Genomic DNA, 57,671 nt, shown 5'->3' on the forward strand with positions numbered 1-57,671 from the left:
GAGCGGCTCGCGTGGGCTGGGCGTCAGCCGGGGGCGGAGACTGGATCCCATCGCCGGTGATGGGCGCGCCGGTAGGGACGAAGGGGAGTGCCGGGGCCGGGGCCCCGGCCCCGCGCCGGCCCGGTTCAGCCCATCGCGGCGGTGAACATCCCCGCCTCGTAGGAGCCGCCCCGCTGGTGCAGGATCACGGCGAGCCGGTTGGCCGCGTTGATCAGGGCGACCACGGCGACCAGCGCGGCGACCTGGTCGTCGTCGTAGTGCTCGCGCACCCGGGCCCAGGTCTCGTCGGACACGCCCAGGTGGGCGTCGGCGAGCCGGGTGCCCTCCTCGGCGAGCGCCAGCGCGGCCTGCTCGGCCTCGGTGAACACGGTGGATTCCCGCCAGGCGGCGACCAGGTGGAGCCGGACCGCGCTCTCACCGGCGGCTGCGGCCTCCTTGACGTGCATGTCGATGCAGTGGCCGCAGCCGTTGATCTGGCTGGCGCGCAGCGCGACCAGCTCCTGCGTGGACTTCGGCAGCGGCGACTGCTGCACCACCTGGGCGATGCCCGCGAAGCGCTTGGCGAGCTTGAGGCCGATCTCGTTCTCGAACAGGTTGAACCGGGTGTCCATGACTTGTCCTCACAGTCGGTGCCGTACCGGCGAACTGATGAACTGACGCACACGAGATGCCGGCCGTCCGGCTCGTGTGACAGGGCGCCGCTGTGACGTGGGTTACCGCCGGTGGATGTCACAGGAGGACGGTGGCCGGCGTCCTGTGCGCGTGACACGGTCGAAGGCGGACGGACGGACGGACGGAGTCGGAGCGATGAGCGACCACGGCGAGTACGGGCACGACGGGGGCGGCGGTCCCGCCACCGAGGCCTTCGTCGCCCACCGCAACCTCCTCTTCACCGTCGCCTACGAGATGCTCGGTTCGGCGGCCGACGCGGAGGACGTCCTCCAGGAGACCTGGCTGCGGTGGGCGGGCGTCGACCTCTCCGGGGTGCGCGACCGGCGCGCGTACCTCGTGCGGGTCACGACCCGGCAGGCCCTGACCCGGCTGCGGACGCTGGGCCGCCGCAAGGAGTCCTACGTCGGCTCCTGGCTGCCCGAGCCGCTCCTCACCACCCCCGACGTCGCCGAGGACGTCGAACTGGCCGACAGCGTCTCCATGGCGATGATGCTCGTCATGGAGACGCTCACGCCGACCGAGCGGGCGGTGTTCGTGCTGCGCGAGGTGTTCGACCTGGGATACGACGAGATCGCCGAGGCCGTCGGAAAGAGTCCGGCCGCCGTCCGCCAGACCGCCCACCGGGCCCGCGCCCACGTCGCGGCGCGCAGGCCGCGCGGGGCGGTGTCCCGGACCGAGACCCGTGACGCGCTCGCCGCGTTCCAGCGGGCCGTCGAGACGGGCGACCTCCAGGGCCTGCTCGACCTCCTCGCGCCGGACGTTGTCCTGCTGGGCGACGGCGGCGGCATCAAGCGGGCCGTGCTGCGGCCGGTCAGGGGCGCCGGCAAGGTGGCGCGCCTCATGCTCGGCGGCCTCCTCAGGCAGCCCGCCGAGGTCTCGATGGAGCCGGTGCAGGTCAACGGTTTCCCGGGGCTGCTCGTCCGGCTCGACGGCGCACTCGACACGGTGATGGCGGCACGCTTCGACGACGGCCTCATCACCGGCCTCTACGCCGTGCGCAACCCGGAGAAGCTGACGCGCATGCGCCGGCGCACGGTCCTGCGCCGCTGACCGGCGCTCCCGCCCGTCGCCGACTGGCGCCGCGTCAGGCGGCGGGCGGCGGGCGGCGGGTCACCCTGCCCGTGTCACTCGGCGGCAGCGCGTTCCCTGTCGTAGTGCCAGTGCCACAGCCTGCACCAGCGGTGGTCGTCGGCGTCGCCGATGTCGCGGTCCACGATCAGCCGGTACGCCACGGTGGTGCGGGGGTCGTCGCGCAGGGCGAGTCCGTAGGCGGCTTCCAGGCAGGTGAGCGGATCGTCCTCGTCGAGCAGCGCGAACAGGGCGTCGGCGACCGCGGGTGAGCGGTCCGGGCAGGCGGCCAGGAGTGCCGCCGCCTCACCCCGCAGGCCGGCGTCCGGGCCGTCGGCCAGGGCGAGCAGCGCCTGCACGGCGGGGGAGAGCAGGGCGTCGTCGTGGACGGCCGTCCGGGAGGCGAGCAGCCGCACCCGGGCGTCCGGGTCACGGATGAGGGGGAGCAGCCCGTCCCTGGCCGGGGACGTCAGGGAAGCGCCCCAGGGGCAGAAGAGCCCGGGCACCCGCCTGCGTACCCGGACATCGGGGTGGTCGGTGTAGCGGAGGCCGATGTCCTCCGTGCCGGGATGCTCGTACTCGGCGAAAGCCGCCAGCACCTTCACGAGCATCTCGATGTCCGTCTCCTCCGCCGCCCAGGCGGCCAGGAAGTCGCCCTCCTGCTGCGCGTACGGGGAGTCGTACACGAGGACGCCCCGGGTGCGCAGGTACTCCGCCACGAAGCGGCGGTGTACCGGGCCGGGGTGGTGACGGTGGGCCACCACGGCCTGCCAGGTCTCGAAGCTGGGGCGCTTGAGGAGGACCGACAGCACCTCCCACCAGGTGGCGTGCTCCTCGTCCGGCTGGTCGGCGGCCCGGGCGACAAGGTCGTCCACGGGGGTCAGGATGCGGAAGGCCCACTCCAGGGCGGTCAGGATGCCGCCGTGCCCGGTCCGCGCGACCAGGCTGCCGAGTGAGACCTGGTCGATGCGGTGGTACTCGTCGGGGTCGTCCGGCACGCGCACCGTACGCACCGGCCCCGACGTGCCGGTCCGGCGCCGCAACTCCTCGGCCGTGCCCGTCTCGTACCAGCTCCGGGCCAGGGCGAGCAGCCCTTCGCGGGCTTCCTCGGGCAGCCGGAGCCGGGGCTCGTCACCGAGTACGGCGGTGAGGACGGCCGGGGAGCCGCCGTCGATGGCACGCCACAGCGGTGTGGTCCCGTCGGGCAGGACCCGGTCGGGATCGGCCCCGCCCTCGACCAGTACATCGGCGACCGCGGAATCGAACGCCGCGATGGCCGTACACAGCACCGGCAGCCCGTCGTCGCCCGGGACGTCCGGGTCGGCACCCTCGTCCAGCAGTGCCCGCACCGCTTCTACGTCCCCGGCCTGAACCGCCGCCACGAGTCGCCGGTCGACTTCATTCCCGCTCATGAGGGTCGAGCATTCGCGGGACGGCTCGTCCGGACAAGCCGTTTGTTGCTGTTGCCCGTCAGGCCGCCGACAGCTCGCACCACACGTACTTGCCTCGACTGCCCTGCCGGAACAGCGGCTGCCATCCCCACACGTCGGCGCAGGCCCGCACCAGCGCCAGCCCTCGCCCGTCCTCGGCATCGGCGTCCCCTTCGAACGGACGGGGAGGCTCCGGGGGTTGGGGGTCCGCGTCCCACGCCCCGATCCGCAACGTCCCCGGCGGCGACCAGCGCACACGCAGGCCGGCGGGGCCCTTGGTGTGCCGTACGGCGTTGGACACCAGCTCGGTGGCCAGGAGTTCGGCGACGTCGACGAGGCGGATGAGCCCGTGCATGGTCAGGATGAGACGCAGGGTGCGGCGGCTGACGGTGACGGCGCGAAGGTCGTTGGGGATGTACAGGGAGTACTCCCACGGTTCGTTCTCGGACATGCGGAACTCCGTTGTCAGTGAGGGGAGTCGAGAGAGCGGGGTCCGGTGTCGTTGCCGCAGCCGTCATGGCAGGACGGGGCGGTGCGCTTCCGGTTTCACACGGTGTGCGTCCCATCAGTGACCGTAGGGCTAACATGTCATACGGAGCAAGTCGATCGCCTAACCTGACCCCGAACGGGTCGCACGAGCAATCCCGTTGAACCGATGGAGCCCCGCATGGTCTTGAGGCGAGAATGCACCGCACGTCAGTTACGTCTGGCAGTCGAACTGCGCAGGTTGCGAGACGCGGCAGGGCTCTCGGCCATCGAGGCGGCGGCGATGCTCGGAGTCAGCCGCGTACAGATCAGCCACATCGAGTCAGGGCTCGCGGGGGTGAGCGAGGAGCGTCTGCGCCGACTCGCCGCACACTACTCGTGCACGGATGAGGCGTTCGTCGACGCTCTCGTCGTCATGGCGACGGACCGTACTCGCGGATGGTGGGAGGAGTATCGAGGTCTCCTGCCCACGCCGTTCCTGGACCTTGCCGAGTTGGAGCAGCACTCCACCTACCGGCGCGACGTGGAGTTCCTCTTCGTGCCCGGCCTGCTGCAGACGGAGGACTATGCGCGTGCCGCCTTCTCGTCACGGGTGCCCGAGCTTCCCCAGGAAGAACTGGAACTGCGTGTGCGCCATCGGATGCACCGGAGAGTGATTCTGGAATCGGCGTGCCCGTACGAAGCGGTCATTCACGAAGCGGCGTTGCGCATCAAGGTCGCGGACCGAGCAGTCGCCCGTGCGCAGCTCCAGCGCGTTCTCGAACTTTCCGAAGCCGATCACGTCAGTGTGCGGGTCATCCCCTTCGACCTGGAGGGCTTCGGCGGCTTCTGGAGTCCCATGATGCTGGCGGGCGGAAGGGTGCCCAAGCTGGACACAGCCGTTCGCGACGCGCCACATGGCACCGGCTTCATCGATTCCGAAGCACAACTGGGCGTCTTCCGAACGGTTTTTCGTAGAGTGGCGGAGGTGTCGCTGGATCCTGACCGGTCACGCGACTTCATCCTCCGACTCGCCAAGGAACTGTGAGGCTCCGTGTCCATCCCTGACTGGCGCAAGTCTTCCTACTCCGGCGGAGGCGACGGCAACAACTGTGTGGAGATCGCCACCTCCCCCACCCACACAGCCGTCCGCGACTCCAAGGCCGCCGCCCGAGCCACCCTCACCTTCCCCACCGCCGCCTTCACCCCGTTTCTCGAAGCGCTGAAGAAGCCCACCCGGAAGCCCTGACGGCGATGCCCTGGGAGCTGCGAGAGCATGCCGGCCGGCACTACGCCGTCCTGTTTCACTACGCCTTGCCGGACGACGCCTGGGCCGTGGAACTGAGTGAGGCGAAGCCCGTGCCGGCCGGTGGAGACCCCAGCGGGGTGACTCATCTGCCCGGCCCCGCCTTCCTGGTGGCGCTCGTCCCGGACGAGGACCCGGATCTGGAGCCGACCGTCCGCGTCCACAGCCCCGACGAGCGCGTGATCCCGTACGCGATCATGCGCTGGTATCTGGAGCAGGTGGCCGACCAGGTGGCGCGCTGTCGGACCGCGTTCGAGCGGGCTCATCGACCGGGTCCGGCCACGTCGCCACCAGCGCCTGAAGGTCCGGAAAGCGGGAGCCGCCGATCATCTCCCGGGTCGGCTCACCATTGAGCCAGCACACCTCCTCGGGTCCGCCGTCGCCGGTGTCGAACAGGCAGCACACCGCGCCGCTCGCGGAGGCGAGGTCGGTGAACAGTTCCCTGACGCTGGCAGACGCCGCGAACAGGCGGCTCATCGCCGAGGTCGCCGCCCAGAAGTCGATCGACGTGTAACCGGGGTGCAGGGGCGACTCGAAGCGGACGGTCGCGTAGACGTACCCGATCTGGACGCGCCCGTTCTCCTCGACGCCGCCGCCATGCGCCTCCAGATAGGCGCGCACCACGTCGTCGATGCCGAACATGAGCGAGGTGTCCAGCTCGAACGTGCCGCCCGCGGAGCGGTCGACCGGCTCGCTCTTGAACCCGGACGTGAAGGGGACCACCACCCGGTCACCGCCCGGCAGCGTGACCTCCAGCGGCGGCACGTCACGCGTCGGCGGCGCCAGCTCGGCCACACGGGTCAGTGCCCCGGCGACGTTCCGGGGCGGCAGCTGGATGTCGTAGCTGTGGATCAGACCCATGGTTCCCTCCGCGGGCCCCTGTCGGCCGACGCAGACCCTCTCATGGCCCGACCTGCGGAGGCCCGCCCTTTTCCCGGCCGCGCCGCCGGAGCGGAATTCTCTCAGGCCGGTCGGGGCGGAGCCTGGGCGGTGTGCTTGGCGAGCAGGCCCGCGAGCAGCATGACGAGCAGACCGATTCCCACGCCGCACAACGTCCACAGCACCCGGTAGCCCTCGGCGGTGTAGTCGGAGGGCTGCGGGAGGTCCACCAGGACGAGCACTCCGGCGGCGATGGCCGCGCTGTAGAGCGCGTAGTTCCAGAAGCGGATCGCCGCCCCGTGCATCAGCAGGACGAGCGCGACCACTTCGAGACCGCGTTCGACCGTGAACAGCCTGAGTCCGTGTGCGCTGGTGGGCAGGAGCATCAGCAGCGCGGCGACGGCGGCGCCGATCATCGCGCCGGCGAGGCGCTGGGCGGCTGCGAGCGTGGTCTGCTCCAGGCTCGGTTTCATCGCGACGATGGCCGCGATCGGCAGCCAGTAGCCGTGCGAGAGGTCCAGTCCGAACGCCGGCGCGGTGGCGCCGCCCATGGCCAGGGCGCGGATCAGCGCGAACAGGACCAGCGGGCGGGTCAGTTTTCTCCGCGAGGTGTCACCCGGGAGTTCCGCGACCGGCTGGGGCCGGTCCCGGCGCCCGCGGATCAGCCAGGCGACGAACGTCACCGCGATCCACAGCGCCGACCCACCGGTCCAGGCGAGGACCTGGGCCCAGACGTGGCTGGTGAGGTGGGCGTGCTGATGGAAGCCGACCGCCACTCCGAGGGTGACGACGAACCAGACGTTCAGCAGCAGGGCGGCCACGAACCGGTGCACCCCGAACGCGGCCGTCAGGCCGGCCACCAGCGTGACGCAGAAGACCGCGAGCACCAGCCGGCCCCAGTCGGCTCCGCCGATGCCGAACCCCAGCGCGGTCACTCCCGCACCGGCCAGTCCGAAGACGGCGATGTGCGACGCGCGGTGCGCGAAGCCGCCTCCCGGGTCGGCCAGTCCCGCGAACAGCAGGCCGAACAACGCGCTGAGAAGGTACTGCTCGTGTCCGATCGCCCAGAAGACGACCAGCGGCACCAGCGCGGCGTCCACGAACATCACCGCTCGCGGCCAGTTGATCCCCGCGGGGTCGAGCTCGAACACCCTCGACAGCCGGCCCATGAGTGTCCCCTGGTGCATGGCCTGTCCTCCTCGTCCGGTCCCCACTGGCCAGAGACGCCTCGCCCGCATCCGCCGCGACCGTGATCGACAGGCACAGCGTGACGGCCGGCCGGCCCGACACCCCCAATTGCTCCGAAAGCGGCATGTCCGCGCCGTGGCGCCGACCGACGCCCCCTGGCCGCCCCTGAGTCGTATGGCATTCCGCGACCTCCCGCATGACGCCGATGGTGCTATTGTCATTAGCACCATGCTGCTGAGATTGAACGTTGCGGACGACCACCCCCTGCACGAGCAGGTGGCGGGCGCGATCCGGCGGGCCATCGCCGAAGGCGAATGCGCGCCGGGCGACCGTTTGCCCCCGGCCCGGGACCTCTCCCAGGCGCTGGGCGTGAACGTCAACACGGTGCTGCGGGGCCTTCGGGCGCTGCGCGACGAGGGAGTGCTGGAGTTCCGGCGGGGGCGGGGCGTGACCGTGGCCCGGGCCGCCGACGAGCGCGCGGCCCTCCTGGACCGCGTACGCGACGTCGTGGCCGACGCGGCACGCCTCGGATACGGCAAGGACGACATCATCGACATGATCAGGGGGATCCCGTGACCGACCGAGCAGGACACAGGAAGGCCGCGGTGTGGGGCGCCGGGGGCTGGGTCGTCGGAGTCCTGGGGGTGCTGGTGGCGCTGCCACTGGCCGCCAGGGACCGGCTGCCGGACCGGCTGGCGACCCACTGGGACGCGTCGGGCGGGCCGGACTCCTCCATGCCGTTCTGGGCCGCGACCTTCGTCCCGGCACTGATCTGGGTGGCGATGGCGGCGGTCGTCGTGCTGGTCCAGTGGCGGGCCCGCAGCAGTGCCGGCGGGGCGGCGCCCGGCTGGGTCGGCGCCACCCTGGGGTTCGGCGGTGCGACGCTCCTCGGCGCCCAGGCGTCCATCGTGCGGGCCAACCTGGACCACACCGACTGGCGCGAGGCCGGCTCGGTGACGGTCTGGGTGGTCGTGACCCTGGCGGCGGCGGTCGCCGTGGGCGCGGCGGCCCTGTGGGCCGGTCACCGGGCGCGCGTCCCGGTCCCGCCGGTGGCCGGGCCGACGATGGAGATACCGGAGGGGCAGCGGTTCGTATGGCTGTCCCGGACGTCCAACCCCTGGCTCCACGTCACCGCGGCCGTGACCGGAGTGGTCGCGGTGGGAGCGTCGGCGGCGTCGGTGGGCGGCCTGACGGGGGCGGAGGCCGTGCTGCTCGCCGGACCGCTCGCGCTCGCCACCGTGGTCGTGCTCTGCTGCGCGTCGGTGCAGGCACGGGTGAGCGAGAAGGGACTCGACGTCACCTTCGGCCCGCTGGGCTGGCCGGCACGGCGGTGGGCGGCCGAGGACATCGCCTCCGCCCGCGTCGAGACCCGCACCGCCGCCCAGGTCGGCGGCTGGGGGTACCGGCTGAACGGGCTGGGAACCACCGTGATGCTGCGCGGCGGCGAATGCCTGGTCATCCGCACCGTCAAGGGCAAGGACTTCGCCGTGAGCGTCGACGACGCCGAACGCGGAGCCGCCCTGCTGAACTCTTTGATCGGTCAGCACACGAGGTGAGAAGCCGGTCCGGGGCCATGGGATCCGGCACCGGAGCCGTGGTCGACCCCGCGCTGAAGCGCGCTCTGCGCCATCTCCGCGACGTGAAGTCGCAGCAGCCGTCCGACGCCGAATCCGTCGAGTTCGCCGACTGGCGGGAGAGCGTCGCGGGAGCCTTGGACGCCTTGGCCCGTGTCCTCGTCTTCGAAGAGGACCGGGCCAGGGCAGGCGCAGAGGCCGCAGCGGCGCTGGAACAGGCTGCCGCCATCCGACGCCGGTGCGAGGCGAGGACCGGCGAGCGCTGACATCACAGGACCTCCGGCCCGGGCGGAACGACGGCTCTGCCGGACCCGGCACCCCCTGTCACACCCCACCGGTACCGTCGGATCATGCCCAACCCGTCACCCACGGCCCCCGGCGAGCAGCGCAAGCCCGCCACGCTCGAAGGCGTGCTGGAGCGCATCACCTACGCCAACGAGGAGAACGGCTACACCGTCGCCCGGGTCGACACCGGCAGAGGCGCCGGAGACCTGCTCACCGTCGTCGGCGCGCTGCTCGGCGCGCAGGTGGGGGAGTCGCTGCGGATGGAGGGGCGCTGGGGATCGCACCCGCAGTACGGCAAGCAGTTCCACGTGGAGAACTACACGACCGTGCTCCCCGCCACCGTCCAGGGCATCCGGCGCTACCTGGGCTCCGGACTCGTCAAGGGCATCGGGCCGGTCTTCGCCGACCGGATCACCCGGCACTTCGGCGTCGACACCCTCACCGTCATCGAGGAGGAGCCCAAGCGGCTCATCGAGGTGCCGGGGCTCGGCCCCAAGCGCACCAAGAAGATCGCCGACGCCTGGGAGGAGCAGAAGGCGATCAAGGAGGTGATGCTGTTCCTCCAGACCGTCGAGGTCTCCACCTCCATCGCCGTGCGCATCTACAAGAAGTACGGCGACGCCTCGATCTCCGTCGTGAGGAACCAGCCGTACCGCCTCGCCTCCGACGTCTGGGGCATCGGCTTCCTCACCGCCGACCGGATCGCCCGGTCCGTCGGCATCCCGCACGACAGCCCCGAGCGGGTGAAGGCCGGACTCCAGTACGCGCTGTCGCAGGCCACCGACCAGGGCCACTGCTACCTCCCCGAGGAGAAGCTGATCGCCGACGCGGTGAAACTGCTCCAGGTGGACACCGGTCTCGTCATCGAGTGCCTCGCCGAGCTCGCCGCGGAACCCGAGGAGGGGGAGGACCCCGGCGTCGTACGGGAGAAGGTGCCCGACCCGGAGGGCGGCGACCCCGTCACCGCCGTCTACCTCGTCCCCTTCCACCGCGCCGAGGCCGCCCTCGCCGCCCAGGTGCGGCGGCTGCTGCGCACCGACGAGGACCGGATGGCGGCGTTCCGGGACGTGGCCTGGGACAAGGCGCTCGGCTGGCTGAAGGGCCGTACCGGCACCGACCTCGCCCCCGAGCAGGAGGCGGCCGTCAGGCTGGCGCTGACGGAGAAGGTCGCCGTGCTGACCGGCGGGCCGGGCTGCGGCAAGTCGTTCACCGTGCGCTCCATCGTGGAGCTGGCCCGCGCCAGGAAGGCCAAGGTCGTCCTCGCCGCACCCACCGGCCGGGCCGCCAAACGGCTCGCCGAGCTGACCGGCGCCGAGGCCTCCACCGTGCACCGCCTGCTGGAACTCAAGCCCGGCGGCGACGCCGCCTACGACCGGGACCGGCCGCTCGACGCCGACCTGGTCGTGGTCGACGAGGCGTCCATGCTGGACCTGCTGCTCGCGAACAAGCTGGTCAAGGCGGTCCCGCCCGGAGCGCACCTCCTCTTCGTCGGCGACGTCGACCAGCTCCCCAGCGTCGGGGCGGGGGAAGTCCTGCGGGACCTGCTCGCCGACGGCGGCCCGGTCCCCGCCGTCCGGCTCACCCGGGTCTTCCGCCAGGCCCAGCAGTCCGGCGTGGTGACCAACGCCCACCGGATCAACGCCGGGCAGCACCCGGTCACCGACGGCATGAGGGACTTCTTCCTCTTCGTCGAGGACGACACCGAGGAGGCGGGCCGGCTCACCGTGGACGTCGCCGCCCGCCGCATTCCGGCCAGGTTCGGCCTCGACCCGCGCCGTGACGTGCAGGTCCTCGCACCCATGCACCGGGGACCGGCCGGTGCCGGCACCCTCAACGGGCTGCTCCAGCAGGCCGTCACCCCCGGCCGCCCCGACCTGCCCGAGAAGCGGTTCGGCGGCCGGGTCTTCCGCGTCGGCGACAAGGTGACCCAGATCCGCAACAATTACGAGAAGGGGGAGAACGGAGTCTTCAACGGCACCGTGGGCGTGGTCACCTCGCTCGACCCGGTCGACCAGCGCCTCACCGTGCTGACCGACGAGGACGAGGAGGTCCCCTACGACTTCGACGAGCTGGACGAACTGGCACACGCCTACGCCGTGACCATCCACCGTTCGCAGGGCAGCGAGTACCCGGCCGTCGTCATCCCGGTGACCACGGGAGCCTGGATGATGCTCCAGCGCAACCTGCTCTACACGGCGGTCACCCGGGCCAAGCGGCTGGTCGTCCTGGTCGGCTCCCGCAAGGCGATCGGACAGGCGGTGCGCACGGTCTCGGCGGGCCGCCGGTGCACGGCGCTCGACTTCCGCCTCGCCGGTGCGAAGGATCTCCGCCCAGGACCCCCCAGCACGGGACGAATCGCCCCGGCGGGCGGCCCGTCGCCAAAAAATGATCGATCAAATGAGTCGTGAAGGTCACAGAGCCCTTCCGGATGGGGAACGCACGGGGCAGGATGGGCAAGTTGACGGCACTGAGTGCCGTCGATAGGCCCGATGGTCGACCCCGAGTGCACTCTCCTGAGCCGAGTGGGGGATGGTAGAGACAGTCAGGGCACCTCGAAGATGAGGCACAACGTCGGTGAGGGAAGACGTGAGCGACAACTCTGTAGTACTGCGGTACGACGGCAGCGAGTACACCTACCCGGTGATCGACAGCACTGTCGGTGACAAGGGCTTCGACATCGGAAAGCTCCGCGCCCAGACCGGACTGGTGACGCTGGACAGCGGCTACGGCAACACCGCCGCCTACAAATCCGCTGTCACCTATCTCGACGGCGAGGCCGGCATCCTCCGGTACCGCGGCTACCCGATCGAGCAGCTGGCGGAGCGCTCCACCTTCCTGGAGGTCGCCTACCTGCTGATCAACGGCGAGCTGCCGACGGTCGACCAGCTCACCTCGTTCAAGAACGACGTCACGCAGCACACCCTGCTGCACGAGGACGTCAAGAACTTCTACAAGGGCTTCCCGCGCGACGCCCACCCGATGGCCATGCTGTCGTCGGTCGTCTCGGCGCTGTCCACCTTCTACCAGGACAGCCACAACCCCTTCGACGAGCAGCAGCGCAACCTCTCCACCATCCGCCTGCTGGCCAAGCTCCCGACGATCGCGGCGTACGCGTACAAGAAGTCGGTCGGCCACCCGTTCGTCTACCCGCGCAACGACCTCGGCTACGTCGAGAACTTCCTGCGCATGACCTTCTCGGTCCCCGCGCAGGACTACGAGCTCGACCCGGTCGTCGTGGCCGCCCTGGACAAGCTGCTCATCCTGCACGCGGACCACGAGCAGAACTGCTCGACCTCCACCGTGCGCCTGGTCGGCTCCTCGCAGGCGAACATGTTCGCCTCGATCTCCGCCGGCATCTCCGCCCTGTGGGGCCCGCTGCACGGCGGCGCCAACCAGTCGGTGCTGGAGATGCTGGAGGGCATCCGCGACGCCGGCGGCGACGTCGACTCCTTCATCCGCAAGGTGAAGAACAAGGAGGACGGCGTCCGCCTGATGGGCTTCGGCCACCGGGTCTACAAGAACTTCGACCCGCGCGCCAAGATCATCAAGGCCGCCGCGCACGACGTGCTGTCCGCCCTCGGCAAGTCCGACGAGCTGCTGGACATCGCCCTGAAGCTGGAGGAGCACGCGCTCTCCGACGACTACTTCGTCTCGCGCAGCCTCTACCCGAACGTCGACTTCTACACCGGCCTCATCTACCGGGCCATGGGCTTCCCGACCGAGATGTTCACGGTCCTGTTCGCCCTCGGCCGCCTGCCGGGCTGGATCGCCCAGTGGCACGAGATGATCAAGGAGCCGGGTTCCCGCATCGGTCGCCCGCGCCAGATCTACACGGGCGTCGTCGAGCGGGACTTCGTCCCCGTCGAGGAGCGCTGACCCCTGCCTGTGCCGGGGTCGTACGCCTGAGAGTTCGTCGCCGAAGGGGTGTGGGCGGCCGCGGGCCGGCTTGAGGCCGGTCGCGGTTCCCCGCGCCCCTTCGGGCGTATGGCACCCCCAACGAAGAGAAGCAAAGGAAAAGGCGCCCCGGCCGCCGGTCCCCCCACGGGCCGACGAACCAGGGCGCCTTCCCATGTCCCGGTGCGGATTCCCCCCACGGGATCCGGCCGGGCGTCTGTGAGAACAGCGCCTGAATCGCTGTGTGAGCACGGACGGACCTGAACCCGCCGCACTCGTCGATGTGCGGTCTGCCGGGACAGCGCACATTCGGGAGGGCCGCTCAAAGCTCCCCACGGGTACGTGCCCCGGCAACGCAATCTCTGGGAAAGTCCCCCAAGACATCCCCAGATGTCAGTCAGCGCCCCCCAAGACGCTGCCCGACATCGCCAACTTAGACCTTCGAACCCCTTCGATGGTTACGTTCAGATCACTGTGATCTGCGTCTCTTGCATATCTCCCCAAGGCGCGCAAGAGCCCGCAAACCAGTCACGGGGCTCAAGCGTAAGGAAGATGCGCGAGCCGTGTGAAGAGCTTATGTGAGGGTCTTACCGGACTCCAGGGGTGCACCCCAACTTGAGACCTCAATGAAACGCCCGGAGCCGCAGACTGTTCGTCACGACGAACACCGACGAGAAGGCCATCGCGGCCCCGGCGATCATCGGGTTCAGCAGCCCCGCCGCGGCGAGCGGCAGCGCGGCCACGTTGTAGCCGAAGGCCCAGACGAGGTTGCCCTTGATGGTCGACAGGGTCCGGCGGGACAGCCGTATCGCGTCCGCCGCCACCCGCAGGTCGCCGCGGACCAGCGTCAGGTCGCCGGCCTCGATCGCCGCGTCCGTGCCGGTACCCATCGCGAGACCCAGATCGGCGACGGCCAGCGCGGCCGCGTCGTTGACGCCGTCACCGACCATGGCGACCACGTGCCCCTCGCCCTGCAACCGCCGTACGGCCTCGGCCTTGTCCTCGGGCAGCACCTCGGCGACCACCCGGTCGATGCCCACGGTCCTCGCGACCGCCTCGGCCACGGCCCGGTTGTCGCCGGTCAGCAGCACCGGCGTGAGCCCGAGCGCCCGCAGCTCGCGCACCGCCTCCGCGCTGGTCTCCTTGACGGTGTCGGCGACCGCGAGGACGCCGCGCGCCACGCCGTCCCAGCCGGCCACCACGGCCGTGCGCCCGGCACGCTCCGCCTCCTCCTTCGCCCGGACCAGCTCCGGCGGCAGCCCGTCCCCGACGAACTCCGGGAACCGCCCCACGGCCACCTCACGGCCCTCCACCCGCCCGCGTACGCCCCTGCCGGGGACGTTCTCGAAGTGCTCGACGCCCGGCAGCGCGCCGGCGCGCTCCTCGGCGCCCGCGGCGACCGCCCGCGCGACGGGATGCTCGGAGGCGTGCTCCAGGGCGCCCGCGAGCCGCAGCAGCAGCCGCTCCTCCTCGCCCTCGGCGACGTACACCTCCTGCAGGGACATCCGTCCGGTGGTGACGGTGCCGGTCTTGTCCAGCACGACCGTGTCGACACGGCGGGTGGACTCCAGCACCTCCGGACCCTTGATGAGGATGCCGAGCTGGGCCCCGCGCCCGGTGCCGACCATCAGCGCGGTCGGGGTGGCGAGGCCGAGCGCGCAGGGGCAGGCGATGATCAGCACGGCGACGGCCGCGGTGAACGCGGCGACCGTGTCGCCGGTGGAGCCCAGCCACAGCCCGAAGGTGCCGGCCGCGATCAGCAGCACCACGGGTACGAAGACCCCGGAGATCCGGTCGGCCAGGCGCTGCACCTGGGCCTTGCCGTTCTGCGCCTCCTCCACCAGCTTCGCCATCCGCGCCAGCTGCGTGTCGGCGCCGATCCGGGTGGCCTCGACGACGAGCCGGCCGCCCGCGTTCACCGTGGCGCCGGTGACGGTGTCGCCGACGGTGACGTCCACCGGGACGGACTCCCCGGTCAGCATGGACGCGTCCACGGCGGAGGAGCCCTCCAGGACCGTGCCGTCCGTGGCGATCTTCTCCCCGGGCCGTACGACGAACCGGTCGCCCACGGCGAGCCGCTCCGCCGGTATCCGCACCTCGCGGCCCTCGCGCAGCACGGTCACGTCCTTGGCGCCCAGTTCCATCAGCGCCCGCAGGGCCGCGCCCGCGCGGCGCTTGGAGCGGGCCTCCAGATAGCGGCCGAGCAGGATGAACGTGGTGACGCCCGCCGCGACCTCCAGGTAGATCGCGGAGGCGCCGTCGGTCCGGGAGACGGTCAGCTCGAAGGGGTGGCGCATGCCGGGCGTGCCCGCGTCACCGAGGAACAGCGCCCACAGCGACCAGCCGAACGCGGCGAGCGTGCCCACCGAGACCAGCGTGTCCATGGTGGCCGCGCCGTGCCGGAGGTTGGTCCAGGCCGCCCGGTGGAAGGGGGCGGCGCCCCACACCACCACGGGCGCGGCGAGCGTGAGGGAGAGCCACTGCCAGTTGTCGAACTGCAGGGCCGGCACCATCGCCAGCAGGACCACGGGCAGGGCGAGGAGCGCGGAGACGGTCAGCCGGCGGCGCAGGGCGGCGAGCTCGGGGTCGGCCTGCCCGGCCGGGGGCCCCTCGTCCGCGTCCCGCGCGGGCGCGGGCTCCTCGGCGGTGTAGCCGGTCCGCACCACCGTGGTGATCAGGTCGGCGACCTCGACGCCCGGCGGGTAGGTGATGCGGGCCTTCTCCGTCGCGTAGTTCACGGTGGCGGTGACGCCGTCCATGCGGTTGAGCTTCTTCTCGACGCGGGCCGCGCAGGAGGCGCAGGTCATCCCGCCGATGAGCAGCTCGACCTCCGAGGCGGCCGGCTGCCGGTCGGCGGCCGGTGCCTCGCGGGCGGTGGTGCTGGTCATGTCCGTGCTCCAGGAACGTCCGGGATCCGGGGCCGGCGGCGGGCCGGGCCGGGGGCCACGGGGTACGGGTGGCCGGTACGGCCCGGTTCACGCCGCCCCGGGGTGCCTTCGGGGGTGCGGCGCGGGGCTCAGGCCGTGCCGGCCAGCTCGAAACCGGCCTCGTCGACGGCCGCGCGTACGGCCGCCTCGTCGAGCGGGGCCGCGGAGACCACGGTCACCTCGCCGGAGGAGGCGACGGCCGTCACCGAGCTGACGCCGGGGATCGCGGAGATCTCACCGGAGACGGCACCCTCGCAGTGCCCGCAGCTCATCCCGCTCACCTTGTAGACGGTGGTGACGGAACCCTGGGTGTCGGTCTGGGAGGTCATGTCGTTGCTCCTCGTCGGTGCGTAGGGGGTGGGGCTGACAGGAGGGGCCCCAGGGGGCCACTGCATCCAGACTATACCCCTAGGGGGTATAAATCCACGACGGGCCGGCCGGGCGGCGGAGCACCATCGGGGACCCCGCCCGACCGTGCGCGCCGCCCGGGGTTACCGTTCCGCCGGAAGCGACGATCATCGGAAGGCGGGTCCGGCCATGCGCGCGGTGGTGTTCGAGCGGTACGGGGAACCGGCCGAGGTGCGGGAGGTCGCGGACCCGGAGCCCGCGGAACACGGGGTCGTGGTCCGCGTCGAGGCCACCGGCCTGTGCCGCAGCGACTGGCACGGCTGGCAGGGCCACGACCCGGACATCACGCTCCCGCACGTCCCCGGTCACGAACTTGCCGGCGTCGTCGAAGCGGTCGGCGCCCGCGTCACCGGCCGGCGCCCGGGGGACCGGGTCACCGTGCCGTTCGTCTGCGCCTGCGGCTCCTGCCCGGCCTGCGCCGCCGGTGACCAGCAGGTGTGCGAACGGCAGACCCAGCCCGGCTTCACCCACTGGGGCTCCTTCGCCCACTACGTGGCCCTGGACCACGCGGACGTGAACCTGGTCGCCGTCCCCGACGGCATGTCGTACGCGACCGCCGCCTCGCTCGGCTGCCGCTTCGCCACCGCCTACCGGGCGGTGGTGCGGCAGGGCCGGGTGGCGGCGGGGGAGTGGGTCGCCGTGCACGGCTGCGGCGGGGTGGGCCTGTCGGCGGTGATGATCGCGGCGGCCGCGGGCGCCCGGGTCGTCGCCGTCGACGTGTCGCCCGGGGCGCTGGAACTGGCGCGGCGGTTCGGCGCGGCGGAGTGCGTGGACGCCTCCGCGGTACCGGATCCGGCCGCAGCGGTCCGCGACCTCACCGGCGGCGGCGCCCACCTCTCCCTCGACGCCCTCGGCGCGCCCGCCACCTGCGCCGCCTCCGTGAACGGGCTGCGCCGCCGGGGCCGCCACGTCCAGGTCGGCCTGCTGCCCTCACCGACGGGCACCACACCCGTCCCCATGGCCCGCGCCGTCGCCCTGGAACTCGAACTCCTCGGCAGCCACGGCATGGCCGCCCACACCTACCCGCCGATGCTGGAACTGGTCCGCGCGGGAGTCCTCCGCCCCGACCTGCTGGTCACCTCCACGATCGGCCTGGACGCCGCCCCCGCGGCCCTCGCGGCCATGGGCACGGCCCCGGGCGCCGGAGTGACGGTCATCGAACCGTGGAACTGAACGCCGCCCACTCCCAACGCGGTTGAGGACGGGCTCGACGGCGAGGCACGGAGAACGCGACGGTGCCCCACCGGGAGGGTGGGGCACCGTCGGTCCCTCTCGGGTCAGCCGTCTCTGCGGCCCCGGTTGCCCGGGCGGCGGGCCACCCAGGCGCGGACGGTGTCGGCGTACCAGTACGGCTTGCCGCCCTCCACATGGTCGGGCGGCGGCAGCAGTCCGTGCTTGCGGTAGGAACGCACCGTGTCCGGCTGCACCTTGATGTGGGCCGCGATGTCCTTGTAGGACCACAGTCGTCGGTCGGTCATGGATGGCACCTCCCCGCGCGCACCACGGAGGCGGCCGGGGGCGGCCGTCAGGGGGAGCCGGGTGCACGCTGGTGATCAGGCATGCGTTGTGCCCGGTGAACGAGGCCGGCCGGCCGGAGGGCAGGGGCTGTGCGCCGGGTGTGACGGAAGGCCCGCCTCCGCGTGACGCCCGTGACCGTGCCGGAGCTTTTGTGACAGGAGTGACGCACGGGCGCACCCCGGCTCACCGGCGGGGCGCATTGACTTCCGCGGCCCCGCGTGAGATCAGGCGGCGCCGGATGCGCGTATCAGCGCGTCCAGTTCGTCCGCGGAATCCGGTGCCAGCCGGTAGACGCCGTGCACGCTCACCGCGCTGCGCAGTTCGCCGTCCACCACGTGCCTGATCTGCCGCTCGCCCCGCCGGGACCGGTAGGTGAGCCGGGCCAGGAGGTCGGGCGGGACGGGGCGTTCGAAGGTGAGCGGGCTGCCGGGCGGGCCGACGACGACCTCGCTGACGCAGCCGGCCTTCAGCGGCTTCCAGTGGACCAGCCGGAGGTAGTCCTCCATGGCCAGTTCCTCACCCACGGTGTCGTAGTCCAGGACGCGCCCCGCCTCCATCGCCCCGAGCACCCACAGCCGCTTGCGGAGGACCCGGACCGGGTGGATCACGTCACCCGGGCGCACCCCGGCGCGCCGGAAGCTCGGCAGCGACTGGTGCGGCCCGCCGAACATCACGGTCAGGCGCTCGCCCGCGAAGCCCTCACGGGCCAGGGCCCGGCACAGGTCGTTGGTCCACAGGGTCGTGTACGCGTTCGCCATGGCACCGCACGGTAGCCGCGGGCACTGACAGCGAGGTCCGGCCACGACACCGCCTGTTCTCGTCCGAATGTCCGGACAAAACATTGACAGGGCTTCGGTGCCGGGCTAGAAACCTGGAGAGCCGGAAGAGAGAGCCGGACATGCCGTGGAGCCGGACCGGCCGTGAGGCCGTGTGTGCCGACGAGCCGTGCGAAGGGACGACCGCGATGGCGTACGACCCGATCACCCCGGGGTGGATCGGTGTGGACCCCGTGGCCGGGCCGCGCACCCCGAACGGGGCGCGTACGCCCACCGGACCGCGCACCCCCACCGGACCGTACGTCCCCCTGGGTGCCGCCCCCGGCACCCCACCGATCGCCTCCGGCGCGGGAGGCCGCCTCGCTTTGGCAGGAGCGAGCCGCGAGCGACGACTCCCCGCCCGCCGTGGCCCCGCGCCGGAGGTTCCGTCCCGCCCCCATGTGTCCACTCGCGGACCCGAACGGCCGACACAGTGTCGGGCCCGTCCGGGACCCGGGACCTGGTGGGATGAGGACATGGCCCGGAGCGCGGCGCACCCGCCCGCGACCGGGACGCAAGAGCAGGACCAGCTGTACGCGCTGCACGAACGGCACGTCTCCACCCGACGCCGCCCTCTGCGAAGGAGTTCTCGGTCATGACGAAGATCGTCAACCACTGGATCGGCGGCAAGACCGTCGAAGGCGCCTCGGGGAACCACGGGCCGGTCACCGACCCGGCGACCGGAGAGGTCACCACCCGGGTCGCGTACGCCTCCGTCGAGGAGGTCGACGCCGCGGTCGCCGCCGCCAAGGAGGCGTACCTGAGCTGGGGCCAGTCCTCGCTCGCCGCCCGCACCTCGATCCTGTTCAGGTTCCGCGCGCTGCTCGACGCCCACCGCGACGAGATCGCCGCACTGATCACCGCCGAGCACGGCAAGGTCCACTCCGACGCCCTCGGCGAGGTCGCCCGCGGCCTGGAGATCGTCGACCTGGCCTGCGGGATCAGCGTGCAGCTCAAGGGCGAGCTGTCCACGCAGGTCGCCAGCCGCGTCGACGTGTCCTCGATCCGCCAGCCGCTCGGCGTGGTCGCGGGCATCACCCCGTTCAACTTCCCGGCCATGGTGCCGATGTGGATGTTCCCCCTCGCCATCGCCTGCGGCAACACCTTCGTGCTGAAGCCGTCCGAGAAGGACCCCTCCGCCTCCGTCCGCCTCGCCGAACTGCTCGCGGAGGCCGGACTGCCCGACGGCGTGTTCAACGTCGTCCACGGCGACAAGGTGGCCGTCGACCGCCTCCTGGAGCACCCCGACGTCAAGGCCGTCTCCTTCGTCGGCTCCACCCCGATCGCCCGCCACATCCACACCACCGCCTCCGCCAACGGCAAGCGCGTCCAGGCCCTCGGCGGCGCCAAGAACCACATGCTGGTGCTGCCCGACGCCGACCTCGACGCCGCCGCCGACGCGGCCGTCTCCGCCGCCTACGGCTCGGCCGGCGAGCGCTGCATGGCGATCTCCGCCGTCGTCGCCGTCGGCGCGATCGGCGACACGCTGGTGGAGAAGATCCGCGAGCGCGCCGAGAAGATCAAGATCGGCCCCGGCAACGACCCCGCCTCCGAGATGGGCCCCCTGATCACCGCGGCCCACCGCGACAAGGTCGCCTCCTACGTCACCGGCGCGGCGGCCGAGGGCGCCGACGTGGTCCTCGACGGCACCGGCTACACCGTCGACGGCCACGAGAACGGCCACTGGATCGGCATCTCCCTCCTCGACAAGGTGCCGACGTCCGCCAAGGCCTACCAGGACGAGATCTTCGGCCCCGTCCTGTGCGTCCTGCGCGCCGAGACCTATGAGGAGGCCCTGGACCTCATCAACGCCTCCCCGTTCGGCAACGGCACCGCGATCTTCACCCGGGACGGCGGCGCCGCCCGCCGCTTCCAGCTGGAGGTCGAGGCCGGCATGGTCGGCGTCAACGTCCCGATCCCGGTCCCCGTCGGCTACCACTCCTTCGGCGGCTGGAAGGACTCCCTCTTCGGCGACCACCACATCTACGGCAACGACGGCACGCACTTCTACACCCGCGGCAAGGTCGTCACCACCCGCTGGCCCGACCCGGCCGACGCCCCGACCGGGGTCGACCTGGGCTTCCCGCGCAACCACTGACGCGGGCGGACCACCACGCCACCCCCCGGCCGGGACCGTGCTCACCTCCACGGTCCCGGCCGGCGGTCCGCGCCCGAGCGTGACCGGCCCCGCGTACCGCGAACGCGGTACGCGGCGGGCCTCCCGTACGCCGCAGGGAGGTCCCCCGGTTCGGTCTCCGGTCGACAACTGGCCGACAGGTCGACCCCGTACGGTTGACGCATGGATCTTCGACTGCCCGGAGCGCGGTGGCTGCGGTCACGGCGGCCGCGACGGACGGCCGCCGCCGCGGCCGCCGTCGTCGTGCTCGCCGGTGCCGGCACCTGGACCGCCGTCGCCTCGGACGACGCACCCCCGGTCCGGCGCGCCGACCGGGTCATGGCCACGGAGGACGGGGTGCGCATCGACACCTCGTACTTCACCGCCGGACCCGACGGCCGCCGCCCGGCCGTACTGCTCGGACACGGCTTCGGCGGCAGCAAGGAGGACGTGCGGCAGCAGGCCGAGGAACTCGCCCGCGACGGGTACGCGGTCCTCACCTGGTCCGCCCGCAGCTTCGGCAGGTCCACCGGGAAGATCGGGCTCAACGACCCCGACGGCGAGGTCGCCGACGTCTCCCGCCTGATCGACTGGCTCGCCGGCCGGCCCGAGGTACGGCTCGACAAGGACGGCGACCCGCGCGTCGGGATGGCCGGCGGCTCGTACGGAGGCGCCATCGCCCTGCTCACCGCCGGGCACGACGACCGGGTCGACGCCATCGCCCCGGCCATCACCTACTTCGACCTCGCCGACGCGCTGTTCCCCGGCGGGGTGTTCAAGAGGCTGTGGGCCGGCATCTTCGTCAACTCCGGCGGAGGGTGCGACAAGTTCGAGCCGGCGCTGTGCGAGATGTACGAGCGGGTCGCCGAGACCGGCGTCCCCGACGCCGAGGCCCGCGCACTCCTCGCAGCGCGCTCGCCGTCCGCCGTCGCCGACCGCATCGACGTGCCCACCCTCCTCCTGCAGGGCCAGTCGGACTCCCTCTTCCCGCTCGGCCAGGCCGACGCCGCCGCCCAGGCGATCCGCGCCAACGGCGCCCCCGTGGGCGTCGACTGGATCGCCGGCGGACACGACGGCGGCGACCCGGAGACCGCACGGGTGCGGCAGCGCGTGACCGCCTGGTTCGACCGCTACCTCAAGGACGACAAGGGCGCCGACACCGGCCCCGCCTTCCGCGTCACCCGCACCGGAGGAGTCGACTCCACCGACGGACGGGCCGTGCTGAACGGCGCGAGCGCCGACCGTTACCCGGGGCTCGGAAGCGGCGGCCGGACCGTCCCGCTCACCGGACGCGACGAGCAGAGCTTCGCCAACCCGGCCGGCGCGAGCCCGCCCGCCGTCTCCGCCCTGCCCGGCCTCGGCGGCTCCGGCGGACTCGCCCAGCTCTCCTCGCTCGGCGTCGGCGTCTCCCTGGACTTCCCCGGCCAGCACGCCCGCTTCGAATCCGCCCCGGTCCGCGGCGCCCTGCGGATCACCGGCTCACCGACCGTCACCGTGCACGTCAAGTCCACCAGCGACGACGCCGTCCTCTTCGCCAAGGTGTACGACGTCGGCCCGGACGGACGGCAGCAGGTGCTGCCCTCGCAGCTCGTCACCCCCGTCCGCGTCGAGGACGCCAGGGCCGGCAAGGACGTGAAGCTCACCCTGCCCGCCGTCGACCACGAGGTCGAGGACGGCCACCGGCTGCGCCTGGTCCTCGCCTCCACCGACCTCGGCTACGCCTCCCCGGCCACCCCGGCGACGTACACCGTCTCCCTCCGCGGCGACCTCACCGTCCCCACCGCGCCCGGTGTGACCACCGCCGCCGCCCCGCTGCCCGCGTGGGTGGTGTGGCTGCCGGCCGCCGGTGCGCTGACCGCCCTCGGCCTGCTGCTGACCGGCCGCCGCCGCACCACCGCCCCGGCCCCCGACCCCGCGCTCGCCGAGGTGCCCCTGCAGATCACCGGCCTGAGCAAGCGGTACGCCCGCTCCTCCGACCGGTACGCCGTGCGGGACCTGTCGTTCCGGGTGGAGAAGGGCCAGGTGCTCGGACTGCTTGGCCCGAACGGCGCCGGCAAGACGACCACCCTGCGCATGCTCATGGGCCTCATCAGGCCCGACGACGGCGAGATCCGCGTCTTCGGCCACGCCATCCGCCCCGGCGCCCCGGTGCTCTCCCGGGTCGGCGCCTTCGTCGAGGGCGCCGGCTTCCTGCCGCACCTGTCCGGCCGGGAGAACCTGGAGCTGTACTGGCGGGCCACCGGCCGCCCGCCCCAGGACGCCCACCTGGACGAGGCCCTGAAGATCGCCGGCCTCGGAGGCGCGCTCGCCCGCTCGGTGCGCACCTACTCCCAGGGCATGCGCCAGCGCCTCGCCATCGCCCAGGCCATGCTCGGCCTCCCGGACCTGCTCATCCTCGACGAGCCGACCAACGGCCTCGACCCGCCCCAGATCCGCGAGATGCGCGAGGTGATGATCCGGTACGCGGCCGCCGGACGCACGGTGATCGTCTCCAGCCACCTGCTGTCCGAGGTCGAGCAGTCCTGCACGCACCTCGTCGTCATGGACCGCGGACAGCTCGTCCAGGCGGGCCCGGTGCAGGAGATCGTCGGCTCCGGCGACACCCTCCTCGTCGGCACCGTCACGCCCGTGGAGGAGCCGGTCGCCGAGAAGATCGCCGCACTGCCGGGCGTCGCCTCGGCCGTCCGCACCGACGAGGGACTGCTGGTGCGGCTCGGCCCCGACGGCACCGCCCCGCGCCTGGTCGCCGAACTGGTCCGGCTGGACGTGCCCGTGGCGTCGGTCGGCCCGCACCGCCGCCTCGAGGACGCCTTCCTCACCCTGATCGGAGGTTCCGCATGAGCACGCTCACCGAGCGGGACGAACCCGCCGGGCCGGACGGGACGACCGCCCGCCCCGTCGAGGTCGCCGACGGCTACCGCGCGGGCCGCACCCTGCCGCTGCGGGTGGAACTGGTCCGCCAGCTCAAGCGCCGCCGCACCTACGTCATGGGCGCGGTCCTCGCCCTCCTGCCGTTCGTGCTGGTGGTCGCCTTCGCCATCGGCGGCGAACCGGACCGGCCCGGCGGCCGGGTGAACCTGATGGACACGGCCACCGCGTCCGGCGCCAACTTCGCCGCCGTGAACCTGTTCGTCTCGGCGGGCTTCCTGCTGGTCATCCCCGTCGCCCTGTTCTGCGGGGACACCGTCGCCTCGGAGGCCGGCTGGTCCTCCCTGCGCTACCTGCTCGCCGCGCCCGTGCCCCGGATGCGCCTGCTGTGGTCCAAGCTGATCGTCGGACTGGGGCTGAGCCTCGCCGCGATGGTGCTGCTGCCGGTGGTCGCCCTCGCCGTCGGCACCGTCGCCTACGGCTGGGGCCCGCTGAAGATCCCCACCGGCGGGGCGCTCGACCCGGGGACCGCCGCGCAGCGGCTCGTGATCGTCGTGGCGTACCTGTTCGTGTCGCAACTGGTCACCGCCGCCCTGGCGTTCTGGCTGTCCACCCGCACCGACGCCCCGCTGGGCGCGGTCGGCGGGGCCGTGGGCCTGACCATCGTCGGCAATGTGCTGGACGCCGTCACCGCACTCGGCGACTGGCGTCACTTCCTGCCCGCGCACTGGCAGTTCGCCTGGGCCGACGCCGTCCAGCCCAGCCCGGAGTGGTCCGGCATGATCCAGGGCGCGGCGGTGTCCGTGACGTACGCGCTCGTGCTGTTCGCGCTGGCGTTCCGCGGGTTCGTGCGCAAGGACGTCGTGTCGTGAGAAGGCGGGACGTGGTGTCCTGACGCCCGGCCCGCGCGCCCGTCGCGCGGGCCAACCGGGTGAACCTGCGCAACCGATTCCGTGGAGCCGGGTTGATGAAGGAGTAGGCCATGCGGCAGCGGAGGGCCAGAACGCGTGGCCGCTCCCGATTCTCCAAGCAGGAAGACAACCACATTGCGACAGACCCTGAGCAGGGGAGTGTTCGCGGCGGCCGCCACCGCCACGGGCATTCTGTCCCTGTACGGAACCCCCGCCCTCGCCGACTCGTTCGCGGGGGGCGGCGCCGAGGATTCTCCCGGTGTGCTGTCCGGGAACAACGTGCAGGCCCCGGTCCACGTGCCGGTCAACGCGTGCGGCAACACCGTCACGGGGATCGGCGCCTTCAACGAGGCGTCCGACAACACGTGCGTCAACACGTCCGAGGGCGGCAAGCACGGTGACGGCGCGCACGCCGTCGGCGGCACCAAGGGCTCGCCCGGCGTGGCCTCCGGCAACACCGTGCAGGCCCCGGTCCACGCCCCGGTCAACGTGTGCGGCAACACCGTGACCGGCGCGGGCGCGTTCAACAGCGCGCACGACAACACCTGCGTCAACACCTCCGGCGGCGACCACTCCAAGAAGTCCGCGGACCGTTCGGTGGACCCCGCGCACAAGGAGTCCTCGCACCAGGGGGCCGGCACCTCGTACCACGAGTCCGGCGCCTCGCACAGCGAGTCCGGCGGCGCGCACGCGGTGGGCGCCGCCAAGGGCTCGCCCGGCGTGCTCTCCGGCAACCTGATCCAGGCGCCCATCGACCTGTCGCTGAACGCCTGCGGCAACAGCGTCAACCTGGTGGGCCTGTTCAACGACGCGAGCGACAACACCTGCGTCAACGAGACGGGTCACAAGAAGGAGAAGGAGAAGGAGAAGGACAAGGAGACGCCCGAGCCTCCCACCAAGGTGAAGACGCCCCCGACGCGGGACGAGGAGCCGCCCGCCGGGGAAGTGCCCGGCAACCCGCCGCACCTGGCGGAGACCGGCAGCGACGGCCTGCTGGCCGCCTCGGCCGCCGGCGCCGCGCTGCTCGCGGGCGGTGCGATGCTGTACCGTCGCGGCCGCGTCGGCGCCCGCCGCTAGCCGCGCACCGGGTTCCGGACCCGCCCCGGCCGGTACCCGCACCCCTCCAGCGAAGCGTCCCCCGGACCTCCAGGTCCGGGGGACGCTTCGTCGTGGCCCGCCGTCAGCCGCGTACCGGTGACGGCGCCCCGCTGCGGCTGCCGCTGCCCGGGACGGGAACCGTGCCGCGCACCGGGGTCGAGCCGAGCCGCCGGCGCACCCCCTGGACCAGCGTCGACGCCGTGTACGTCGCACCGTGCACGAAGCGCATCGCCGGGCCGAAACCGGACGCGGTCACCAGGCCGGCCAGGAACAGACCGGGGTGCGAGGACTCGAAACCGTGACCGACCGCGGGGGTGCCGTCGGGCAGCGCCACCATCGAGCCGCGCAGCTCCGCGGAGAGCAGGCTGAGCCGGTCACGGTACGCCTTGAACCCGGTGGCGGCGATGACGTGCTCCGTCTCCAGGCTGCGCCGGGCACCCCGGTGGTCGGTCAGGTCGAGCCGCAGTCCGCCCGGCACCGCGGCGGCGGCCGTCACCTCGTGGCCCGGCAGCAGGTCCACCGCCCGCTCCACCCGGTCCCGCACCCACCAGGCGCCCGCCGGACCCAGCGCCGTGGCCGCGATCCGGGCCCGGGTCGCCTCCGGCAGCCGCCGGAACAGGCCCGGCCGCTCGGAGTAGAACCAGTTCCGCCAGCCGGGGCCCAGCCCGCTGTGCGGCGAGCGGACCGACTGCCACCGGGAACGCTCCAGGGCGGGCGGCACGTCGTTCCACCGCAGCCGCTCCGCCCGCGCCAGCACCCGCACCCGCGTGCCCTGTTCGGCGAGGAGCGCCGCCGTCTCCAGGGCCGCCTGGCCGCCCCCGATCACCGTGACGTCCTTGCCCTGAAAGTGGCCCAGGTCGCTGTGGTGGCTGCTGTGCGTCACCAGCGTGGGGTGCAGTCCGCGCAGGGCCGCCGGCACCTCGATGAACGGCATCACCCCCACCGCCAGCGCCACCGTCCGCGCCCGCAGCGCCTCCCCGTCGTCGGTGACGGCCGTGAAGCCGTCGGCACCGTACGCCACCCGCGCGATCATGCGCTCGTCCACCGCCGGCCCGGCGTGGTGGGCGAACCACAGGCCGTACGAGGCGAACGCCTCCACGGGGATCGGCTCCGCGTGACGCGCCGTCATGCCCTGCTCGGCGCAGTACGCCTCCAGCGTCCACCGCCCGGCCGGGTCGGACAGGTTGGACGCCCACGGCTCCGACTTCAGGAACATGCCGCCGGGCATGTGGTCCCGCCAGGACGCCATGGGCCGGCCGAACACGCGCAGGTTCAGTCCGGCGGCCGCCGCGTGGGACGCGATCGACAGACCGTAGGGACCCGCGCCCACCACCAGAAGGTCGTACATCATCAGCTGCTCGCTTTCTCGTTGTCGGTCAGGGAGGTCGAGGGGGCCGGGGACACGGCGGCCGTCGTGGCCGGGCGCGGCGCCGGCACCGCCGCCGCCGGGCCCAGTCGCTGCCGCAGCCGGCCCGACACATGGCGGGCCCACAGACCCCACATCGCCCATCCGGGGGCGCGGTCGTCCCGGGCGTACCAGGCCAGTTCGCGCCCTCCGGGCGCCGTGCGCAGCGCGGCGAACGGCGCGTAGTTCTCCACCACGAACGCCCGCCCGGCCACCGGATCCCCCTCCGGCAGCGGACGGCCCGTCAGGTCCAGGTGCAGCGCGCGTACGACGTCCACTCCCGCGCTGTCCGCGAACAGCCGGAACTGGGCGCCGGGGCGCGGGTTGAAGTCGAGGAGGTGGTAGCGGCCCGTCGAGCCGCAGCGGCGGAAGTCGAGGTCGAGGACCCCGCGGTAGCCGAGCGCGTCGGTGACGCGTTCGGCGAGCGCCACCACCTCGGCGTTGGGCGTCCAGTGGCCGACCGCGGTCAGTCCCGCGCCCCGCGGCCAGGACAGCCGCTTGCGGCCCGGACCGCCCGCGCGCAGGAGGCCCGTGCCGTCGGCGTAGCCGTGGAAGAACCAGTCCCGGTCCTCGCCCGGCGGCAGGAACGCCTGGAGCAGCAGCGGGCTGCCCGCCTCGGCGGTACGCGCGTGCAGGTCCCGGGCCTGCCGCTCGGAGTGCACCAGCGAGGTGCTGCGCAGTCCGCTGCCCGGCGGGAGCAGCCAGGGCCGGCTCCACTTCGCCACCAGCGGGAAGCCGAGCCGCCGCGCGTCGTCGGCCGCGGCGGCGGGGCTGTCCGGGACGAGCGTCGTCGGGTGCGGGACGCCGGCGTCGGCGCACACGGCGGCCAGCCCGGCCTTGTCGGCGACCCGTTCGGGCAGCGTCGCGGGCATCCCGGGCAGCAGGTAGGACGGCGTGAGGTCCTCGCGCAGGCGGGCCGCGGCGATCGCGGTCGCGTCGTCCATCGGGACCAGCACGGCCGGACGCCCCACCTGCCCGGCCACCCGGCGCAGCACGGCGAGGATCTCGTCCGCGGACGCCCCGGGGGAGGGCGGCTGGTGGACACGGCGGACATAGCGCGAGCGCCCCACGGGACTTCCCGCGCAGTCGGCGACGACATGTACGTCCACACCGGCCCGCCCGAGCGACCGTACGGCGCCCAGCGTTCCATGGTGAAAGGGATTCCGGTCGATCCGCAGAACTACGGCGGGAACTCCGGTGTCAAGCAGCGACACGCATTCTCACTTTCCTCTGGCACAGGCTCACCCGCACGGGGCATCACGGCACTCGAAAGCCGCAGTGGCAGTGGCAGCGTCGGATTTCTTATGACTGACTTCATATGACTGTTCGTCAACAGCGAGACATCAGGCAGCAGGCTGACGAGAGCGAGAAGAGGAGCAGCCAATGGCCCCACAGCACAGGCGGGTCCGGGCCCGCACCATGGCCGTGGGCGCGGCGGCGTTCGTCGTGTCGGCCGCCCTGGCGGCCGGCCCCGCGGCGGGGGCGGTGCGGGCCGACGGCTCCCGCCCCGCGCTGCCGGGACCGACGGAGCCCGCGGCGCGGGCCGTACCGACGCCCGCCGTCCCCGTGCCCACCGTCCCCACGCCCGAGATCCCCGACATCCCCGAGTTCCCGTTCCCCGACCTTCCGGACTTCCCCGAGGTGCCGGTGCTCCACCCGCCGGCGTCCGGCCCGCCCTCCGTTCCGCCGCGGAACGACGGCGTGCCGGCCTTCGGGGCCTTCCTCGCCTCCGACGAGCGCGGCGTGGCCCGCATGGAGGAGTTCAGCCGCTGGCTGGGCGGCGCGGAGCTGCGCGTCGGCCACACCTACCTGCCCGGCAACCGCTGGAGCGACATCGAGGGCGACATCGCGTTCCTGGAGTCGTGGGCGCGCTGGCGCAACGCCGACGCCGACCGGATGCTCGTCCTCAACGTGCCCATGCAGGAACGCAACGAGGAGGGCGTCTCCGACGAGGACGTCCGCAAGCTGCTGCGACGGGGCGCGGCCGGCGAGTTCGACCACCACTTCCGCGCCCTCGCCGAGCGGCTCGTCGACCTGAAGGTGCCCGACACGGTCGTGGTGCTCGGCTGGGAGATGAACGGCGTCACCTACACCCACCGGTGCGGACCCGACCCGCAGGCGTGGAAGAAGTACTGGAACCGCATCGTCAGGACCATGCGCGCGGTCCCCGGCCAGCAGTTCAAGTTCGACTTCACCCCGAGCCGCGGCCGGGACGCCGTCCCCTGGACGGAGTGCTACCCCGGGGACGACACCGTCGACATCGTCGGAATGGATTCCTACGACCAGCCGTCCGGGATGTCCTTCGACGAACAGGTCAGGGAACCCTACGGACTCCAGGCGCACGTCGATTTCGCCAAGAAGCACGGCAAGCCCATTTCCTACCCGGAATGGGGGCTCTTCCGCAACGGCGACAATCCCGAGTACATGCGGCGCATGCTCGACTGGATGGAGCGGCACCGGCCGCTCTACAACACGGTGACCGACTACTGCCCGCACGGGGTGTGGCAGTGCGACGACAACCCCGAGTCGTCCCGCGTCTACAAGAGCGTGCTCAACGGACGCACCCACGACGCCGACCCCGGCACCCCGGCGCCGACCGAGCCGGCCGGTGAACTGCCCCCGGACAACTGCTCGCCGCTGGACCTGGGCCGCTGGGTGGAGCACTGGCTCGGCGGGAAGCTCTGCGTCCGGTTCGACTGGTGGTCGCGCAGCCGCTAGGGCGGATCGTGCCGGGGCCGAGGGCGAGCGAGCCGTCCCGGCCCGGAACGCCGCCGTCACCGCGGCACGTCGGCGGCGGCGGCGGGACCGGGCACCGAGGCGGCGGGCACCGGGCCGTCGTCCCGGCCGCCCCGCTTCGGCCGCGCGAGCAGGGCCAGGCCGCCCAGCAGCCCGCCCGCGCTCGCCCCCACCAGCGTGGTGAGCGGCGTCGACGCGGTCGCCGGACCGCCCGGCTTCACGGCGCGCGAGAACTGCACCAGCCGCACCTGGGTGCTGCCCTTGGTGTCCTCCGCGTGCCGGGTCAGCGCGCGCGAGACCGCGTTGGCCATGTCGACGGCCTCCTCGGGTCGGGTCGAGGTGGCCGTGACGGACACCATCGGCGCGTCCGGCGAGGTCGCCGTGCGCACGCTGTCCCGCAGCGTCCGCACCGGCACCCCCGCCCACACCTGCGCGTCGCCGAGCACCGCGACCTGGGTCGCGACCCGCCCGTAGGCCTGGGCGAAACCGCGGGCGGCGTCCGGGGTCGACCCCTGGGCCGGTACGGCGACGACATAACTGGTGGCCGTGTACGACGGGGGCGTGAGCAGGCCGTACGCGCCGCCGAGCAGTCCGCCGAGGAACGTGCCTGCCACCAGCGCGGACCAGGCCGGCAGCTGCTTGACGCGGTCCAGGGACGGAAGGCGCCGGCGGGTCGGGGTGTCGGTCATGACGGGCTTGCTCCCTTAACGTACGGGGGACGGCGACGAGCCGGACACGGCTGCCCGGTACACGTCCATGAGGCGGGCTGTGCTGCGGGTGATGCTGTAGTGGCGGGCGGCCTGGCCGGCCGTGCGCGGGGCGGGGCCCGCCGCCCGGACCTCCGCGATCGCGCGGGCGTACGCGTCCGGGCCGCCGCGCACCCGCCGGGCACCCGCGGACGCCGCGGCCGGCAGGTCCTCGATCGCCGGGCAGGAGGCGTAGAGCACCGGCAGTCCCGACGCCAGCGCCTCCACGGCGGCGAGCCCGAACGCCTCCTCCGCGGACGGCGAGGCGAACAGGTCCATCGCCGAGGTGAGCGAGGGCAGATCGGGCCCCGGGGAGCCGTCGGGAAGACCGGGGCGCTCACCGGTGAACAGCACCCGCCCGGCCACCTGGGCCTCATGGGCCGTGCGGCGCAGCAGGTGCTCCTCGGGGCCGCCGCCCACCAGCAGCAGCCAGTGGTCCTCCGGCAGCCTGGCCAAAGCCTGGACGAGGACGTCGAACCGCTTGCCGCGGGCGAGCCGGCCCACGCCGCCGATCACGAAGGCGCCCTCCGGCAGACCGAGGCGCCGCCGCGTGCGCTCACGGCGCTCCGGGTCGAAGCGGAAGCGGTCCACGTCGATGCCGTTGGGGACGACCTCGATACGGGGGGCGGGCACGCCCCAGCGCTTCAGCCGGTCGGCCACCGTCGGGGAGACGGCGACCGTCGCCGAGCCGAGCCGCTCGCTCGCCAGATACAGCGCCCGCACCCCCGGTGTCAGCCGCCGCCCCTCCATCTGCGAGTCGCCGAGGGAGTGTTCGGTGGCGACGACCGCGCGGACCCCGGCGACCCGGGCCGCGAGCCGGCCGTAGACGCAGGCCCGGTACAGGTGGGTGTGGACCAGGTCGTAGCCGCCGGAGCGGATCACGCGCACCAGACGGGGCAGGGCGGCCAGGTCACGGTTGCCGGTCATGCCCAGGTGCACGACCCGGACCCCGTCCGCGCCGAGCCCCTCCGCGACCGGGCCCGGGTTGGTGAGCGTCACCACGTCGCAGTCGACGGGCAGATGACGCAGCAGCAGCCGCAGCTGCAGCTCGGCCCCGCCGACCCCCAGACCGGTGATGATGTGCAGTGCCCTCATCTCACACGCCCTCCACCGCACGCCGGCGCAGCCGGTGCAGCTTGAGCTTGAGGTGCAGGCGCAGCGCCGTGTCGTCCTGCCCCACGTGCGCGCGCGGCAGGGCGTGCGGCCCGGTCAGCGGGCCGGGATCGATCGCGCAGGCGTACGCGTAGCCCGCCTCGCGCACGGCCTCGACCGCACGCGCGTCGACCGTGCCGTACGGGTAGCAGAACCCGGCGACCGGGGCGCCGGTCAGCTCCTCGAGGCGGGCGCGGCTCCCGGCGACCTCGGCGGTGAGGGTGGCGTCGTCCGCGCGGGTGAGGTCGACGTGGGTCAGCCCGTGCGAGCCGATCTCCACGCCCGCCTCGGCTGCGCGCCGGATGCCGTCCGCGGTCAGCAGCGGCTTGCGCGGGCCGAGCGGGTCCCATTCGTTGTCGCCGCCGAGCCGCCCCGGCAGGACGAACAAGGTCGCGCCGCAGTGGAAGCGCCGCAGCAGCGGCAGCGCGGTGGTGAGGAAGTCGGTGTACCCGTCGTCGAAGGTGAGACCGACCAGGCCCCGCCCCTCGCCCCGGGCCCGCGCGGCGAGCAGCTCGGCGACGGACACCCCGCGCAGCCCGCGCCGGCGCAGCCAGGCCAGCTGCCGTTGCAGCCGCTCGGGCGTGACGGTGATGCGGTAGGGGTCGTCCGAGCAGTCGCCCACCGAGTGGTACATCGCCACCCAGGGGAAGGACCCGGAGCGGGGGGCCGGTCGTCTGCCGGCGTCGAGGGAATCAACGGAAGCGGCCATGTGTCAGCTTTCGTGTGACGGTGCGTACGGAGCGCAGCGCGGTTGCGGGGCCCCGGGTGCCGAGGACGGACAGGACGAGCGGGACGAAGACGGCGGTCACGGTGAGGCAGCCGGCCGCGAGCGCCGCCACCGGCGAGGCGAACCGGCTCGCGGCGTACGCCCCGGCGGCGATGGCGAGGGCGGAGGCGAGGACGGGCCGGCTCAGCTCGGCCAGGACCTTGCGCACCCCGACCGAGACGCCGGTGGCGGTCCCGCGACGGGCGGTGCGCAGGCCCGCCAGCATCAGCGCCGCCGTGACGGTGATGCCGAGGGCGTTGGCGGCGGCGATCCCCGCCACACCCCAGCGGCCCACGCCCAGCGCCCCGACCAGCGACGTCACGACGATGCCCGCGGCCATCACGCCGACGGGGTACCAGCGGGGAAGGCCCGCCGAGAAGTAGCAGCGGACCAGGGCGCCCACCAGGGTCTGGCCGAGCAGCCCCAGCGCGTACACCCGCATCACGTCCGCCGTCGCGGCGGTGTCGGCGCCGGTGAACGCGCCCCGCTGGAAGAGCAGTCCGATCATCTGGGGGGCGCAGGCGATCACCGCGCACATGCCGAGCAGCACCACGCAGGACGCCAGCACCAGGTCCCGCTCCACCCGGGCCCGGGCCCGCTCGGTGTCGCCGTCCGCGAGGGCGCGCGCCACCACCGGGAAGGTGACGGTGCACACCATCAGCGACAGCGTCATCGGGATCTGGGCGACCTTCTGCGCGTAGTTCAGGTGCGAGATGGCGCCGGCGGGCAGCGAGGACGCCAGGAAGCGTTCGACGAGGACCTGTGACTGGCGGCACAGCGCGAACAGCAGCACGGAGGCGATCAGGGCGAGCCGCACCGGCCGTTCCTCGTCGGCGGGCCCGCTGGCGGCGGGCCGCGGAGCGCGGGACGCCAGCTCCCGCCACAGCGACGGCAGTTGCACCGCCACCATCAGACAGCCGCCCACCGCGACCCCGACCGCGGCGGCACGCACCCCCCACGCCCCGCCGAGCAGGAACATCATCGCGACGATGCCCGTGTTGTAGGCGACGTAGATCGCCGCCGGCGCGGAGAAGCGGCGGTGCGCCCGCAGGGCGGCGCTGCAGTACCCGGCGAGCCCGAACGCCAGCAGGCTGATCGCGGTGAGCCGGGTGCAGTCGACGGCCAGGCCCGGATCGGGCAGCCCCGGAGCCAGCACCCGCACCAGGTACGGGGCGCCGGCGGCGGTCAGCGCGGCCACCGCGGCGAAGGCGAGGCACAGCCGGGGCAGCGTGGCCCCGACCAGCTCGCGGACCGGGTCGCCGGGAACCCCCCGGGCCCGCCGCGCCAGCGCCAGGCTGAACGCGGGGATGAGCGCGATCGCCAGCCCGTCCTCGATCAGCAGCGTGGCGGCGATCTCCGGCACCGTCCACGCGACGAGGAACGCGTCCGTGTCGCTCCCGGCCCCGAACAGCCGCGCCAGTGACTGGTCCCGGACCAGCCCGAGCACCGACCCGGCGATGGACAGCACCGCCGTGACCAGCGCGGCCCGCGCGAGGAAACCCCGCGACGCCGCACCCTTCGCCCCGTCACCGTCACCGTCACCGTCACCGCTCCCCGACCCGGCCGCGCGCGGCCCCGGTTCACCGACCGTGCGCCCACCCGCCGAGCCGGGACGGGGCACGCCGGGCGCGCCCGCCGGGCGCCCGTCCGTCGTGAGACTGTCGCCCGGGCCGGTCCGCCGGGAGTGCAGTGCCGTCATCGCGCCAGGGCCTCCTCGACCCGCCCGGGCACCTCGTCCGGGCAGGCGGGGTCCGGGCGTTCGACGCGGGCCAGACCCCACCACGCCGTCAGCCCCAGGGCCACACCGGTCAGCACCGTCGAGGGCCCGCCGATGTCGCCGTACGCGTAGTCGGTCAGCTGCCACAGCAGCAGGCCGCAGGCGATCAGGCCGCAGTCGAGGCCGGGGCCCCGGCGCACCCGCAGCAGTGCGCGCGCCGCGCACACCAGCAGCGCCAGCCAGCTCCCGGCCAGCGTCAGCACCCCGACCAGGCCCTGCTCGCTCAGCACCAGCAGGTACATGTTGTGCGGCGAGAGCAGCGCCTGCCTGTGGAAGGTCTCGCCGGCGCCCTCGATGTCACTGCCCGAGGACAGGGCCAGGGTGGCGTGCCCGTCCCGGTACTCGGGGAAGTTCTTCAGCCCCACGCCGGTCAGCGGCTCCTCGCGCCACATGCCGGTGGCCGCCGCCCACAGGGTGTACCGGTCGGTCACGGACTGGTCCGGGGCGTCGGCGACCTGCGTGATGCTGTCGATCCGCTCCGAGAGCATCGCCGTACCGACCCCGAACCCGCCCATGAGGACCACCGCCGAGGCGACCACGGCGGCCCCCACCTTCAGCGCCCGCCGCAGCCCCGCCAGCGCCAGCTGCACGGAGCACGTCAGCGCGGTCGCGATCCAGGCGCCCCGGCTGAAGGACAGCGCCAGCGGCAGCACCAGCAGCAGCGCGCACCCGGCGGCCACCGCCCGCTGCCACCGCGGCGCGTGGCCCAGCGCGAGCCCGGCCGCGCAGACCAGGCCCAGCGACACCGCCGTCGCCATGCCCATCACGTCCTGCGCCCCGAAGGTCCCGACGGCCCGGACGGTCTCCCCCTGGTAGGAGGCACCGGTGCCGGTGACGTACTGGTGCACGCCCACGGCCCCCTGCCACAGCGCGAGCCCCACGAACGACCAGGCCAGCACCCGGAAGTCGGCCCGGCCCCGGAGCAGCACCAGCACCACCGCCGGGACCAGCACGAAGACCTGGAGGTAGCGGCACATGCCGCCGATCCCCGCCGCCGCCGAACCCGCCCCCATGGCGGCCAGCGCCAGCCCCACGACCGGCAGCCCCAGCACCACCGCCGCGCGGCGCGACAGCGGACGCCGCCGCTCCCGCAGCAGACGGATCACGCAGTACCCCACCGCCAACGCGGACATCACGTCGGCGGGCCCCGCGCCGTCCCCCGTCGGCGGGAGCGCCAGCAGGGCGACCACCGCCACCAGCGGCAGCACCGGGCCGAGCGCGGCGGCCCGGCGCGGCAGGGGTACGAGGACGTGGCTCACCTGTCGTCAGCTCCCCGTCGGACGGACCAGCGTGGCCGCCGTGCGCAGCAGGATGCAGACGTCCTGCCACAGCGACCAGTCGTCGATGTAGGCGTTGTCGAACCGGCAGCGGTCCTCGATGGAGGTGTCGCCGCGCAGCCCGTGGATCTGGGCCAGTCCGGTGATGCCGGTACGCATCCGGTGCCGGGCCGCGTAACCGGGGTAGGTCTGGCTGAACTGAGCGACGAAGAAGGGGCGTTCCGGCCGCGGGCCGACCAGGCTCATGTCGCCGCGGAGTACGTTCCACAGCTGGAGCAGTTCGTCCAGCGAGGTGCGCCGCAGCATCCGGCAGAACCCGCGCATCTCGTTCTCGTTGGCCACGCTCCACCGGGTGGCCGACTCGTGCTCGTCGACCGGGCGGTGGGTGCGGAACTTCAGCAGCGTGAACGGCCTGCCGCCCCGGCCGATGCGCTCCTGCCGGAACACCACGCCCGGCCCGTCCGCGAGCCGCAGCGTCACGGCGCACACCACCAACAGCGGGCTGACCAGCAGCAACAGCGTCCCCGACACCACGATGTCGAGCATCCGCTTGCCGACGCCGCCCCCGCGCGCCGGGGCGAAGTCCAGCCGCCGGCAGGGGAACCCGGCCAGCCGCTCCCGCACCGGGTACGGCGCCGCGTCGGCGTCGACCTCGAACACCACGCACCCCGAGGCGGCCAGCGTCCGCAGCAGCGGCCCCTGTTCGGCCCGGACCGAGGGATGGACGGTGAGCACCGTGCGCACGCCGTTCTGGATGACCGCGCGCTCGACCTCCTCGTCCGTGCGCAGCACCGGCAGGCCCTCGCCCCCGTCCGCCTGCCCGGCGACGATCCCCACCGGCCGCACCCCGCACCGCGGACGGCGCAGCACGGCGGCGGCCACGCGCTGCGCGGTCGCCGCCGGCCCGATGACGAGCGCGGCGTGCGGGTGCCGCACCAGTGCCGCACGCCGCCGCCCGTGCACCACGGCACGCAGCGGACAACCCGCCGCCACCTGCGCGGCGAGCCCCACCAGCACGGTGCCGGCGGACAGTGCCTGCTCCGGCCGGTACGCCGCCCACAGCGCCGCGACCGCCGCCCAGACGACCGCCGTCCGCGCGCACACGGCGGGCAGTTCGTCCAGCAGCCCCGGCAGGGACGGCGGCCCGCCGCGCGGACGCAGCAGCAGCGACGCCACCACCAGCAGCGCGACGAGCGCGGGGTCCGGCCGCGCGGTGGCGAGGACGCCCGCCGCGAACAGGGCGGCGGCGCCGTCCGCGAGGAACAGCGGGACGGGGGAGACGGGCCGTGCGGGCGGCCGCGCGGCGGGCAGCCGGTGGTCGTGGTCGGAGCCGCGCGGCGGCATGACGGAGACAGGCGGGGATCCGTGCGCCCGTGGCGGGAGGCCGGGGGAGGGCACGGTACGTTCGGCGGTCACGAGTGGATGGACTCCCTGTGCTCGAAGGACTCGACGCGCTGTGTCGTCCGGTCGGCCTCGGCGCCCCCGACCGCCCCGTACGAGCGCGCCCAGGTCGCGGCGGGCCGGGTGCCGAGGAGATCGCGGTAGACGTCGGCGACCGCCCTCGCGGTGTGCCGCACGTCGTGGAGGGACAGCACATGACGGCGTCCCCGGTCGCCGAGGGAGGTGCGCAGCGGAGGGTCGAGGAGCAGTGCGCCGACCGCTTCCGCCAGAGCTCCCGGGTCCTCCGGCGGCACCACGCACGGGGCGGCGAAGGAGCGTGGCAGGCTCTCGCGGGCGCCGTCGACGTCCGTGACCACCACCGGCCGCCCGCAGGCCATCGCCTCCAGCGGGGCCAGCGCCATGCCCTCCCAGCGGGACGGCAGGACGACCAGATCGGCGGCCTGGTACCAGGGGGAGGCGTCCGCGACGGCCCCCGCGAACAGCACCGACCCGGGGGCGGCCGCGCGCAGCCGGTCCCGGTCCGTGCCGTCGCCGACCAGGACGAGACGGGCGTCGGGCACCTGGCGCAGCACGGCGTTCCAGGCGCGCAGCAGGACGTCCTGCCCCTTCTGCCGGCACAGCCGCCCCACGCATACCGCGAGCGGCGCCTCGGGGCGCAGTCCGGCCAGCGGCGCGAGCCCGGCCCGTACGGCGGTCGCCGGGGCCGGGCGGAAACGCTCGGGGTCGATGCCGTTGGGGATGACGGTCCACCGGCCGGTGATTCCGGCGCGCACACCGGTGGCGCGTTCCGCGTCGCTCACGCACACCACCCGCGAGGCCCAGCGGGCCGCCCACCGCTCCCAGCGCAGGGCCAGGGCGGCGGTGGGGCCGTCCACCGCCTCGAACGACCAGGCGTGCGGCTGGAACACGGTGGGGACGCGCCCGCGCACCGCGAGCCGCCCGGCGAGCCCGGCCTTCGCCGAGTGCGCGTGCACCAGGTCGGGGCGCACGTCGTCGAGCAGCCGGGCCAGTTGCCGCACCTCCCGCGGGAGCGAGGGCCCCGGCGACCGGGTCGCCTGCCAGCGCCGCACCCGCGCGCCCAGCGACCGCAGGTGGCCGGTGAGCGCGCTGTCGGGGCAGATCGCGGTGACGTCGAGACCGTCCGCCAGCTGGGCCCGGACCAGGTCCGTCACGACGCGGGCGACGCCGCCCTCCACGGGCTGGGTGAGGTGCAGGACCCGGGGCCTGCGTCCGGGCACTGACAGGTCCGTGGGCACGGTTTCCTCACTCACGCAGGTGGTCGGGACGGAGGGCGGCGCACTCACCGACGGGCGTCGACGGCGGCGAAGAGCACGCCCGCCCAGGCGGCGTCACGCTGGGAGCCGAGCCGGAAGGTGGCCCGGTCACCGGCGTTCGGCAGGCCCTGTCCGACGGCGAACACGTCCGAGTCGTAGCCGAGCGTGTTGGCGTGCGCCGGTACCCGTGCGGGGGCCGTGCCCCGGGGGTCGGAGATGGTGGAGTTCAGTACGTCGTCGACCGGGTTGGCGCCGTCGCCGAACGCCGTGGCGGTGTCGCCCGCGGTGAGGACGAGGGAGTCGCCGGTGGTGCCGCGGTCGCCGTTGTACGCGACCATGCCCACCCGGCCCCCGGCGCCGGCCGGGAACGGCATGTTCCGCAGCGGGAATTCGGCGCCCTCGCGGGAGCCCAGCGGCGCGAACCCGTCCCAGATGCTGAGGTGCCGCAGCGGCTCCGCCGCGTTCTCGTACGCCACCACCAGCGTCCAGCCGCCCCAGGCGCCGGCCGCCGACCTGCCGCCGGCCACGTTGAGCTGCGCGACCGTGTAGAGGCCCGGCTCGCTGTCCCGGACCAGCCGGGTCACGTCGGCGGAGGCCTGGAAGGCGTCCGCCCCGTCGGCGACGCGGTGGCCCACGACGGTGTCCGCGAGCAGCTCCTTGTAGTCGCCGCCGGGCTCGGCGATCAGCACCCGCTCGTTGTCCGCGGCCGGCTTCTGCTCGCCCACGAGCAGGTTGCCGCCCCAGTACAGGCGGGCGTACGTCACGCGGGAGCCGGCGGGCAGCCGGACCTCCGCGCGGGAGGAGTTGTAGGTGTTCGGGTCCTTGTCGACGTCGATGTAGCTCATGTCGAAGTCGCCGTTCACCGCGTGCGCTCCGCCCTGGACGTCGCGGCAGGAGGCGGTCTGCGGGCGGCAGGTGGCGGAGGAGTTGGCCGCGCGCACGATGTTGCCGTGCTGGAGGGCCCGGTAGCGCTCGCCGAAGGCGATGCCCTCGGCCTCCGGCGCGGGCGCGAGCGGCGCGGCGGCCGCGGGGCCGAAGGGCGCCCAGAGCGCGGCGCAGGCGAGGACGCCCACCGTGGCATGGCGAAGCAGCTGACCCAGGGTTTGGCGCATGACCGTCGAGAGCCTTTCGGAACAGGTGGCGGCGGCAGGCAGCGGGGACGAGTGCGATGCGTCCGCCCATGAGGGTGCTTCGGAGGATCGCAACTCTAGTCACCAAACGGACAAATTCACTGAAATTCGGCTAAGGGTGGCAAGTGTGTTGGAATCGTGAAGCCATGTGTGCGCTCGGATCAACCCGGTGCACCGCCTCACCTGCGGGAACGCGCGGGGGAGTGAAGGGCGGGCGACCGAAAGGAGCAGCACCGGTCGCGGGACGCCCCGGGTCCTCTCACGGTGAGCTGAAGATCCGAAGCCCCGCGAAAGGACTCTCCATGCGCGCTCTGCCGGCACGGCGCATCGCACTCGGCGCCCTGTGCGCCGCCCTCCTGGCCGGGATCACCGGCCCTGCCGCCGTGGCGGCCGACTCGCTCCCCGGCCCCGAGCGGGCGGTGACCTCCGCCGCGCTGCTCGCGCGGATCGACAAGGCCGACGCGGACAAGGGTGAACTCGCCCCGGTCGCCGCCCTGGCGAGGGCCGTGCTCGAGTCGGAGGACGGCCAACTGCCGCCCGGCCGTGCGAGGGTGCTCGGCGAGGCCGCGAAGGCCGCCGTGGTCGCGGCGGCCGACGACGACCCCTCGACCTCGGTCTCGGTGACGACGGTGACCACCACCACGGCCACCTCCTCGACGGCGCCGGCCACCACACCCGCCCTCGCGCCGGCCGTCGCCGTTCCGTCGACGGGCGTGCTCCTGCCGCAGTCCGAGACCACCGGCTTCGACTTCGTGGACGACACCCTCGACGCCGTATGGGAGGCCCTCGACGGCCTCCTGGACCTGCTCCTGCCCGAGGGCGACGCCCTGACCACGGATCAGGTGGTCGCCGAGACGGACGAGGAGGACTCCACCACGGCGGCGGAGGACGCGGCCACGGCGGCGGAGGAGGACGCCACGGCCGTCACGGAGCAGGAGCTCGCGGCGGTCGACGACCTGCTGGACCGGGTGGACGAGCTCGTCGACGCGCTCACCGGCGGCGACCCGGAGGTGTCCATCCTCCCCGCACCCGCCGAGGCGGCCCCGTCGGCGTCCACCTCCCCGGCCCTGTTCCCGGCACTCACCTCGCTCCTGCTGCCGAGTTCCTGAACTCCCTCACGGGGCGGTATTCAGTCGGTCAGTCCTTCTTGGATCTCATATGAGGACTCGGCAATCTTCGCCTCCCCGGTTTCCGCTCCGGCCGGGGATCGTTGTGCACGGCGACAGAAATCATCTCCGGCGCCACGCGGTGCCGAAGAAAGGAACACGATGAAGTCCCTGAAGGCTGCCGCCGTCCTCGCCGGGTCCCTGATCGCCGCCGGTGTCGCCGCGCCCGCGTACGCCGCGGACTCCACGGACCTCGCGTCCACCGGCCTCGACACCGGCCTGCGCACCGCGGTCCCCTTCGAGCTCATGCCGCTCAACGACTCGGACTCGCTCGTCGACACCGATGAGAAGTCGGTGCTCGGCACCGCGAAGGAAGCAGCGGCCGTCGTGAACGAGGCCAAGCCGGTGCGCGGTGATGTGGGGCTGCACGCCTGAACACCGCGCCCCGCGACAATCGGCCCCCGGTTTTCCACCGGGGGCCGATGTGTGTTGTGCCGTAAGGATCCTTTCGTGCCCGCCAGGGAGGGGTTCCTTTCCGGGCAAGGGGAGAGCCCCGGCGCGCGAGGCTGCCGGGGCTCTCGGAGTCAGGACGACGGATACCCGTTGCCGTAAGTCCCGCCGGTTCGTCAGCGGTTGATGCACACGTTGCCGACGGCCGGGTTCAGGGCGCCGATCCCATTGATGGTGTTGCCGCACACGTTGAGCGGGATGTGGATCGGGATCTGCACGACATTTCCCGACACGAAGCCGGGCGAGTGGACCGCCGCACCCTCGGCGCCGGAGTGGGCCGAGGCCATGCCGGCGCCACCGAGCACCACGGCGCCCGTGCCGAGAGCGAGGGTGGCCGCCTTCGCGATGCGAGACATCACGTTCTCCTTCAACTGGTCTGGTTGACGCGGCAGCATGACGAGCGGCCGCACTCCCCGCTCAACGCGGGACACCGGTCCGGGTCACGGGGTATGTCACGGGATCACTCTTTGGTCCGCGTTTGCGGCGATGTTCACCTCCGACACGCGCGCCGCTTCCCCCGTCCGACCTGACGGACAGTGCCTCTGACCTGCATCTTCACAAGAAGCTTACGTACGTGGGCGTTTTGACCCGAAAAATGAGCGAACGTCGCTTACGTTAGCGCCTGTCAGTGACCGGTCCGTGGCGGACCGGGTCCACTCGAGAAACGGAGAGGTAATGCGCAAGTACCAGAAGGCTGCTGTGGTCATGGCCATGCTCGGCAGCGTCGGTTTCCTCGGTGCCGGTGTCAGCCACGCGGGTGACAAGCCCGAGGTCGAGGTGAACAACAAGCAGGCCACCCACTGCTCCGCGGACAACTCGACCAAGGGTCTGGTCAACGTCGACGACGTCAACGTGGGCATCGCCCTGCTGGCCATCGCCAAGCAGGAGGCCAACGACATCAACTCGCAGGCCTGCGCCAGCAACTTCGCGATCGGCGGCAAGCACTGATCGCTGTCACGCGATGTGGCGGGTCCCGGGGCTTTCGGAGCAGGTGTGTGAGCCCCGGGGCCTTCCCGGCGGGCCAGAGGTCCGCGTCGTCGATGACGGAACACCGTGACACCCCCCCCCCGGTGACGCGCGGTGAGTTTTTCCAGAAGAAAAATGGCGCGATTCGGCGTTTCACCTAACAACTGCCGCAAAACGTCGCCTAAATTGCGACTGTCAGTGATGCGGTCAACGCAGACCGTGTCCAGATGAATGGAGAAGTAATGCGCAAGTACCAGAAGGCCGCTGTTGTCCTGGCGATGCTCGGCAGCGTCGGCTTCCTCGGCGCCGGTGTCAGCCACGCCGGTGACGAGCCGGAGGTCGAGCTGACCAACAAGCAGACCACCACCTGTGCCCAGGACAACTCCACCACGGGCCTCATCAACCTGGAGGACATCAACATCGGTGTCTCCATCCTGAGCCTCGCCAAGCAGGAGGCGAACGACGCCAACTCGCAGGCCTGCGCCAGCAACTTCGCTGTCGGCGGCGAGTGACCACCCTCAGGTGACACGGGCAGGTCTCGGGACTCGACCCACGTGGTCGAGCCCCGGGCCTGCCCGGTTCGTTGACCGGCACGGCCGGTCCAGGGCATCAGGAACGACTCCGCCCGTCCGGTTGCGGAGTCGACCATGAAGGAAACAGGTAGATGTTCAAGTCGAAGATGATCGCAGCGGTGGCGGGAGTCCTGGGGGGCCTCGCCCTGATCGGCGCCGGCGCCGTCCAGGCCGTGGGCGCCGAGGCCCCGTCGGAGTGCGTCAAGGACAGCAAGGGCACCGTCCGCTGCGCGCAGGTGTCCACGTACGAGTACAAGTCGCAGGACCACGGAAAGGTGCGCGTCGTCAACGACTCGACGCTGACCTGCTCCGGCGGGGGCAACACCTCCTGCGCGAACAATTTCGCCACCCCGGGCAAGTAGGCCCGGCGTCCGCGTACGTCGGACCCGCACAGCGCGAAGTGGCCGGAACCCCTACAGGGTTCCGGCCACTTCGTGTCTCCGTCACCTGCCGGGTGCCACGCCGACGAGATCGGCGCCCAGCGTCTCCACGGGAGTGCAGTACGGCAGGTCGTCCACGGGCCGGTCGGTGCAGAAGCGGGCGATCAGGTCCGCCGACTCCTGCCTGCGTTCCACGGTGACCAGGTGGTCCGCCTCCTTGACCGTGGTGAACAGCGCCCGGGGCATCGTCGCGGCGAGCTCACGGCCCATCTGCGGGGTGCACAGGGTGTCGTACTCCCCGGTGAACACCAGCGACGGCACGGCGGGGACGGGCAGCGGCCGGTAGCAGCCGTGCGTCACCAGCCGGGTGTTGTGCTCGACCGCCTTGCGGATCTCGTCCGGCGTCTGGTTCACGAACTGCCGCTGGAGCAGCCGGGCCACGGCCGCGTGCCTGCGGACCTTGCCGGCCTCCGGGTTGGACATGAACAGCCGCACCAGCCCGTCGGCGGCCCGCTCGACGTCACCCTCCTCCAGGGTCCGTGACAGCCGCGGCACGGCCTCCTCGTAGAGCTCGGGAAGCCGGATCGCCGCGGCCGCGAAGATGATGCGCCGCACGGACTCCGGGTGGCGCTGCGCGAAGCGGAGACCGACGACCTCGCCGAAGCAGCCACCGAACAGGTTCACCTCCGGCACGCCCAGCTCCGTCAGCATGTGCTGGACCGCGTCGGCCAGGAAGTCGATGTCGTAGCCCGCCGGCAGGAAGTCCGAGCTGCCGTAACCGGGAAGGTCCACGGTGATCAGCGAGCACAACGGCGCCAGCCACTTCTCGTGACTCTGCCAGGAGTACCGATCCTGCGACGAGCCCCCGAGCAGCAGCAGCGGAGCGGTCCGCGGTTCCCTCTGCCGGACGATCCGGCAGGTGTACGCGAACCCCCCGAAGGCGAGACCGCGTTCCTCCACCTGCTGCTCAGGCGCTGGGGGAAGGGGCCCGGAGCGCCCTGTGCGGGGCGGGTCCTGGGCGGCGATGACGGCAGTGCGCATGAGCGGCTCCGGGAATGGCGCAACGACGAGAACCGCACCATGATTACCAGGAATCGCCCATTTAGAGCGCAATCACTCGAACATGGGCGATCCGGTCAGGAGTGCCGTCGTCCGACGGCACCGTCGAGTCGGCCCCACCCGCCGGAGCGCCGATTCCGCCGCCCGATCGACGCATGATCCGGGTGACGGGCCGGGCCCCGGCCCGCGTCCGCGCCCGGGATGTGCCTAGAGCTGATTCCGCCACCACGGGACATCGAGGGAAGGGGCGCGGATGATCCTGGCTCGTCGGAGAATCTTGGCATCGAGAGCCCGCACGAGTCCGCGCAGCTCTCGTGCCGACTTCTTCGGGAGGGCGTGCAGAACGGCCTCGAGGTGATCACGGAAGTACTCCGGAGCGCCACAGCATCCGGGTTCCCCGCACCCGTGCGGAGCGAGGGGATCGGCGATCCTCCTCAGCGGGCCGTGGGCCGGCGCCGCCCAGTGCGAGAAGGCCTCAGCCGTGTCGCCGGGCCGGAAGCGTGTCCGTTCGAGCCTGCGGATGTGGGCCCGGCACGCCCCGGACAGCCGGTTGATCGGCGGACGCGGACGGCGGAAGTGGTGCCTGGGACGACGGACGGGGAGATCCTGCCGTACGGCAGACGGGCGCCTACGCGGCATTGCCCCTTCGGTGGTGGGTCATGTGACGAAAGTACCGTCGGCCGCGCGGATGATCCAGAGCTTTGTCCGGGAGTCGCTGAACTGGAGCGGGCGGGGGGCTACTGGCCGTCGAGTGACGGGACCGTTGCCGTCGGAGATACGGAACGCCCTGCAGGGCGGATCCCCTCTGGCGCGTTCTCGCTGGTAGCGGGTGGCGCCCCCGGCAGGACTCGAACCTGCGGCCAAGCGCTTAGAAGGCGCCTGCTCTATCCACTGAGCTACGGGGGCCGGTGTGGCGGCCTGTCGTCATGGTGCCCTCGGAGGGCGTGTTTCCGACGTTGCCGGAGACAAGGATAGGGCTCCCGCATCCTTGTCCCTGTCGCCTCGCCTCCGTGGCTCGATGTGGAGGTTAGGTGAAGCGGTCCTGATAATCGCAGGCAGGTGCGAATCGTGCACTGATTTTGGCCTCTCGCGCATCGGGTGTTGTGCACTCGTTATGCCTGGGCTGTGTCCGTGCCCCGGTCGCCCCGTCCACCCCTGGTGTTCAGTCGGCGCGCAGACATGCTCATATGCTTCAGAATTCCCCTAAAATTGGGCATTCTTCGCATGTGGTGACCTTGGACGTACGGCCTCAGCTGCTCGACGCACTCTCCGCCCTGCGCGACCGTGTCGCCGCCGCACGCTTCCCGCTGCCCCTGGCCGGGGCCGCCCGCGCGCGTGCCAACCGCGACGAACTCCTCGCCCAGCTCGACGACTATCTGGTGCCCCGGCTGAGAGATCCCGAAGCGCCCCTGCTGGCCGTCGTCGGAGGATCCACGGGGGCCGGGAAGTCCACCCTGGTGAACTCCCTCGTCGGCCGGCGGGTCAGTGAGGCGGGCGTGCTGCGGCCGACGACACGGACACCGGTGCTTGTCTGCCATCCGGAGGATCACCACTGGTTCAGCGGAATGCGGGTGCTGCCCGACCTCACACGCGTCTGGGTGCCCCACCACCAGGACCCGGCGGACGACCTGCTCCTGCCCGGCGAGAACCCTGCGCGCGTCCTGCGCGTCGAGACCGCCGACACCCTGCCCCCCGGCCTGGCCCTCCTCGACGCCCCCGACATCGACTCCCTGGTGTCCGACAACCGCGTACTCGCCGCCGAGCTCATCAACGCCGCGGACATCTGGATCATGGTCACCACCGCCGCCCGCTACGCCGACGCCGTCCCCTGGCACATGCTGCGCACCGCCAAGGAGTACGACGTCAGCCTGGTGACCGTGCTGGACCGGGTCCCCCACCAGGTCGTCTCCGAGGTGTCGCGGCAGTACGGCGCCCTGCTCACCAAGGCCGGTCTCGGCCACGTGCCGCGCTTCACCGTGCCCGAGCTGCCCGAGTCGGCGTGGGGCGGCGGACTGCTGCCCGCCACCGCCGTGGCGGCCCTGCGCACCTGGCTCGTGCACCAGACGCTGGACCCCGCCGCGCGCCAGCACGTCATGGCCCGCACCGCCCACGGCGTCCTGGACTCCCTCAACTCCCGCCTGCCCGAACTCGCCGGGGCCGCCGCCGCCCAGTACGCCGCCGCGCTGCGGCTCACCACCGTCATCGAGGGTGCCTACGACAGCGAGCACTCGCGCGTGCGGGGCCGGCTCCAGGCCGGAGCCGTACTCGCGGGGGACGCGCTCAAGCGGTGGCGCGCCTTCCCCCTCGACTGCACCCCGGGCGAACTCCTCGACACCCTGGTGGAGAGCCTCGGCACACTGCTGCTGTGCGCCGTCGCCGCCGCCGACGAACGCGTGGACGACGCCTGGCGGCGCGAACCCGCCGCGGACGCCCCCGAACTCGCCGGCCGCGACGGTGCCCCGGAGAGCGCCGAACACCGGATCGGACTGGCCGTACGGCGCTGGCGGCGCGAACTGGAGGAGTTCGCCGAGGACGAGGTGCGCGAACTCGACCGGGGCGTCGCACCCGACCCCGAACTGGTCGCGGCGCTCGTCGCCACCGTGCTGCTGGGCGGCCGCCGGGCCAGGACCGCGGGGGAAGGACTCGCCGAGCGGATCGGCGCGCACGGCGCGCTGCGGCTGCGCGACCGCGGCGGGCGGCTCCTCGTCCAGTACGTGGACCGGGTCATGGAGGCCGAGCGTGAACGCCGGCTCGCCCCGCTCGACACGCTCGACGTGCACGCGGAACCCCAGCCCGAACTCATCGCCGCGTTGTCCGTACTGCAGAAGGAGAGGTGACCGGTGACCGCCGTCACTGACCAGGACCAGGACCACACCGAGCACCCTGAGCGCCCCGATCGATCCGAACACTCCGACAGCTCCGGCCGCCACGACGAGGCGACCGCCCGGGCGGCGGACACCGGGAGCCCCTGGGACGACGGGCTGATCGCGCGGCGGGTGAACGGGAGCGCGGGGGAGGAACAGCGCCGGGTGACGGAGCCGAGGGCGTCCACACCGCAGAAGGTGACGCCGCTGACGTACGGTCCGCAGCTGGGGGCGCGGCTGGAGGCGCTGCGCGAGCTCGTGGGGCTGTCCCGCACCCGGCTCGACAACCGCACCCTCGCCCAGGCGGGCCGGGTCCTCGACGAGGCCGCCGCACGGCGCGGTCTCTCCGGCCGGCACACCGTCGTCGCCCTCGCCGGTGCCACCGGGAGCGGCAAGTCGCAGTTGTTCAACGCGCTGGCCGGGGTGCCCATCTCCGAGACCGGCGTGCGGCGGCCGACCACGGCCGCGCCGATCGCGTGCAGCTGGAGCGACGGCGCGGCCGGCCTCATCGAACGCCTCGGCATCCCGCCCCGCCTCCGGCGCCGCCCCCTGCAGGCGGCGGCGGACGCCGACGACCGGCTGCGCGGGCTCGTCCTGGTCGACCTGCCCGACCACGACTCGGCGGCCGTGCAGCACCGGGAGCAGGTCGACCGCGTGCTGGGGCTGGTCGACGCGGTCATCTGGGTCGTCGACCCCGAGAAGTACGCCGACGCCATGCTCCACGAACGCTATCTGCGGCCCATGGCGGCCCACGCGGAGGTCATGTTCGTCGTCCTCAACCAGATCGACCGGCTGCCCGGGGAGGCCGCCGAGCAGGTCCTGGACGACCTGCGGCGACTCCTCGACGAGGACGGCATCGCCCTCGGCGAGTACGGCGAACCCGGCACGACGGTGCTCGCCCTGTCCGCGCTCACCGGGGAGGGCGTCGGCGACCTGCGGGAGGCGCTCGGCCGGTTCGTGTCCGAACGCGGGGCCCCGGCCCGCCGGATCTCCGCGGACGTGGACATCGCGGCGGCCCGTCTGTGGCCCGTGTACGCCACCGGCCGCCGCGCCGGGCTGAGCGAGGAGGCGCGCGAGGAGTTCTCCGACCGGCTCGCCGACGCGGTGGGCGCCACCGCGGCGGGCGAGGCGGCCGAACGCGCCTGGCTGCGCAACGCCAACCGCGCCTGCGGCACGCCCTGGCTGCGACTGTGGCGCTGGTGCCAGCAGCGGGGCGAGCCGTCCACCGGCAGGGCCACCCTGCGCGGGCAGCTCGACGAGGAGGCCACCGCCCGGCAGCGCGTGGAGCAGGCGGTGCGCACGGTCGCCGACCGGGCCTCGGCCGGGCTGCCGGCGCCGTGGGCGCAGGCGGTACGGGAGGCGGCCGTACGCGGATCCCAGGGGCTGCCCGAGGCACTGGACGAACTCGCCGTGCGCGCCGGACTGCCCCCGGGGAGGCCGCCGCGGCCCGGATGGTGGCCGGTGGCCGTGCTCGCCCAGGTGTCGATGACGGTCGTTCAGTTCGTCGGCGGGCTGTGGCTGCTGGCACAGATCATCGGGGTCATGGCGCCGAACCTGGGGGTGCCGGTGCTGCTGATGGTGATCGGCATCGTCGGTGGGCCGCTCATCGAGTGGAGCTGCCGCCTGGCCGCGCGGGGTCCCGCCCGGCGGTACGGCCTGGATGCGGAGAGACGGCTGCGGGAGGCGGCCGCGGGCTGCGGACGGGCCCGCGTCCTGGATCCGGTGGCGGCGGAACTCCTGCGCTACCGGGAGGTACGGGAGCAGTACGGGCGGGTCACCGGGACGGTGGCGCGGACGGGCTGAGGCGCGCGGACGGGCTGAGGCGGGCGGACGGGCTGAGGCGGGCGGACGGGCTGAAGCGGGCGGACGGGCTGAAGCGGAACCTCCTCCGGCCGGAGGTGCGCAGTCCCTCCCGTGGGTGACGGGGATGTCCACAGGCCGGAGGTCGTCCACAGCGCTCGGCGGGCCCGGCCCGACGGCGGCAGTCTGGCTCCACGGCGATCGCGGCACGGTCCGCGGCCGCCGTGCCGGACGGCAGCCGTACGGGACGGGCCCGTACGCGTATCCGCCCGTGCCCGCCGGCGTGACGACCGGCGGGCAGGGGCCAGGGAGGCAGACGCGATGAACGAGACGATGGTGTGCGTGGTCGGGAACGTGGCGACACGGCCGGTGTACCGGGAGACGGCCTCCGGCCCGGCGGCCAGGTTCCGGGTGGCGGTCACCTCCCGGTACTGGGACCGGGAGAAGAGCGCCTGGGCGGACGGACACACCAATTTCTTCACGGTCTGGGCCAACCGCCAGCTCGCCACCAACACGGCGGCGTCCCTGTCGGTGGGCGAGCCGGTGATCGTCCAGGGCCGGCTGAAGGTGCGCACGGAGACGCGGGAGGGGCAGCAGGGCTGGATGTCCGCGGACATCGACGCGGTGGCGATCGGCCACGACCTCTCGCGGGGCACGACCGCCTTCCGCCGCGCCCCACGCCCGGAACAGACAGTCACGACGGAACAGCCCGAGCCCAACTGGGAAACACCGGACGACACTTCACAGCCGAACGAGAGGGAAGGGCGGCAACGCCGCTCGCGCCAGACCGTCATGACGTGACGTCAGCCGGTCGAACCGAGGCTTATCGGCAGATGCGCGCCCAAACCATCCGGGTGGATTTGTCGATAAGCCTGTCCGCGAGGGCTCGGGCGATAACGATTCCGAGTCGGATCCCTGCTCCGACGCGATCACCGGCAAGCGCTGTCCGTCGTCTCCTTAGGATGCCGGGACGGCTCCGGGTGCCAAAGGGGTCGGTGATTCTGCTGGTGGGACCGTCCCCCCGCGTCAACGGGTCCCGCTCGGAAGGGAATTAGGTGTCTGTTTCGTTCTCCGCGTGGACGTCGCGCGGACGTGGGTCGGCCCGCCTCGCCGCGGGAACGCTGGTGTCCGGACTGGTCGCCGCCACCGTGCTCGCCGGTGCCGGGACGGCGGCCGCCGACGTCGACGGGACGACACCGGCGCACAGCGGAGCCGCGGCCACCATAGGCGGACTCAAGACGTACGGCGCCGCCGTCATACGCGGCGCCTCCGGCGACACCCAGGTGTCGGCGGGGCTGTTCGAGATGTCCGTCGAGGGCGGCGGCACGCTGCACACCTACTGCGTCGACGTCCACACCCCGACCCAGAAGGACGCCAAGTACCACGAGACCGCCTGGAGCGGCACGTCGCTGGGCGTCAACGAGGACGCCGGCCGGATCCGCTGGATCCTGCGGAACTCCTACCCGCAGGTGAACGACCTCGCGGCACTGGCGAAGAAGGCCGGAATCCGGGGGCAGCTCACCGAGCAGGACGCCGCGGCCGGCACCCAGGTGGCCATCTGGCGGTACTCCGACGACGTGGACGTGGACGCCGTCGACCCCCAGGCCGAGCAGCTCGCCGACTACCTCCAGAAGAAGGCCCGCGACCAGCAGGAGCCCAGGGCGTCACTGACCCTCGACCCGCCGGCCGTCTCCGGCCGCCCCGGCGAGCGGATCGGCCCGGTGACGGTCCGCACCGACGCCCGCAGCGTGACCGTCTCCCCGCCGGCGGAGGCCGCCACGACCGGAGTGCGGATCGTGGACGCGAACGGCGAGCCGGTCACCACCGCCGCCGACGGGGGCCGGATCTTCTTCGAGGTGCCCGAGGACGAGGCGGCGGGCAGTGTCGCGCTGACCGTCCAGGCCTCCACGACGGTGCCGGTCGGACGGGCCTTCGTCTCCGAGAGCCGCAGCCAGACGCAGATCCTGGCCGGCTCCAGCGAGTCGACCGTCTCCGCGACCGCGAGCGCCACCTGGTCGGAGGGCGGCGCGACACCCGCCGTGTCGGCCCGCGAGAACTGCGTCAAGGGCGGCGTCGACCTCACCGTCACCCACCGCGGCGACGCACCGTTCACCTTCTCCCTGGCCGGTACGGAGCACACCGTCGCCGCCGGCGGGTCCGCCACGGTGACGGTCCCGCTCAACGAGGACCAGCCGTACGACTTCACGCTCGCCGGACCGCCCGGCTTCGAGAAGCGCTTCACCGGCATGCTCGACTGCCGCACCCGCGCCGCCGAGGCGGGCACCACCACCCAGACCCTCACCGCTCCCAGCCCTCTGGTGAGCGCCCCCTCCGACACCGACCTCGCCGCGACGGGCGCCTCCAGTGCCACCCCCTGGATCACCGGCACCGCGATAGCCCTGGTCGTCCTCGGCGGAGCGGGCCTGGTCATCACCCGCCAGCGACAGAACCCGTCCGGCGACTGACCCACGACCGCGGGACCCCCGGGCTCCCGCCCGGGGGCGGGGGTGGCGGGTGCCGTCCCCTGGGCCGGTCACGGACTCAGTCGGCGACGGGCGCCTCCGCGCCGACGGCAGAGGGCTCCGCGCCGCCGGCGCGGGACGTCCGGAAGAGGGTGGTCGCCCGGTGGCCGGTCTGCGCCGCCGGCATCGCCAGCCACAGTCCTCCGACGGCCGGTCCGAGGAGCTGCCACCAGTCCACGGCCGGCCCTCCGAGAATCCGCACGACCCACCCCGCGTCATACACCGCGACGCCGGCCAGCAGCACGCTGACGAGCGCCGCCGTCCACCAGTGCCCGGGCCATCCCCTGCCCGCGTCTGTTCCGCTCACGCTTTCCCCTCCGCGGTTGCCCCGGTGCCGGGCCCCCTAATGTCCCGACCCACCCGCCACGCACCGAAACCCCAGGTCAGAGCCCTGCGACCGCACGGGTTTCCCCCCAGGGGTAGCGGTCGGGCAAGATGGGGTGTATCTGCCCACTGCCAGATTTCAAGCTGCCGGACGGTTTCTCTTGGCTGAGTACATTTACACCATGCGCAAGGCGCGCAAAGCGCACGGCGACAAGGTGATCCTCGATGACGTCACCCTGAGCTTCCTGCCCGGGGCGAAGATCGGCGTCGTCGGTCCGAACGGCGCTGGTAAGTCGACGGTCCTGAAGATCATGGCGGGGCTCGAGCAGCCGTCGAACGGTGACGCGTTCCTCACGCCCGGTTACACCGTGGGCATCCTGCTCCAGGAGCCCCCGCTGAACGAGGACAAGACCGTCCTGGAGAACGTGCAGGAGGGTGTCGCCGAGGTCAAGGGCAAGCTCGACCGGTTCAACGAGATCGCCGAGCAGATGGCGACCGAGTACACCGACGAGCTCATGGACGAGATGGGCAAGCTGCAGGAGCAGCTCGACCACGCCAACGCCTGGGACCTCGACGCCCAGCTCGAGCAGGCCATGGACGCCCTGGGCTGCCCGCCCGGCGACTGGCCGGTCGCCAACCTCTCCGGTGGCGAGAAGCGCCGGGTGGCGCTGTGCAAGCTGCTGCTGGAGGCCCCCGACCTGCTGCTGCTCGACGAGCCCACCAACCACCTGGACGCCGAGTCGGTGAACTGGCTGGAGCAGCACCTCGCCAAGTACGAGGGCACCGTCGTGGCCGTCACCCACGACCGGTACTTCCTGGACAACGTCGCCGGGTGGATCTGCGAGGTCGACCGCGGCCGGCTGCACGGCTACGAGGGCAACTACTCCAAGTACCTGGAGACCAAGGCCACCCGCCTCAAGGTCGAGGGCGCCAAGGACGCGAAGCGGCAGAAGCGCCTCAAGGACGAACTCGAGTGGGTGCGGTCCAACGCCAAGGGGCGGCAGGCCAAGTCCAAGGCGCGTCTGGCCCGGTACGAGGAGATGGCCGCCGAGGCCGACAAGATGCGGAAGCTGGACTTCGAGGAGATCCAGATCCCGCCGGGCCCGCGTCTGGGCAGCGTCGTCGTCGAGGTCAACAACCTGACCAAGGGCTTCGGCGACAAGCTCCTCATCGACGACCTCAGCTTCACGCTGCCGCGCAACGGCATCGTCGGCATCATCGGCCCGAACGGCGCGGGCAAGACCACGCTGTTCAAGATGATCCAGGGGATCGAGGAGCCCGACTCCGGGTCCATCAAGGTCGGCGAGACCGTCAAGATCTCCTACGTCGACCAGAGCCGCGAGAACATCGACCCGAAGAAGACCCTGTGGGCGGTCGTCTCCGACGAGCTCGACTACATCAACGTCGGCCAGGTCGAGATGCCCTCGCGGGCGTACGTCTCCGCGTTCGGGTTCAAGGGCCCGGACCAGCAGAAGCCGGCCGGGGTGCTCTCCGGTGGTGAGCGCAACCGGCTGAACCTCGCGCTCACCCTCAAGCAGGGCGGCAACCTGCTGCTCCTCGACGAGCCGACCAACGACCTCGACGTCGAGACCCTCTCCAGCCTGGAGAACGCGCTGCTGGAGTTCCCCGGCTGCGCCGTGGTCGTCTCCCACGACCGGTGGTTCCTGGACCGCGTCGCCACGCACATCCTCGCCTACGAGGGTGACTCCAAGTGGTTCTGGTTCGAGGGCAACTTCGAGTCGTACGAGAAGAACAAGGTCGAGCGGCTCGGCCCGGACGCGGCGCGCCCGCACCGTGCCACCTACAAGAAGCTGACCCGGGGCTGATCTCTTGCGGCACATCTACCGCTGCCCGCTGCGCTGGGCGGACATGGACGCGTACGGCCACGTCAACAACGTGGTGTTCCTCCGCTACCTGGAGGAAGCCCGTATCGACTTCCTGTTCCGCCCGGAGAAGGACTTCAAGCAGGGGTCCGTGGTGGCGCGCCACGAGATCGACTACAAGCGGCAGCTCGTCCACCGGCACCACCCGGTCGACATCGAGCTGTGGGTCACCGAGATCAGGGCGGCGTCCTTCACCCTCACCTACGAGGTGAAGGACGACGACCTCGTCTACGTCCGCGCGTCGACGGTGATCGTGCCGTTCGACTTCGAGGCGCAGCGTCCGCGCCGGCTCACCGGTGAGGAGCGCGCGTTCCTCCAGGAGTACACGGACGACCCCGCCGGTGACGAGGAGGAGGCCGTCGCCGCATGACGGTGCTCCACCTCGCCGACGAGGGGGAGGCCGCGGATCTCGCGGCCTTCCTCTCCCGGCTGCTGCGCTACGACCGTGCGGCCGCGGTGCGTCTGCAGGCGGCCGGCACGGCGCTGGCCGTCTTCGGGCGGCCGCCCTCCTTCGAGGTGCTCACCATCCGTGCCGTACGGCTCGCGAAGCCGTACGAGAACGGGCTCGACGTCACGCTGGACGTGACCGTGTCCGCGGGTGAACTGCTGGAGTCGGTCGACGAGACGGCCGTCACGGCCGCCGTGCCGGGCGCGGTGACCGGACCGCCGTGGGCCGGCGTGCTGCCGCCGCGCGGTGGCTGGCGGGCCGAGCCCGGACTGCCCGCGCCGGAGCAACTGAGGGCACTCGTCGCCGCGTCGGTCGCGGAGTTCCGGTCCCGTACGGAGGGACTGGAGCCCCAGGCGCGTACGCGGGCCGAACTCGACCGCATCGGGCGGGAGATATGGTCCCGCACGGTCGCGGAGACCGGGCTTCCGGTGCGTGCGGTGCACGCCGCCCAGTCACTGGGGTTCCTGCGCGGGGCGGAACAGGGGCTGTTCTCCTCGGGGAGCTGGCTCCGGCTGCGCACGCCCTACGGGTCGGTCGCCGTGCGGCGGGCGGGCGTCGGCGCGCTGGGTCTCAGCGTGCGCTGAGGCGCGTGCCCGCGCTCGCTCACAGCCGTACCGACCGCCGCTGGCGTACCGCGGGTCACTCCCGCCCGCTGTCGTCCGGGCGGACCGCGATGTGGTCCGGTTCCAGTTCCAGGGCCACGCGGTCGCGCATGCCCAGGGCGCGGGTGTACTCGGCGGGGAGCTGGAGGCGGCCCGCGCGGTCCAGCATCGCGTACTCGCGGGCGACCACCTTCTCGTCGCCGGTGTCGGCGTCCACCTCGCTGCGGCGTAGCACCTCGGTGGAGGTGCGCCCGTCCCGGATGGCGACCGTGCGGCGGACCTCGCCCGCCACCGCCTGGTCGTGGGTGACGATCACGATCGTCGTGCCGAGCTGTTCGTTCGCGGTGCGGAACGCGGCGAAGATCTGTTCCGCCGTGTGGGAGTCGAGTTCGCCGGTGGGCTCGTCCGCGAGCAGCACCGACGGCCCGCCCGCGAGCGCCACGGCGATGGCGACGCGCTGCTGCTGCCCCCCGGACATCTCGTGCGGGCGCCGGCCGGCGCAGTCGGCGACTCCCAGCAACTCCAGCAGTTCCCGTGCCCGTTCGGCGCGGGCCCGGCGTGCGGTACGGGACCGGCGGCCGGCCAGCTGCATCGGCAGGGTGACGTTCTGCGCCGAGGTGAGATACGGCAGCAGATTGCGGGAGGTCTGCTGCCAGACGAAGCCGACGACCTCACGCCGGTAGGCGAGACGGTCCTTCGCGGTCATCGCGAGCAGGTCACGGCCCGCCACGCGGGCCGCCCCGGCCGTCGGGGTGTCCAGACCGGCGAGGATGTTCATCAGGGTGGACTTGCCGCTGCCGGACGCCCCCACCAGCGCCATCAACTCCCCTTCGCGCACCAGCAGGTCGAGGCCCTGGAGCGCCTGCACCTCGACGCCGTCCGCGGTGAAGACACGGACCAGCCGGTCGCAGGTGATGAGCGCGTCGTGGCCGTACGCCGGGCGGTCACGGTCGGCCGTGACACGGCCGGCGAGGTCGGCCAGGGTCGGGTTCGAGGTCATCGGGGCCCTCCTGCGGGGAGTTGTCGTCGCGGCGGGACAGCGGGCGGCGGGAGGGTCACCGGGCATCGCCCGCCCGCAGTTCCCGCACCGACCCCCTGCGCCCCGACCACCAGGCCTGCGCCGCCGCGATCCCGACGGCCAGGGCGAGCACCGCCAGCGCCGGCACCAGCAGCGACACCGGATCGGTGCGCAGGACCGCCCGTCCCGCCGGGGACGAGGAGGCGGACACGGCGATGGTCGTCAGGTCGACGCCGGGTGACAGCAGCCGGATGGCGGCCCAGGCGGTGACGGTGCCGCCGGCCGCCGCGAGCAGCGCCTGCGGCAGGGACTCCAGGACGAGCAGCCGACGGCCCTGGGCCCGGGTGAGCCCCATGGTGCGCAGCCGCGCCAGGAGCGCCGCGCGTTCGGGAGCGGCGCGCAGCAGGGTCAGCAGCAGCGCGAGGACGGCGTATCCGGCACCGGCCGCCACGGCCGCCGCGTAGACGCGCTCGGCGCCGGACCGGAGCGGGGAGTCGGAGTACCGGGCGTGCTCCTCCGCACGGAGGTGGACCCGCGCGGTGCCGCCCGCCGCCTCGCGCAGCGCGCTCCCGTCCGGGCGGTCGCCGGTCACCAGCAGCGCGGTCGGCCGGGCGGAACCCTCGGGCACCCCGGAGCGGTCCACGACGAGGAAGTCCTGCCCGGTGACCGCCGGGGTCCGCTCCCGCACCTCCACGATCCTCACCGAGATGAAGCCGCCGTCGCCCAGGCCCATCCGGAACGGCCGGGTGCCGTAGCGGTCGGCGACCTCGGGGGAGGCCAGGGCGGGCAGGGCGCCGGCGTCCGCGGGCGCCTTCAGCAGGTCCGCGTCGAACGCGCCGATGTCCGTGTGCCGGGAGAGGGCCGCGTAACCGGTGGGGTCGACGGCGGCCACCGGGACCGCCAGCCTGCTGTCCCGCGGCTGGGCGTAGAGGGCGACGGCCACGGCGGTGACGTCCCGGACGCCGGGTGCGCGCCGGATCCGCTCGGTCAGGCCGGACGGCAGATCCGGCGCCCCTTCCAGGCGGGCGTCCGCGCCGACGGCGAGGACGGCGGCGCGGTCCCGGGCGTCGGCGACACCGGTGAGGACGGAACCGCCGAACGCGGCGGTGGTCAGCGCGGTCAGCAGGGCGAGGAGCGGCAGTACCGCGGAGCCGGACGTGCGGGCCGCGCGGGCCAGCGACAGCGGGCCGACCACGCCCCGCAGCCGCCCGGCCGGACGGGCCAGGCCGCGCAGCGGCAGCGGGTACAGGCGTACCAGCAGCAGCGCGGCGATCATCCCCACCAGCACCGGGGCCAGGGACACCAGGGCGTCCCCGGACGTCCCCCCGCCCTCCGCGGTGCCGCGGGTGCGCAGCGCCACGACCGCGCCCACCGCCACGGTGACCAGGGTGAGTTCGGCGACCGTACGGCGCCGCGAGGGGCGGGCCGCGGCGATGTCCTCGCGGGCGGCGTGCACGCGTACCGCGCGGTGCGCCGCGACGGCCCGCAGCGGCAGCGCCGCACAGGCGAGGAGGGCGACGGCACCCGCAGCGGCCACCGCGTACGGCGTGCGGCCCCCGGGGAGCAGGAGCAGGGCGGCCGTCAGACCCAGCGCGGCGGCGGGTACGGCGACCACCGCGGTCTCCGCCAGCAGGCGTGCGGCGAGACCGGCGAGGGAGGCGCCGCGGGCGCGCAGCAGGGTGAGCTCGGCGCGACGGCGGTCGGCGGCGAGACCACCCGCCATGAGCAGGACGACCGCCGCGACCGTGCCGGTGCCGAAGGCGGCCACGGCGACCAGCGAGCCGATGGCGGTCCGCAGTGCTCCGTACTCGCCGAACACCTCGTCGAGGGCGGTGTCCGCCTCCAGGCTGGGCGAAACCGCCGTACGGGCCTGCTGGAGCAGCGGGCCCGCCTCCAGGGAGGCCAGGGCGGACGTCAGCCGGGGCAGGTCGTGACCGTGCAGCCCGGACGCGTCGGGGGCCAGGTGCCAGTACCGCTCAGGGAGGCCGGTGGCGAGGATCGCCGGGGCGGCGTCCGGGGGCAGCAGCAGCGCGCCGACCCAGTACACGCTGCGCGCGGGGTCGTCGGGGACGGTCATCAGGTGCGGGCTGCGCAGGACCGGCGACGTCGACCAGTACGCCTCGTCGGGGGCGCGCGGGTCGACGATGCCGGTGACGCGCACCATGAGCGGGCCGCGCTGGAGGCCGGGCACGCGCAGCACCGAGCCGACCGCGATGTTCAGTTCCCGGGCCGTCTCGGCGGTGACGGCCGCCTCGACCGCACGGGTCGCCGCGCCGGCGCCGTCCGGTGCCTTGGGCAGCCGGCCCTCCCGCAGCCGGGAGTGGCCGGCGAGGTCGTTCTGGGCGACGAGGTGGAACTGCGGGGGCAGCGCCGACGGCTGGGCCAGCTCCGCCGGTTCCCGGACCGGCAGGGGATCGGTGGTGCGTACGCCGTAGGCGGACTGGTCCCGGTCGAGGGGCAGGGACCGGCCGGGCAGTGAGAGGAGTTCGGCGCGCGGTCCGCGTACCGCGTCCCACCGCAGGTCCGCCTCC

50 protein-coding genes and 1 tRNA gene (1 of these 51 running past the window's edge) are annotated in these 57,671 nt (G+C 73.0%); 26 read left to right on the plus strand and 25 right to left on the minus strand.

From position 1 onward, the window contains the following. Positions 1-125: 125 nt before the first annotated feature. Entirely contained in the window at positions 126-611 is a 486-nt protein-coding gene (locus IE172_RS01125) for a carboxymuconolactone decarboxylase family protein (RefSeq protein ID WP_190095134.1), read from the minus strand. 196 nt (positions 612-807) lie between these two features. On the opposite strand from IE172_RS01125, the gene IE172_RS01130 reads away from it, so the two are divergent. Further along, on the plus strand, positions 808-1,722 hold the full coding sequence (locus IE172_RS01130; protein WP_190095135.1) for an RNA polymerase sigma-70 factor: 915 nt from the start codon (positions 808-810) through the stop codon (positions 1,720-1,722). A 74-nt stretch (positions 1,723-1,796) separates the two neighbouring features. On the opposite strand, the gene IE172_RS01135 is transcribed toward IE172_RS01130, so the two are convergent. Further along, complete coding sequence (locus IE172_RS01135) at positions 1,797-3,152, minus strand: ankyrin and HEAT repeat domain-containing protein (protein ID WP_190095136.1); 1,356 nt, start codon at positions 3,150-3,152, stop codon at positions 1,797-1,799. A 58-nt stretch (positions 3,153-3,210) separates the two neighbouring features. Continuing rightward, positions 3,211-3,621, minus strand: a complete 411-nt coding sequence (locus tag IE172_RS01140; protein ID WP_190095137.1) for an ATP-binding protein — start codon at positions 3,619-3,621, stop codon at positions 3,211-3,213. Positions 3,622-3,837: 216 nt separating this feature from the next. Here IE172_RS01140 and IE172_RS01145 point away from each other — a divergent pair, with 216 nt between their 5' ends. Continuing rightward, positions 3,838-4,683, plus strand: coding sequence for a helix-turn-helix domain-containing protein (locus IE172_RS01145; RefSeq protein WP_190095138.1), 846 nt, complete (start codon positions 3,838-3,840; stop codon positions 4,681-4,683). A gap of 6 nt (positions 4,684-4,689) precedes the next feature. After that, positions 4,690-4,884, plus strand: a complete 195-nt coding sequence (locus tag IE172_RS01150; protein ID WP_190095139.1) for a DUF397 domain-containing protein — start codon at positions 4,690-4,692, stop codon at positions 4,882-4,884. A gap of 252 nt (positions 4,885-5,136) precedes the next feature. Here IE172_RS01150 and IE172_RS01155 read toward each other — a convergent pair whose 3' ends face one another. Then, on the minus strand, positions 5,137-5,802 hold the full coding sequence (locus IE172_RS01155; protein WP_229885731.1) for a hypothetical protein: 666 nt from the start codon (positions 5,800-5,802) through the stop codon (positions 5,137-5,139). Between the two features lie 101 nt (positions 5,803-5,903). Next, positions 5,904-7,007, minus strand: a complete 1,104-nt coding sequence (locus IE172_RS01160; RefSeq protein ID WP_229885732.1) for an FUSC family protein — start codon at positions 7,005-7,007, stop codon at positions 5,904-5,906. Positions 7,008-7,236: 229 nt separating this feature from the next. Here IE172_RS01160 and IE172_RS01165 point away from each other — a divergent pair, with 229 nt between their 5' ends. The 5 genes from IE172_RS01165 (at position 7,237) to IE172_RS01185 (ending at position 12,743) form a co-directional block, all read left to right on the plus strand. Then, the gene (locus IE172_RS01165) at positions 7,237-7,584 is read left to right on the plus strand and encodes a GntR family transcriptional regulator (RefSeq protein ID WP_190095140.1); all 348 of its coding nucleotides are present in this window, start codon (positions 7,237-7,239) and stop codon (positions 7,582-7,584) included. Continuing rightward, on the plus strand, positions 7,581-8,564 hold the full coding sequence (locus tag IE172_RS01170; protein WP_190095141.1) for a DUF1648 domain-containing protein: 984 nt from the start codon (positions 7,581-7,583) through the stop codon (positions 8,562-8,564). Before IE172_RS01165 ends, IE172_RS01170 begins: the two co-directional genes overlap by 4 nt. Before the next feature lie 17 nt (positions 8,565-8,581). Continuing rightward, positions 8,582-8,848, plus strand: coding sequence for a hypothetical protein (locus IE172_RS01175; RefSeq protein WP_190095142.1), 267 nt, complete (start codon positions 8,582-8,584; stop codon positions 8,846-8,848). Between the two features lie 84 nt (positions 8,849-8,932). Next, positions 8,933-11,275, plus strand: coding sequence for an SF1B family DNA helicase RecD2 (gene recD2 / locus IE172_RS01180; RefSeq protein WP_229885733.1), 2,343 nt, complete (start codon positions 8,933-8,935; stop codon positions 11,273-11,275). A gap of 178 nt (positions 11,276-11,453) precedes the next feature. Continuing rightward, positions 11,454-12,743 (plus strand): citrate synthase, encoded by a 1,290-nt coding sequence (locus IE172_RS01185; RefSeq protein ID WP_190095143.1) that lies wholly within the window; start codon positions 11,454-11,456, stop codon positions 12,741-12,743. A gap of 641 nt (positions 12,744-13,384) precedes the next feature. Here IE172_RS01185 and IE172_RS01190 read toward each other — a convergent pair. Both IE172_RS01190 and IE172_RS01195 read right to left on the minus strand, forming a co-directional pair. After that, positions 13,385-15,649, minus strand: a complete 2,265-nt coding sequence (locus IE172_RS01190; RefSeq protein WP_190095144.1) for a heavy metal translocating P-type ATPase — start codon at positions 15,647-15,649, stop codon at positions 13,385-13,387. Positions 15,650-15,777: 128 nt separating this feature from the next. Further along, positions 15,778-16,017, minus strand: a complete 240-nt coding sequence (locus IE172_RS01195; RefSeq protein ID WP_190095145.1) for a heavy-metal-associated domain-containing protein — start codon at positions 16,015-16,017, stop codon at positions 15,778-15,780. 208 nt (positions 16,018-16,225) lie between these two features. Here IE172_RS01195 and IE172_RS01200 point away from each other — a divergent pair, with 208 nt between their 5' ends. Beyond that, positions 16,226-17,269: a zinc-dependent alcohol dehydrogenase family protein gene (locus IE172_RS01200; protein ID WP_190095146.1), complete on the plus strand. Its 1,044-nt coding sequence runs from the start codon at positions 16,226-16,228 to the stop codon at positions 17,267-17,269. Between the two features lie 104 nt (positions 17,270-17,373). On the opposite strand, the gene IE172_RS01205 is transcribed toward IE172_RS01200, so the two are convergent. Beyond that, a complete protein-coding gene (locus IE172_RS01205) occupies positions 17,374-17,574 on the minus strand; it encodes a helix-turn-helix transcriptional regulator (protein ID WP_189555916.1) in 201 nt (66 codons plus the stop codon). Positions 17,575-17,838: 264 nt separating this feature from the next. After that, positions 17,839-18,372: a hypothetical protein gene (locus IE172_RS01210; RefSeq protein ID WP_190095147.1), complete on the minus strand. Its 534-nt coding sequence runs from the start codon at positions 18,370-18,372 to the stop codon at positions 17,839-17,841. Between the two features lie 652 nt (positions 18,373-19,024). Between IE172_RS01210 and mmsA the strand changes: the two genes are divergently transcribed. From mmsA to IE172_RS35225, 4 genes are all read left to right on the plus strand, one after another. Next, a complete protein-coding gene (gene mmsA / locus IE172_RS01215; RefSeq protein ID WP_190095148.1) occupies positions 19,025-20,527 on the plus strand; it encodes a CoA-acylating methylmalonate-semialdehyde dehydrogenase in 1,503 nt (500 codons plus the stop codon). A gap of 201 nt (positions 20,528-20,728) precedes the next feature. Then, entirely contained in the window at positions 20,729-23,386 is a 2,658-nt protein-coding gene (locus IE172_RS01220) for an alpha/beta fold hydrolase (RefSeq protein ID WP_190095149.1), read from the plus strand. After that, positions 23,383-24,285: an ABC transporter permease gene (locus IE172_RS01225; RefSeq protein ID WP_190095150.1), complete on the plus strand. Its 903-nt coding sequence runs from the start codon at positions 23,383-23,385 to the stop codon at positions 24,283-24,285. Before IE172_RS01220 ends, IE172_RS01225 begins: the two co-directional genes overlap by 4 nt. A gap of 174 nt (positions 24,286-24,459) precedes the next feature. Next, on the plus strand, positions 24,460-25,401 hold the full coding sequence (locus IE172_RS35225; protein ID WP_229885734.1) for a chaplin: 942 nt from the start codon (positions 24,460-24,462) through the stop codon (positions 25,399-25,401). 103 nt (positions 25,402-25,504) lie between these two features. Here IE172_RS35225 and IE172_RS01235 read toward each other — a convergent pair whose 3' ends face one another. Continuing rightward, entirely contained in the window at positions 25,505-26,770 is a 1,266-nt protein-coding gene (locus IE172_RS01235; protein ID WP_190095971.1) for an NAD(P)-binding domain-containing protein, read from the minus strand. Between the two features lie 2 nt (positions 26,771-26,772). Next, positions 26,773-28,041 carry a carboxylate--amine ligase gene (locus IE172_RS01240; protein WP_190095151.1) on the minus strand — a complete coding sequence of 423 codons (1,269 nt, stop codon included), beginning with the start codon at positions 28,039-28,041 and terminating at the stop codon, positions 26,773-26,775. 169 nt (positions 28,042-28,210) lie between these two features. Between IE172_RS01240 and IE172_RS01245 the strand changes: the two genes are divergently transcribed. After that, complete coding sequence (locus IE172_RS01245; protein ID WP_190095152.1) at positions 28,211-29,545, plus strand: glycoside hydrolase family 26 protein; 1,335 nt, start codon at positions 28,211-28,213, stop codon at positions 29,543-29,545. Between the two features lie 56 nt (positions 29,546-29,601). Here the strand turns inward: IE172_RS01245 and IE172_RS01250 are convergent, their stop codons facing one another. From IE172_RS01250 to IE172_RS01285, 8 genes are read right to left on the minus strand one after another with little or no spacing between them, the layout of a single operon-like run. After that, positions 29,602-30,252 (minus strand): YveK family protein, encoded by a 651-nt coding sequence (locus IE172_RS01250; protein WP_190095153.1) that lies wholly within the window; start codon positions 30,250-30,252, stop codon positions 29,602-29,604. A gap of 15 nt (positions 30,253-30,267) precedes the next feature. Continuing rightward, positions 30,268-31,404, minus strand: coding sequence for a glycosyltransferase (locus IE172_RS01255; RefSeq protein WP_190095154.1), 1,137 nt, complete (start codon positions 31,402-31,404; stop codon positions 30,268-30,270). A 1-nt stretch (position 31,405) separates the two neighbouring features. Further along, complete coding sequence (locus tag IE172_RS01260; protein WP_190095155.1) at positions 31,406-32,170, minus strand: polysaccharide deacetylase family protein; 765 nt, start codon at positions 32,168-32,170, stop codon at positions 31,406-31,408. After that, positions 32,154-33,926, minus strand: a complete 1,773-nt coding sequence (gene murJ / locus IE172_RS01265) for a murein biosynthesis integral membrane protein MurJ (RefSeq protein WP_229885735.1) — start codon at positions 33,924-33,926, stop codon at positions 32,154-32,156. The genes IE172_RS01260 and murJ overlap by 17 nt, the downstream gene beginning before the upstream one ends. Beyond that, positions 33,923-35,263 (minus strand): O-antigen ligase family protein, encoded by a 1,341-nt coding sequence (locus tag IE172_RS01270; RefSeq protein WP_190095156.1) that lies wholly within the window; start codon positions 35,261-35,263, stop codon positions 33,923-33,925. The genes murJ and IE172_RS01270 overlap by 4 nt, the downstream gene beginning before the upstream one ends. A gap of 6 nt (positions 35,264-35,269) precedes the next feature. Next, the gene (locus IE172_RS01275; protein ID WP_190095157.1) at positions 35,270-36,697 is read right to left on the minus strand and encodes an exopolysaccharide biosynthesis polyprenyl glycosylphosphotransferase; all 1,428 of its coding nucleotides are present in this window, start codon (positions 36,695-36,697) and stop codon (positions 35,270-35,272) included. Then, positions 36,694-37,938, minus strand: coding sequence for a glycosyltransferase (locus IE172_RS01280; protein WP_190095158.1), 1,245 nt, complete (start codon positions 37,936-37,938; stop codon positions 36,694-36,696). Before IE172_RS01280 ends, IE172_RS01275 begins: the two co-directional genes overlap by 4 nt. Positions 37,939-37,982: 44 nt before the next feature. Further along, positions 37,983-39,068, minus strand: a complete 1,086-nt coding sequence (locus IE172_RS01285; protein ID WP_190095159.1) for a DUF3344 domain-containing protein — start codon at positions 39,066-39,068, stop codon at positions 37,983-37,985. Positions 39,069-39,388: 320 nt separating this feature from the next. Between IE172_RS01285 and IE172_RS01290 the strand changes: the two genes are divergently transcribed. Continuing rightward, positions 39,389-40,195 carry a hypothetical protein gene (locus tag IE172_RS01290; protein ID WP_190095160.1) on the plus strand — a complete coding sequence of 269 codons (807 nt, stop codon included), beginning with the start codon at positions 39,389-39,391 and terminating at the stop codon, positions 40,193-40,195. A gap of 159 nt (positions 40,196-40,354) precedes the next feature. Then, on the plus strand, positions 40,355-40,627 hold the full coding sequence (locus IE172_RS01295) for a hypothetical protein (RefSeq protein ID WP_190095161.1): 273 nt from the start codon (positions 40,355-40,357) through the stop codon (positions 40,625-40,627). 191 nt (positions 40,628-40,818) lie between these two features. Here IE172_RS01295 and IE172_RS01300 read toward each other — a convergent pair whose 3' ends face one another. Continuing rightward, positions 40,819-41,058 (minus strand): chaplin, encoded by a 240-nt coding sequence (locus tag IE172_RS01300; protein WP_190095162.1) that lies wholly within the window; start codon positions 41,056-41,058, stop codon positions 40,819-40,821. Positions 41,059-41,377: 319 nt separating this feature from the next. Here IE172_RS01300 and IE172_RS01305 point away from each other — a divergent pair, with 319 nt between their 5' ends. From IE172_RS01305 to IE172_RS01315, 3 genes are all read left to right on the plus strand, one after another. Beyond that, on the plus strand, positions 41,378-41,650 hold the full coding sequence (locus tag IE172_RS01305; protein WP_190095163.1) for a hypothetical protein: 273 nt from the start codon (positions 41,378-41,380) through the stop codon (positions 41,648-41,650). Between the two features lie 260 nt (positions 41,651-41,910). Next, on the plus strand, positions 41,911-42,180 hold the full coding sequence (locus IE172_RS01310; RefSeq protein WP_190095164.1) for a hypothetical protein: 270 nt from the start codon (positions 41,911-41,913) through the stop codon (positions 42,178-42,180). 152 nt (positions 42,181-42,332) lie between these two features. Beyond that, positions 42,333-42,602 carry a hypothetical protein gene (locus tag IE172_RS01315; protein ID WP_190095165.1) on the plus strand — a complete coding sequence of 90 codons (270 nt, stop codon included), beginning with the start codon at positions 42,333-42,335 and terminating at the stop codon, positions 42,600-42,602. 81 nt (positions 42,603-42,683) lie between these two features. Here IE172_RS01315 and IE172_RS01320 read toward each other — a convergent pair whose 3' ends face one another. Continuing rightward, a complete protein-coding gene (locus IE172_RS01320) occupies positions 42,684-43,661 on the minus strand; it encodes an alpha/beta fold hydrolase (RefSeq protein WP_190095166.1) in 978 nt (325 codons plus the stop codon). An 848-nt stretch (positions 43,662-44,509) separates the two neighbouring features. Continuing rightward, a tRNA-Arg gene (locus IE172_RS01325) sits at positions 44,510-44,585 on the minus strand. Positions 44,586-44,905: 320 nt separating this feature from the next. Here IE172_RS01325 and IE172_RS01330 point away from each other — a divergent pair. From IE172_RS01330 to IE172_RS01345, 4 genes are all read left to right on the plus strand, one after another. Then, positions 44,906-46,516, plus strand: a complete 1,611-nt coding sequence (locus tag IE172_RS01330) for a dynamin family protein (protein ID WP_190095167.1) — start codon at positions 44,906-44,908, stop codon at positions 46,514-46,516. Positions 46,517-46,519: 3 nt separating this feature from the next. Further along, positions 46,520-48,346 (plus strand): YfjP family GTPase, encoded by a 1,827-nt coding sequence (locus IE172_RS01335; protein WP_190095168.1) that lies wholly within the window; start codon positions 46,520-46,522, stop codon positions 48,344-48,346. 318 nt (positions 48,347-48,664) lie between these two features. Further along, positions 48,665-49,144, plus strand: a complete 480-nt coding sequence (locus tag IE172_RS01340; protein WP_190095169.1) for a single-stranded DNA-binding protein — start codon at positions 48,665-48,667, stop codon at positions 49,142-49,144. 254 nt (positions 49,145-49,398) lie between these two features. Then, positions 49,399-50,808, plus strand: coding sequence for a Cys-Gln thioester bond-forming surface protein (locus IE172_RS01345; RefSeq protein ID WP_190095170.1), 1,410 nt, complete (start codon positions 49,399-49,401; stop codon positions 50,806-50,808). A 76-nt stretch (positions 50,809-50,884) separates the two neighbouring features. Here IE172_RS01345 and IE172_RS01350 read toward each other — a convergent pair whose 3' ends face one another. Beyond that, complete coding sequence (locus IE172_RS01350) at positions 50,885-51,172, minus strand: hypothetical protein (protein WP_190095171.1); 288 nt, start codon at positions 51,170-51,172, stop codon at positions 50,885-50,887. A 178-nt stretch (positions 51,173-51,350) separates the two neighbouring features. Here IE172_RS01350 and ettA point away from each other — a divergent pair, with 178 nt between their 5' ends. From ettA to IE172_RS01365, 3 genes are read left to right on the plus strand one after another with little or no spacing between them, the layout of a single operon-like run. Further along, positions 51,351-53,015, plus strand: coding sequence for an energy-dependent translational throttle protein EttA (gene ettA, locus IE172_RS01355; protein WP_190095172.1), 1,665 nt, complete (start codon positions 51,351-51,353; stop codon positions 53,013-53,015). Positions 53,016-53,019: 4 nt separating this feature from the next. Beyond that, on the plus strand, positions 53,020-53,442 hold the full coding sequence (locus tag IE172_RS01360) for an acyl-CoA thioesterase (protein ID WP_190095173.1): 423 nt from the start codon (positions 53,020-53,022) through the stop codon (positions 53,440-53,442). Beyond that, positions 53,439-54,104 (plus strand): DUF8185 domain-containing protein, encoded by a 666-nt coding sequence (locus IE172_RS01365; protein WP_190095174.1) that lies wholly within the window; start codon positions 53,439-53,441, stop codon positions 54,102-54,104. Before IE172_RS01360 ends, IE172_RS01365 begins: the two co-directional genes overlap by 4 nt. Before the next feature lie 55 nt (positions 54,105-54,159). Here IE172_RS01365 and IE172_RS01370 read toward each other — a convergent pair whose 3' ends face one another. Then, positions 54,160-55,122, minus strand: coding sequence for an ABC transporter ATP-binding protein (locus IE172_RS01370; protein WP_190095175.1), 963 nt, complete (start codon positions 55,120-55,122; stop codon positions 54,160-54,162). Between the two features lie 55 nt (positions 55,123-55,177). Beyond that, a protein-coding gene (locus IE172_RS01375) for an ABC transporter permease (RefSeq protein ID WP_229885736.1) crosses the window boundary here: on the minus strand, positions 55,178-57,671 show its 3' portion. 299 nt of this gene lie beyond the right edge of the window; 2,494 of the gene's 2,793 nt are visible here — the last part of the coding sequence; its start codon lies off the right edge, out of view — the gene reads right to left on this strand; it ends in the stop codon at positions 55,178-55,180.

The sequence above is a fragment of the Streptomyces griseoflavus genome, from assembly GCF_014649995.1.
In the GTDB taxonomy this organism is placed as follows: Bacteria; Actinomycetota; Actinomycetes; order Streptomycetales; family Streptomycetaceae; genus Streptomyces; species Streptomyces griseoflavus.

Excerpts from the sequence above, each read along its gene's own strand:
- IE172_RS01205 (WP_189555916.1), bottom strand. The coding sequence starts at position 17,574 with ATGACCGACCGACGACTGTGGTCCTACAAGGACATCGCGGCCCACATC.
- IE172_RS01175 (WP_190095142.1), top strand. The coding sequence starts at position 8,582 with ATGGGATCCGGCACCGGAGCCGTGGTCGACCCCGCGCTGAAGCGCGCT.
- IE172_RS01250 (WP_190095153.1), bottom strand. The coding sequence starts at position 30,252 with ATGACCGACACCCCGACCCGCCGGCGCCTTCCGTCCCTGGACCGCGTC.
- IE172_RS01300 (WP_190095162.1), bottom strand. The coding sequence starts at position 41,058 with ATGTCTCGCATCGCGAAGGCGGCCACCCTCGCTCTCGGCACGGGCGCC.
- IE172_RS01290 (WP_190095160.1), top strand. The coding sequence starts at position 39,389 with ATGCGCGCTCTGCCGGCACGGCGCATCGCACTCGGCGCCCTGTGCGCC.
- IE172_RS01255 (WP_190095154.1), bottom strand. The coding sequence starts at position 31,404 with ATGAGGGCACTGCACATCATCACCGGTCTGGGGGTCGGCGGGGCCGAG.
- IE172_RS01135 (WP_190095136.1), bottom strand. The coding sequence starts at position 3,152 with ATGAGCGGGAATGAAGTCGACCGGCGACTCGTGGCGGCGGTTCAGGCC.
- IE172_RS01190 (WP_190095144.1), bottom strand. The coding sequence starts at position 15,649 with ATGACCAGCACCACCGCCCGCGAGGCACCGGCCGCCGACCGGCAGCCG.
- IE172_RS01320 (WP_190095166.1), bottom strand. The coding sequence starts at position 43,661 with ATGCGCACTGCCGTCATCGCCGCCCAGGACCCGCCCCGCACAGGGCGC.
- IE172_RS01340 (WP_190095169.1), top strand. The coding sequence starts at position 48,665 with ATGAACGAGACGATGGTGTGCGTGGTCGGGAACGTGGCGACACGGCCG.
- IE172_RS01195 (WP_190095145.1), bottom strand. The coding sequence starts at position 16,017 with ATGACCTCCCAGACCGACACCCAGGGTTCCGTCACCACCGTCTACAAG.
- recD2 (WP_229885733.1), top strand. The coding sequence starts at position 8,933 with ATGCCCAACCCGTCACCCACGGCCCCCGGCGAGCAGCGCAAGCCCGCC.
- IE172_RS01245 (WP_190095152.1), top strand. The coding sequence starts at position 28,211 with ATGGCCCCACAGCACAGGCGGGTCCGGGCCCGCACCATGGCCGTGGGC.
- murJ (WP_229885735.1), bottom strand. The coding sequence starts at position 33,926 with ATGACGGCACTGCACTCCCGGCGGACCGGCCCGGGCGACAGTCTCACG.
- IE172_RS01125 (WP_190095134.1), bottom strand. The coding sequence starts at position 611 with ATGGACACCCGGTTCAACCTGTTCGAGAACGAGATCGGCCTCAAGCTC.
- IE172_RS01235 (WP_190095971.1), bottom strand. The coding sequence starts at position 26,770 with ATGTACGACCTTCTGGTGGTGGGCGCGGGTCCCTACGGTCTGTCGATC.
- IE172_RS01160 (WP_229885732.1), bottom strand. The coding sequence starts at position 7,007 with ATGCACCAGGGGACACTCATGGGCCGGCTGTCGAGGGTGTTCGAGCTC.
- IE172_RS01365 (WP_190095174.1), top strand. The coding sequence starts at position 53,439 with ATGACGGTGCTCCACCTCGCCGACGAGGGGGAGGCCGCGGATCTCGCG.
- IE172_RS01310 (WP_190095164.1), top strand. The coding sequence starts at position 41,911 with ATGCGCAAGTACCAGAAGGCCGCTGTTGTCCTGGCGATGCTCGGCAGC.
- IE172_RS01370 (WP_190095175.1), bottom strand. The coding sequence starts at position 55,122 with ATGACCTCGAACCCGACCCTGGCCGACCTCGCCGGCCGTGTCACGGCC.
- IE172_RS01305 (WP_190095163.1), top strand. The coding sequence starts at position 41,378 with ATGCGCAAGTACCAGAAGGCTGCTGTGGTCATGGCCATGCTCGGCAGC.
- IE172_RS01220 (WP_190095149.1), top strand. The coding sequence starts at position 20,729 with ATGGATCTTCGACTGCCCGGAGCGCGGTGGCTGCGGTCACGGCGGCCG.
- IE172_RS01145 (WP_190095138.1), top strand. The coding sequence starts at position 3,838 with ATGGTCTTGAGGCGAGAATGCACCGCACGTCAGTTACGTCTGGCAGTC.
- IE172_RS01140 (WP_190095137.1), bottom strand. The coding sequence starts at position 3,621 with ATGTCCGAGAACGAACCGTGGGAGTACTCCCTGTACATCCCCAACGAC.
- IE172_RS01155 (WP_229885731.1), bottom strand. The coding sequence starts at position 5,802 with ATGGGTCTGATCCACAGCTACGACATCCAGCTGCCGCCCCGGAACGTC.
- IE172_RS01130 (WP_190095135.1), top strand. The coding sequence starts at position 808 with ATGAGCGACCACGGCGAGTACGGGCACGACGGGGGCGGCGGTCCCGCC.
- IE172_RS01295 (WP_190095161.1), top strand. The coding sequence starts at position 40,355 with ATGAAGTCCCTGAAGGCTGCCGCCGTCCTCGCCGGGTCCCTGATCGCC.
- IE172_RS01285 (WP_190095159.1), bottom strand. The coding sequence starts at position 39,068 with ATGCGCCAAACCCTGGGTCAGCTGCTTCGCCATGCCACGGTGGGCGTC.
- mmsA (WP_190095148.1), top strand. The coding sequence starts at position 19,025 with ATGACGAAGATCGTCAACCACTGGATCGGCGGCAAGACCGTCGAAGGC.
- IE172_RS01165 (WP_190095140.1), top strand. The coding sequence starts at position 7,237 with ATGCTGCTGAGATTGAACGTTGCGGACGACCACCCCCTGCACGAGCAG.
- IE172_RS01225 (WP_190095150.1), top strand. The coding sequence starts at position 23,383 with ATGAGCACGCTCACCGAGCGGGACGAACCCGCCGGGCCGGACGGGACG.
- IE172_RS01315 (WP_190095165.1), top strand. The coding sequence starts at position 42,333 with ATGTTCAAGTCGAAGATGATCGCAGCGGTGGCGGGAGTCCTGGGGGGC.
- IE172_RS01260 (WP_190095155.1), bottom strand. The coding sequence starts at position 32,170 with ATGGCCGCTTCCGTTGATTCCCTCGACGCCGGCAGACGACCGGCCCCC.
- IE172_RS01200 (WP_190095146.1), top strand. The coding sequence starts at position 16,226 with ATGCGCGCGGTGGTGTTCGAGCGGTACGGGGAACCGGCCGAGGTGCGG.
- IE172_RS01210 (WP_190095147.1), bottom strand. The coding sequence starts at position 18,372 with ATGGCGAACGCGTACACGACCCTGTGGACCAACGACCTGTGCCGGGCC.